Source organism: Variovorax sp. 350MFTsu5.1 (genome assembly GCF_048302515.1).
GTDB classification, from domain to species: domain Bacteria; phylum Pseudomonadota; class Gammaproteobacteria; order Burkholderiales; family Burkholderiaceae_C; genus Variovorax; species Variovorax guangxiensis.
The window spans coordinates 4,341,739-4,399,409 of record NZ_CP157620.1; the positions used below are offsets into that span (position 1 = coordinate 4,341,739).

The window sequence follows — 57,671 nt, forward strand, 5'->3', positions numbered from 1 at the left end:
TCAGCGCCGACAGCTTCGTGGCCGCGGGCGCGGTGCCCGAGGGCGACGGCATCAACCACAAGGGCCTGTTCGCGCTGGTCGAGCTGCAGAACGGCCTGGACATGCCGCCGACCTACGTGGCCGGCACGCGCAACTTCTACGTGATCACGCGCTACAACTGGAGCAGCTACTACGCCATGTCGGTGCTCGACCTGGGACAGGAAGTCAAGGCGGCGATGGAGCAGCAGCAACAGGCGGCCCGATGACGCCCGAGGCGCTGCTGGCGAACTGGAACGGCGCGTGGGGCGCACTGGGCGTCGCCTCGCCCGGCAACGCGCTATGCGACCAACTCCAGCGCCGCTACGCCGAGCCGCAGCGCCACTACCACACCATGCAGCACCTGGGCGAATGCCTCGCGTGGTTCGAGCGCGAGAAGGCGCTGGCCGAACACCCCGGCGAAGTCGCGCTGGCGCTGTGGTTCCACGACGCGATCTACGACGTGCATGCACATGACAACGAGGCGCGCAGCGCGGACTGGGCGCGGCAGGCCCTGCTCGAAGCCGGCGCCGCGGCGAATGCGGCCGAACGCGTCCATGCGCTCGTGATGGCGACGCGCCACGACGCCGTGCCCCAGGGCCGCGACGCCGAACTGCTGATAGACATCGACCTGTCGATCCTCGGCGCCGAGCGCGCGCGCTTCGACGAATACGAGCGGCAGGTGCAGGCCGAATACGCCTTCGTTCCCGATGAAGTGCGGCTGCCGCGTCGCCGTGCGATCCTTCAGCGCTTCCTGGACCGCGACGCCATCTACGCCACGCCGCGCATGCACGAACAGCTGGAAGCACGTGCACGCGCCAATCTGCAGCGCTCCATCGCAGGCTGAGGCTTCAGGCCGGCACCAGCCGCCACCACTCCGAGCGCGCCGGCTCTCCGTTGCGCTCCTCTTCCACGATTCCGAACAGCAGCCCGTCGCGCGAGGCGCCCAGCTTCGCAAGCTGCAGCACGCGCTCCGGTTCGCGGCACAGCGCAAAGCTGGCGTCGCCCTGCCAATCGAGGCAGCGGCCGACCTCCGCCAGCATCAACGCCGGCTGGCTCTGCATGAAGGTGAAAGGCATCGGCAACCCGGCATCGAGCTGCGTCAGCCCCGCGTGCGTCGCGCCCCATGCGCCGCGCTGGCTGGAGACGCGGATGCGCGCGCCGGCCGGCAACGCTGCCTCGCCTGCGGCGTCGAGACAGCAGCGCGCGCCATACATCGCCAGCTCGGTCCACAGGCCGACGCGACGCGGCCTGCGGCCGATGCGGCGTGCCAGATCCTCGCGCCAGTCGGCGGGCGGCGGATGCGCCACGAAGTGAGCAACAGTGCGCCACGCAGTCATGGCGCCGTGTCCTTCAGCACCAGCGAGGCATGTCCGCCACCGAAGCCGGCGAAATTCAGCAGGATGTTGCGCAGCCTCTGCGGCAGCTGAGTACTGAGTTCGATGTCGAGCGAGGCATCGATCGGATAGCCGACGATCGGCCACACCCCTCCTTCGATGCAGCCGACCAGCAAGGCCAGTTCCGCCGCCCCCGAGGCGCCCAGCGTATGCCCCAGCGCCGGCTTGAGCGACACCAGCGGCGGCAGCGGTCCGAACACCTGCTTCAGCGCCTCGGCCTCGATGGCGTCGTTGACAGGGCTGCCGGCGGCCTGCACCTTGATGAGATCGATGTCGCCGGGCTGCAATCCGCCCTGCTCCAGCGCGCCGCGGCACATCGCATGCACGGCGCTGGCCTCGGTGCCCGAGGGATTGCGTCCGTCGACCACGTTGACGCCTCCGGCAATCTGCCAGCGCGCCGGACGCGAGCCCAGCCGCAGCGCCGCCACCGCCTCGCCGAGCACCAGTCCGTCGCGCCCTTCGCCGAAGGGCCGGGCGCCAGCGGGCGACAGCAGCTGCATCGCGCCGAAGCCGGCCACCGTGAAGCGGTTGCCCATCTCTGCGCCGATCACCAGCGCTTCATCGGCTTCGCCGGCCCGGATCAGGTCGGCGGCAGCCAGCACCGCATTCAGCGCCGAGGTGCAGGCAGTGGACACGGTGAACACCGGCCCCTGCCAGCCGAGCGAATCGGCCACGACGTCGGCGAAGTCCTGCAGGTCGCCGCCGAGGCGCAGGTCCTGCTTCTCGTGTTCCATGAAGCCGATGTCGAGCGAGGACGACGCCACGAAGAGCGGCGCGGTGCGATCGCCCCAGTCGCCGGTCTGCGCCACCACCTCGCGCACCGTATCGCGCAGGCGCTGCGTCCAGTCGCCCTGCCTCGGAGCCAGCGCATGGACCGGCCAGCGAATGCCGTCAGCCACGGTCACTGGCCTGGTCGGCACTCCGCCGCGCTTGAGCGACGCAAGCGCCGAGCGCATGTCGTCGCCCAGCGCACAGGCCAGCCCCATGCCGGCCAGATGGACACCGCTCATGCCTTGCCCGCTTGCGCGAGATGCGCCGCGAGGTGGGCGATGGAACTCAGGGCCCGGCGCGTTTCCTTGCTGTCGGGCATGCGCACGCCGAAGCGCTGCTGGATCGTCATCGACACCTGCAGGGCGTCGAGCGAATCGAGGTCGAGCCGGGCCTCGGGGCCGAAGAGCGGCTCGTCGTCGCCCAGGCCGCCGGCCGGCTCGCCCTTCTCGACGGCTTCGAGCACCATGGCCTTGAGGCTGGCGATGAATTCGGGGGTGACGGTGATGCTCACGATGCGCGCCTGCGGAAAAGAAAAACGGCCACGACGAACATCAGCGCCGCGAACGCGACCAGCCGGCCGATCTGCGGCAGGGCATCAGCCACGCCGCCGCCGCGCAGCAGCACGGTGAGCAAGGCCTCCAGCCCCCAGTTCATCGGAGAGATCTCGACCAGCCGCTGCATGAAGCCCGGCATGACGAACTTGGGCACCATGATGCCGCCCGCCGCCGCCATCAGCACGTTGACCATCGGCCCGATGGTCGCGGCCTGCGCATGACTGCGCACCAGGCAGGCCAGCGCGAGCGAAAGGCTCACGGCCGCCAGGCTCACCGCCGCCAGCGACAGCAGCAAAGCGCCCCAATGGATGCCCGCGAGCGAGAGCGCGTCGCCGCCGATCAGCGGCATGAACCAGATGCCGGCCGCCAGCATCAGCACCGCCTGCAGCGCGTTCACGCCCAGGTACGGCAGCGCCTTCGACGCCAGCAGCATGCCGCGCGAAACGCCCAGGCTCTGCAGCCGGCCGAGCGCACCCGAACTGCGCTCCTGCACGAACAGGCTGGACAGCGATGCCACCACGAAGAACATGCCGAACACCAACCAGGCCGGCACGTTCTGCTGCACCGAGGTCGGCCGCGGCCCGGCGGTGGAGAAACGCTCGGCATGCACCATCGCCTGGATGGATGCATCCGGCGCCGGGCCGGCCGTGCCGGGCACCGCCAGCGCAAGGCGCGCCTTGAGCTCGCCCGATGCGCCGATGAGCTCGGCGCGCAATGCGTTGAACAGGTTGGCATCGATGCCCGGCTCGGTCAGCAGCCGGATGCGCGCCTCGGTCGAGAGCGCGGCCGACTCCAGCTCTTCGGAAAGGCCGGGCTCCATCACGATCACGTACTTCAGCGAGCCGTTGCGCAGCCGCGCCTGCCAGTCGGCGCCCAGCGGCTGTGGCGCGCCATGGCCGCGCTGCCAGAGCTGCCTGAGCCACTGCGCGGGCGTCGCGGTGTCGTGCATGTCGATCGCATAGCTCAGCTCGGCCAGCGGCGGGCGGTAGATGTCCTTCAGCGTGAGCGACATCAGCACGATGAAGACCATCGGCATCAGGAACAGCGCGGCCAGGCCGTGCATGTCGCGCGTGAGGGCGATCAATTCTTTCTTGATGAGCGCGAGCAGCATGGCTGGGGCCTGTTCAGTCGCGCAGCGAGCGGTGGGTGAGCGCCATGAAGAGCTGTTCCAGATCATGGCGGCCGAACTCGGCGTGGCGCACCGCGACGCCTTCGGCCTCCAGCGCGGCCAGCACCGGCGCCGGGCCGCTGCCGGGGTGCAGGTGGATGCGCCAGTGCACGCCCCCCTGCTCCACCGTGCCGAAGCGCGAGAGCATGCCGGCATCGAGCCCGTCGGCGGCCAGCGTGAGCAGCATCGCGCTCTTCGACAGCAGTTCTTCCAACGAACCTTCGCGCAGCACGTGGCCGCGGTCGAGGATCGCCACGCGGTCGGCGATCGCCTCGATCTCCTCCATGTAGTGCGAAGCGTAGATCACCGCCGCACCCTGCTGCGCAAGGCTCTTGATGGCGTCGAGGATGAAGGCGCGCGACTGCGGATCGACACCCACCGTCGGCTCGTCGAACAGCATCAGCTCGGGCTCGGGCAGCAGCGCAATGGCCAGGTTGAGCCGGCGCTTGAGGCCGCCCGAGAGCCGCTCGGCACGCACGGCGGCGAACTGCTCCAGTTGCGCGAACTGCGTGCAGGCCTCGATGCGCTGCCTCTTGCGCGCCGCCGAAAGGCCGCCGGCCGCGGCGAACACGGCAAGGTTCTCGGCCACGGTCAGCATCGGATAGAAGGCGTGCTCCTGCGGCGCGACCGCGATGCGCGTGGGCGCCTTCGCCCGCACTTCCTTCAGCGGCTGGCCGTCGATGCGGATCTCGCCCGACTGCACCGCCAGCGCGCCCGACAGGTGCGAGATCAGCGTGGTCTTGCCAGCGCCGTTCGGCCCCAAAAGGCCCAGCACGCTGCCGCGCGGCACCGCCAGCGACACCCCGGCCAACGCGGGCGCGTCGGCGTGCGGGTAGCGGTAGGCGAGCTCGCGCAGCTCCAGCATCAGGCGACGGCGGCCTTCAGGTCGCGGAAGAAGCTTTCCTCCTGCTCGGCCTGCTCGCGCAGCTTCGCGGCCAGCGCGAAAGGATCGACAGCCTCGCGCCCCTTCACCATGCGCGCGGCCTTGAGCGCGAAGGCGCGCCAGCCGTCGCCGATGGCGATGAGCCGCTCCGACATCTGCTGCAGCTGCGGCTTGTCGAGCAGCTGCGCCGCCTCCTGCAAGAAGCCCGCGTAGATGAAGCGGAAGCCCGCCCCGCCCGTGCCGATTTCTTCCTGCATGCGCACCAGGTGGCCGATGAAGTCCACGCTTCGCGGATCGGCCGGCGACAGCTTCTGCATGCGCGCGGCCAGCGTGCGCATGCCGCGCACGCCGACGATGGGAATGGGCGCGAGCATGGTGCGCACCGTCTTGCGGATGGCCTTGACCACCGAGGCAGCGTCCACCGCCTTGCGCTCGATGGCCTGCGGGTAGTACATGAGGCCCTTGGGCGCCAGCACGCCCTTGGCGAAGCGGGCGCGCGCGAGATCGCCGCTCGGGCAGCGCACGGGCTCCTCGAATACGGGGTCGCTGATGAGGTAGTCGTCGCCGTCCTTCCCGTACACCAGCAGGTTGTGCGCGTTGAAGTGAAAGCGCATGTTCGGCGGAAAGTACGGCAGCCAGTACACCGAGGTCTGCAGCCCCACCAGCTTGCCCTCGGCCAGCAGCGCGTCGAGCCGCTTCTGGCCGGCCTCGGCGCTGCCGAAGGTCTCGAAGCGGAAGCGCGCGGCCATCGGCGCCAGCAGGCCCTTGATGATGGCCTTGGGCGGCATGCGATAAGAGATGAGCGGCAGGCCCGACAGCTTGATGAAGGGCAGGTACGCGAACGAGAGCGCCGACGAAAGCCCCAGCGCCATGCTCTCGCTCATCGGCGCGCCGTGGTGGCGCATGAGGCTGGAGATGACGCCGCTTTCGCAATGCGCCGCCTGTTGGTGCTTGAAGTCCGTCACGGTAGCTCCCGCAAGATGGAAACGGGCAGGCCCAGCGCCTCGCCATAGCGTGCAAGCTGTGCCGGCGAGAGCGCGGCGAAATGGCGCGGCTGCAGGTGGCGGCGCACGCGCCACTGCCAGAAGCCGCTGGTCTGAGAGAGCAGTGCCACGTCCATGCGGCGCTCGTACATCCAGTATTCGAGCGGCGACGCCAGCCCGGCCTTCACGCGCTCCTTCGCGGCGCGGGCCTGCTCGACCAGCACGTCGACCGCGTGGCTGGTGACGATCTCCTCCGCCTCCCAGCCGCGCGAGGTGGTGGTGACCACGCGGCCCTGCGCATCGCGCGCGTACATCAGCTTCGAGTGGCCGTCGAGGGTCGCGTTGCCCTCCTGCGGTACTGCATCCAGATCCATCTCACTCTCCCGCGTCCGTCAACAGTGGTATTGGTCCAGGAACACCGCGGAACCGGCTTTGCCGGGCCGCTGGTGTTGCCCCCGGCGAGGGGGTGGGCGGCCACACGAAGTGGGCAAGCCTGGGGGAGTACCTCATGCCACCGCCTCCATGTGGATGAAGCCGCTGGAGAAACGGCCGCTCTCGGGCACGAACATCAGCAGCTTCTGGCCGGGCTTGATGCGGCCCGAGCGGAACAGCTCGTCGAGCATGATGTAAGGCGAGGCCGAGCCCGTGTTGCCCTTGGTCGCGAGGTTGCTGAACCAGCGCTCGCGCGGGATCGGGAAGCCCAGCTCTTCGAGGGCCCGGCTCACCGGCTCCACGAAGTACTGCGACGAGAGGTGCGGCAGGAACCAGTCGACGTCCGCCGGCTTCAGTCCGCGCCGCTCGATGACTTCGGCCAGCGGCTCGGCCATCGTGGCCCGCACGATGTTCTCGTTGAGCAGGCGCACGTCCTGCTTCACTGCAAAGGTGGATTCGCTGCGCCACTCGTCGGGCGACTTGCGCGCCCAGCCGTCGAGGCCGCCTTCGGCGTTCTTCTCGGCGCCTGCGTACATGCAGGCCGGCAGTTCGTGCGCGGCCGAGGAAAGGTCGATCCAGTCGATGCGCAGCGACAGCGGCCCGCGCGGCGCGTTCTCCAGCAGCACGGCGCCGGCGCCGTCGGAGAGCATCCAGCGCAGGAAGTCCTTCTCGAAGGCCAGTTCGGGCCGCGCCTCCAGCGCCTCGATCTTGTGCTCGAACTCGGCCTCGAAGCGCGAGCCGCGCATCACGGCCGAGGCCAGCTCGGAGCCGGTGGCCACCGCGCGCCGCGCGTCGCCCGCGCGCACCGAGAGCCACGCGTGCTTCAGCGCGGCGGCGCCGGCCAGGCAGATGCCCGCGCAGGCCACCACTTCGAGCCGCGGCCAGCCGAGCTCGCCGTGCACCATCACCGCGTGGTTGGGCATGAGCTGGTCGGGCAGCGATGTGCCGGTGACGAGACAGTCGACGCGCCCCACGTCGCCCAGCGCGCGGATCGCGCTGGCGGTGAGCTGGGCGTTGGTCATCGCCAGCTCGCCGGTGGCGCGGTCGATGGCGTAGTGGCGCGACTGGATGCCGTTGCTGCGAAGGATCAGCCGCCGCGCGCGGGACGCCTTGCCGCCGATGCGACCGAGGACGTCTTCGATGTCTTCATTGCTGACCGGGGCAAAGGGCAGGAAAGCGGCAGTACGGGTCAGGAAGACATCAGTCGTCATAGAGAGGGGTGCGGTCCGTGGCTGAGCCCGACGGGCACTCGAATTTGGCCGTCATTCTAGTCAGCCACCCCCTGAACAGAGGTCGCAGAAGCGCCTGCAGGCTCAGGCTCACGGGCACCACCGTGATGATCAGTACCAGCAGGAACAGCACGTACAGCAGCAGCAGCGGCTTGCGCTGCCATGCGCCGGGCCCACCGGCGGCCATGATGAGCTTGCCCCAGAGGTAGAAGCTGCGCGTGCCGGCCTTCTCGCTGATGAGCAGCCTGGCATTGGCCTGAACCGCGCCCAGGCCGGCCAGCAGCGGCTGCGAGCCGCGCTCCAGGTTCTTTTGCAGCGCGTCGCGCAGCGCCCGGCCGAAGCGGGCCGTACCCGCGATCTGCCCGCTGCTGAGGCCGGCGTCGGGCATGCCCCAGAAGCCGCGCTTGCGGCCCCAGATGAGCCAGGCCGGCGTGGTGAAGAAGGTGGCGAGCGTGGGGCCGGGGTCGGTGAGCACCACGTTGTCGATGAGCCGCGCGCCCACGTCGTCGAGCATGCCCTTGAGCTTTTCCTGCGCCAGCAGCCACATGTTGCGGCAGGCGATGACCGTGACCACCGGCTTGCCCTTGAGCAGCCGGGCCGCCACCGGATGCTTGAGGAAGGCCGCCACCGGCTGCGAGGGTGCCAGGAACCACACCTGGTACGGGAGCACGACGAGGTCGAAATCCTCGTCGCCCGTCAACGAGAGCGGCGCCAGCGGCTGTGGCTTCATGTGGGCCGACTCGGGGAAGGCGTCGAAGAAGCTCAGGAAGGGCCAGGGAAAGGGGTACGGCTGCCGGGGCCGCAGTACTTCCTCGTGCACCTGTATGGCCGGGTCCGCCTTCAGCGGCGCGACGATCCGGTCGGCGACCTCGTCGAGCTGGCCGGACTGCGAATAGCGCAGGACGAGGACGCGCTTGACGCTCGAAGACGTGTCGGAAGGGCTGGAAAGGCTGGAATTCACTGGCTCGGTCATTTCGGGGGCCGTCGAATGTAAGCGAAGCACCCTGCAAACGCATCTGCCATTGGTCATGGCGTCGCATCAATCAGACGCTCGAAGCGGTCAAATTGCGATCAAACGACGGTCGAGCGGCCGGCAATGCGGAAAAGGGCACAAAAAAAGGGCCGCGCCTCGCGGCACGGCCCTGTCTGCAGCAGAGTGCTGGGGTAGCCCGGCGCTCAGCGCACCTTGCCTTCCTTCCAGGCGGTCAGCAGCTTGTTGTAGTCGATGGTCTCGCCCTTCGGCTTCTCGTTGGCCAGCTTCTTCCACGGGGCGTGGTCGTCGCTCAGGTACTTGGCCGGGTCGCCCTTCGGGTTGAGCTTGGGCGCGCACTTGGCCATGCCTGCGCGTTCCAGACGGGCCATCACGTTGTCCATCTCGTCGGCCAGGTTGTCCATGGCCTTCTGCGGGGTCTTCTCGCCCGTCACGGCCTCGGCCACGTTCTTCCACCACAGCTGGGCCAGCTTGGGGTAGTCGGGCACGTTGGTGCCGGTCGGGGTCCAGGCCACGCGCGCGGGGCTGCGGTAGAACTCGATCAGGCCGCCGTACTTGTTGGCGTTCTGGGTGAAGTAGTCCGAGCGGATGTCGCTGTCGCGGATGAAGGTCAGGCCGGTGATCGACTTCTTCAGCGAGGTGGTCTTGGCGGTGATGAACTGCGCGTAGAGCCATGCGGCGGCCGTCTTGTTGGCGTCATGGCCCTTGAAGAAGGTCCACGAGCCCACGTCCTGGTAGCCGTTCTGCATGCCCTGCTTCCAGTACGGGCCGTTCGGGCCGGGGGCCATGCGCCACTTGGGCGAGCCGTCCTCGTTCACCACGGGCAGGCCCTTCTTGGTCATGTCGGCGGTGAAGGCCGTGTACCAGAAGATCTGCTGGGCGATCTGGCCCTGCGCGGGCACCGGGCCGGCTTCGCCGAAGGTCATGCCCATGGCTTCCTTGGGCGCGTACTTCTTCATCCAGTCGATGTACTTGGTCAGCGCGTACACGGCGGCCGGCGAGTTGGTGGCGCCGCCACGGGCCACGGAGGCGCCGGTGGGCGTGCACTTGTCGGCGGCCACGCGGATGCCCCACTCGTCGATCGGCATGCCGTTGGGGATGCCCTTGTCGGCCGCGCCGGCCATCGACAGCCAGGCGTCGGTGAAGCGCCAGCCCAGCGACGGGTCCTTCTTGCCGTAGTCCATGTGGCCGTAGATCGGCTTGCCGTCGATGGTCTTCACGTCGGTGCTGAAGAACTCGGCGATGTCCTCGTAGGCGCTCCAGTTCAGCGGCACGCCCAGGTCGTAGCCGTACTTGGCCTTGAACTTGTCCTGCAGGTCCTTGCGCGCGAACAGGTCGGCGCGGAACCAGTACAGGTTGGCGAACTGCTGGTCGGGCAGCTGGTAGAGCTGGCCGTCGGGCGCGGTGGTGAAGCTGGTGCCGATGAAGTCCTTCAGGTCGAGGCCGGGGTTGGTGAACTCCTTGCCAGCGCCGCCCATGTACTCGGTCAGCGACATGATCTTGCCGTAGCGGTAGTGCGTGCCGATCAGGTCGGAGTCGGACACCCAGCCGTCGTAGATCGACTTGCCCGACTGCATCGAGGTCTGCAGCTTCTCGACGACGTCGCCTTCCTGGATCAGGTCGTGCTTGACCTTGATGCCGGTGATTTCCTCGAAGGCCTTGGCCAGCGTCTTCGATTCGTACTCGTGTGTGGTCAGGGTCTCGGAGACGACGGAGATCTCCTTCACGCCCTTGGCCTGCAGCTTCTTGGCTGCCTCGATGAACCACTTCATTTCCTCCATCTGCTTGTCCTTGGACAAGGTCGATGGCTGGAACTCGCTGTCGATCCACTTCTTGGCTTCGGCCTCGCCGGCCGTTGCCGCACCATGCGCGGCGAACATCGCCGCCGCAAGTGCCAATGCCGTGTAGCGCATCTTCATGGAACTGTCTCCTCGGTTGTTGCTTCCCCGGTGTTGTGTCCGATCACGGCTCCGGGGAGGCGGAGAGCCGGAACGCTTTTGGAAGAAGGAAAAAATGCGGTGCCCGCTCAGCCCTTGCGCATGACCAGCGCGAGCAGGCCCATCGACAGCACGAAGCTGATCCACACCGAGGGCTCGGCCTCGAGGCTGAACCATTCCTGGAACTTGCCCGCCAGGCCGACGAAGATCAGGTTGACGTAGGCCGCCGACAGCAGCCCGATGAAGAGCCTGTCGCCGCGCGTGGTGGCCATCGGCAGCCAGCCGCGCCGCAGCGTGGTGGGCGACTTCAATTCCCAGATCGTCATGCCGACCAGCATCAACGCGATGCAGACGAAGAACACGGCCACCGGAGTGGTCCAGACCATCCAATCGAACATTTCCGTGCCTCCTCAAACACGACCCATCGCGAAACCCTTCGCGATGTAGTGACGCACGAACCAGATCACGATGGCACCCGGCACGATGGTGAGCACGCCGGCCGCGGCCAGCGTCGCCCAGTCCATGCCCGACGCGCTCACGGTGCGCGTCATGGTCGCCACGATGGGCTTGGCGTTCACGCTGGTGAGCGTGCGCGCCAGCAGCAGCTCGACCCAGCTGAACATGAAGCAGAAGAACGCCGCCACGCCCACGCCGGCCTTGATGAGCGGCAGGAAGATCGTGAGGAAGAAGCGCGGGAACGAGTAGCCGTCGATGTACGCCGTCTCGTCGATCTCGCGCGGAATGCCGCTCATGAAGCCTTCCAGGATCCACACCGCCAGCGGCACGTTGAACAGCAGGTGCGCGAGCGCCACGCCCAGGTGCGTGTCCATCAGCCCGACCGTGCTGTAGAGCTGGAAGAACGGCAGCAGGAACACCGCGGGCGGCGTCATGCGGTTGGTCAGCAGCCAGAAGAACACGTGCTTGTCGCCCAGGAACGAATAGCGCGAGAAGGCATAGGCCGCCGGCAGCGCCACGGTGAGCGAGATCACCGTGTTGATCGCCACGTAGATCAGGCTGTTGATGTAGCCCGAATACCACGACTCGTCGGTGAAGATGCGCGCGTAGTTCGACCAGGTGAGCTGCTGCGGGAAGAACGAGAAGCTCGAAAGAATCTCCTCGTTCGTCTTGAAGCTCATGTTGATCATCCAGTAGATGGGCAACAGCGCGAACAGGATGTACAGCACCAGGAAGATGCTGCGCTTGTGAAATCTCTTCTCGTTCATTTCTCCACCTCCGCTTCCTGCGTGCCGACCCGCTGCATCCAGTTGTAGAGCACGAAGCAGAACAGCAGGATGATGAGGAAATAGATCAGCGAGAACGCCGCCGCCGGCCCCAGGTCGAACTGGCCCACGGCCTTCTGCGTGAGGTACTGGCTCAGGAATGTGGTGGCGTTGCCCGGCCCGCCGCCCGTCAGCACGAAGGGCTCGGTGTAGATCATGAAGCTGTCCATGAAGCGCAGCAGCACCGCGATCATGAGCACGCCGCGCATCTTGGGCAGCTGGATGTAGCGGAACACCGCGAACTTGCTCGCGCCGTCGATGCGCGCGGCCTGGTAGTAGGCGTCGGGAATGGAGCGCAGGCCCGCATAGCAAAGCAGCGCCACCAGCGGCGTCCAGTGCCACACGTCCATCACCAGCACGGTGAGCCACGCGTCGGCGGCGCTGCCGGTGTAGTTGTAGTCGATGCCCAGCTTCTGCAGCGCGTGGCCCAGCAGGCCGATGTCGGCGCGGCCGTAGATCTGCCAGATGGTGCCCACCACGTTCCACGGGATCAGCAGCGACAGCGCTACCACCACCAGCACGGCGGAAGACTTCCAGCCCTTGGCCGGCATCGACAGCGCCAGGCCGATGCCCAGCGGAATCTCCACCAGCAGCACCGACAGCGAGAAGCCCAGCTGGCGCCACAGCGCCTGGTGCAGCTCGTCGTCGCGCATCACCGCGGCGAACCATTCGGTGCCCACGAACACGCGTCGCTCGGGCGAGATGATGTCCTGCACCGAGTAGTTGACCACCGTCATGAGCGGCACGATGGCCGAGAAGGCCACGCAGACCAGCACCGGCAGCACCAGCCACCAGGCCTTCTGGTTGATCGGCTTGTTGGTGGCGTTCACAGCAATACCTCCGTGCTTCGCACTCCGGTGCGAGCTTGTTTGGGGCGGCCCGGCACTGCGCTCATGCGACCAGCTCCTCATCCTTGTAATAGCAGGTGTGGGTATCGAGCACCCTCACCCACACCGTGTCCCCCACCGCCGGCGAGCGGTCGTCCGAATGCAGGCGCACCTTCAGCAGGCTGCCTCCGGCCTCCACCGTCAGCATCACGTGCGTGCCCACGTCCTGCACCTGCTTCACAACCGCGGGCACGGCGCCGGCAGCGCCCGCGTTCGACAGGCGCAGGTACTCGGGGCGGATGCCGATCTTCAGCGGCCCCTGCGGCAGTTCGCGCGTGGGCACCAGTGGCGTTCCGGCCACTTCGATGCTGCCGTTGCCGCTTTGCGCCGACAGGAAGTTCATGCCCGGCGAGCCGATGAAATGCCCGACGAAGGTGTGGGCCGGCCGCTCGAAGAGCGCGTCGGCGCTGCCGACCTGCACGGCCTTGCCGCGGGTCATGACCACCACCTCCTCCGCGAAGGTGAGCGCCTCGACCTGGTCGTGCGTCACGTAGATCAGCGTGAGCTTCAGCTCGCGGTGGATCTGCTTGAGCTTGCGGCGCAGCTGCCACTTCAGGTGCGGGTCGATCACGGTGAGCGGCTCGTCGAAGAGCACCGCCGACACGTCGCTGCGCACCAGGCCGCGGCCGAGCGAGATCTTCTGCTTGGCGTCAGCCGCAAGGCCCGCTGCGCGCTGGTTGAGCTGGCCGCTCATGTCGAGCATCTCGGCGATCTCGCCGACGCGCTTCCTGATCTGGTCGGCCGGCATCTTGCGGTTGCGCAGCGGGAAAGCAAGGTTCTCGGCCACGGTCATGGTGTCGTAGATCACCGGGAACTGGAACACCTGCGCGATGTTGCGCTCCTGCGGCGTGGCGCGCGTCACGTCGCGGCCGTCGAAGGTCACGGTGCCCTGCGAAGGCACCAGCAGGCCCGAGATGATGTTGAGCATGGTCGTCTTGCCGCAGCCCGAGGGGCCGAGCAAGGCGTAGGCGCCACCGTCGCGGAAGCTCATCTTCAGCGGGAGCAGCGCGTAGTCGCTGTCCTGCGTGGGGTTGGGGCGGTAGGCGTGGGCCAGGTCGAGGTCGATGCGTGCCATGGCTAGTCTCCCTTGCGCCACGCGGGCGCCAGCGCCAGCTTTTCACTGGCATCGAACACATAGGCTTGCGACGCGCTGAAGTACAGCGTGAGCGAGGCCCCCAGCTCGAAGCGGTGCACGCCGGTGAGCTGCGCCACCAGCTCGCCGACGGCCGTCTCCACGTGCACGAAGGTGTCGGAGCCCGAGATCTCGGCCAGCTCCACCTTGCCGGGCAGGGCGATGTCGCCCTCCCCCGCATCGACGTTCAGCGCGCTCGCGCGCAGGCCGACGGTGACGGAGCCCGAAACGCTTTCAGGCAAGGGCAGCGCCAGTGCAGGGCCGCCGGCCAGCTGCACGCGGCCGGCCGCGGCCGTGGCGGACAGCAGGTTCATCGGCGGGTCGCTGAAGGCGCGCGCCACGCGCAGCGACTGCGGCGCATGGAACACCTCGGCCGTGGGGCCGTACTGCAGCAGCTCGCCGGCATCCATCACGGCGGTGTAGCCACCCAGCAGCAGGGCTTCGCCGGGTTCGGTGGTCGCGTAGATCACGGTCGAGTCGCCGGTGGCGAAGAGCTGCGTGAGCTCCTCGCGCAGGCCTTCGCGCAGCTTATAGTCGAGGTTGACCAGCGGCTCGTCGAGCAGCATCAGCGGCGCGTTCTTGGCGAGCGCGCGCGCCAGCGCCACGCGCTGCTGCTGGCCGCCCGAGAGCTCCTGCGGATAGCGGTCGAGGAACATGCCGATGTGCAGCTTGTCGGCCAGCGCCTTCACCCGCGCGTCGATGTTCGATTCGCCGCGCAGCTTGAGCGGCGAGGCGATGTTGTCCGCCACCTTGAGCGACGGGTAGTTGATGAACTGCTGGTAGACCATCGCGACGTTGCGCTCGCGCACCGGCATGCCGGTCACGTCCTTGCCGTCGACCAGCACCTTGCCGGTGGTGGGCGTGTCCAGCCCCGCCATCAGCCTCATCAGGCTGGTCTTGCCGGCCTGCGTGGCGCCCAGGAGCACGGTGACCGCGCCGCTCTTGGGCGCGATGCTCTGCTCGTAGAGCCATGTCTGCGCTCCCACCTTCTTGGTGACGCGCTCGAGTGTCAATTGCATTGGCGCTCTTCCTCTTCTCTTCCCTTGTGTCCGGCCTAGTTGCTGCCGGCGCGGGCTTGTTGCGGCTGTTGCCGCAGCCAGCGCGCGACCTGTTCGCGCTGCTCGGGCGTGTAGTGCAGCCCCAGCTTGGAGCGGCGCCAGAGCACGTCTTCGGCACTCACAGCCCATTCGTTGTCCTGCAGGAAGCGCAGCTCGCGCTCGTGCAGGCCGGGTGCGACTTCGCAGCCCAGGTCGGCCATGGCCTTGGCATCGCCCAGCAGATCGGCGATGCGCGCGCCGTAGGCACGCGCGAGGCGGCGGGCCAGGTGGCTGCCGAGCCACGGATGACGGGCCTGCACGGCTTCGACGAAGCGCTCGAAGTCGTCATCGGGCCGCCTGGCGGCGCCGATCCAGGACGACAGATCGCCGCCCGCGAGGAAGGCGCCGTCGGTCCAGGCCGGGCGCTGCTGGGCGGACTGGCCCAGCATCCGGCCGACCTCGTCGGCGGCGTCCTCGGCCAGCTTGCGGAAGGTGGTGATCTTGCCGCCCCACACCGACAGCAGCGGCGCGGCCGTGGTGTTCGACTCCAGCATGTAGTCGCGCGTGACGGCCGATGGGTCGCCCGAGTCGTCGTCCAGCAGCGGGCGCACGCCCGAGTAGGTCCACACCACGTCCGAAGGCACGATGGGCTTCTCGAAGTAGCGGCTGGCCTGGGTGCAGAGGTACTCGACCTCCTCCTGCGCGATGCGCGCCGCACCGGGGTCGTCGCCGCTGAGCTCGATGTCGGTGGTGCCGATCAGCGTGAACTCGTCCTGGTAGGGAATGGCGAAGATGATCCGCTTGTCGGGGTTCTGGAAGATGTAGGCGTGGTCGTGCTCGAAGAGGCGCGGCACCACGATGTGGCTGCCCTTCACCAGGCGCAGGCTCTTGGTGGCGAGCGCCTCGCCCTTGGCCGACTGGGCCACGCCGCGCAGGAAGGATTCGGCCCACGGCCCCGCGGCGTTGACCACCGCCCGGGCACGCAGCGTGCGCTTGGCTCCGTCGGTGCCCAGCAGGGTGGCGGTCCAGCCGCCGGCGTCGCGCTGGGCATTCACGCAGCGGGTGCGGGTCAGGATCTCGGCGCCACGCGCCTTGGCGTCGAGGGCGTTGAGCACCACGAGGCGCGCATCGTCGACCCAGCCGTCGGAATAGATGAAGCCGCGCTTGTACTGCGCCTTCAGCGGCTTGCCGGCCGCGTGCGCGCGGAGGTCGACGCTGCGCGAACCCGGCAGCACCTCGCGGCGGGCGAGGTGGTCGTACATGAACAGGCCGATGCGGATCATCCACGCCGGTCGCATCGACGGGTCGTGCGGCATCACGAAGCGCAGCGGCCACATGATGTGCGGCGCGCTCTTGAGCAGCACCTCCCGCTCCTGCAGCGCCTTGCGCACGAGGGAGAACTCGTAGTACTCGAGGTAGCGCAGGCCGCCGTGGATCAGCTTGGTGGAGGAAGACGAGGTGTGCGAGGCGAGATCGTCCTTTTCGCACAGCACCACGCGCCAGCCGCGGCCCGCGAGGTCGCGCGCGATGCCGCAGCCGTTGATGCCGCCGCCGACGATCAGCACGTCGCAGTCGGTGGCCGGCGTGGGCGAAGCGGAAGGAATAGCGCTCACAGAAGATGGGTCCGTTGAAGCGTGACTTTCGTCACTGACGGCGGCCATTGTATTTTCGAGTTTTTTCATTTGGATTCCTTTTGGCGCGATTTTCCTCCGAGTTTTCCCTTAGTTGGATTCGTTTTTGTTCGCTTTAAAGTGACGCGCCGGGTACTCTTGGCCTCAGTCTTCCCGCATTCCACGACGCCTCCGTGAACTCCAATCCCCGTCAGATCAACCTCCTGGACACCGTGCGCGCGCGCGGTTCCGTCACCGTCGAGCAACTGGCCGACATGCTCGGCGTGACCCTGCAGACCGTGCGGCGCGACGTGCAGCGGCTGGCCGACGAGGGGCTTCTCACCCGGTTCCACGGCGGCGTGCGCGTGCCCAGTTCGACCACGGAGAACATCGGTTACCAGCAGCGCGAAACGCTGCACGCCGAAGGCAAGGCGCGCATCGCCCGCCGCGTGGCGCAGCTGGTGCCCAACGACTGTTCGCTGATCCTGAACATCGGCACCACCACCGAGGCCATCGCCAAGGCGCTGCTGCGCCACACGGGCCTGCGCGTGATCACCAACAACCTGAACGTGGCCACCATCCTCAGCGGCAACACCTCGTGCGAAGTGATCGTGGCGGGCGGCTCGGTGCGCCCGCGCGACCGCGCCATCGTGGGCGAAGCCACCATCGACTTCATCCGCCAGTTCAAGGTCGACATCGCGCTCATCGGCGTGTCGAGCATCGAGGCCGACGGCTCGCTGCGCGACTTCGACCTGCGAGAGGTGAAGGTGGCACAGACCATCATCGCGCAGGCGCGCGAGGTATGGCTGGCCGCCGACGCGAGCAAGTTCAACCGACCCGCGATGATCCAGCTGGGCACGCTCTCGCAGATCGACCGCCTCTTCACCGACGCCGAGCCGCCCGCGCCCTTCAGCGACCTGCTGAACGCCGCCCAGGTGCGCCTGGAGATCGCGCGCGAGAGCTGAAGATGAACAGAAGGAACAAGAACGAATGACGACCACCTACCTGCTCGCCCTGGACCAGGGCACTTCCAGCTCGCGCAGCATCGTTTTCGACCGCGAGGGCCACATCGTCGCCATCGCCCAGAAGGAGCTGACGCAGATCTACCCGCAGCCGGGCTGGGTCGAGCACGACCCGATGGAAATCTGGCGCAGCCAGCTCGCCACCGCGCGCGAAGTTCTCGTCAAGGCCAAGCTCAAGCCCACCGACATCCACGCCATCGGCATCACCAACCAGCGCGAGACCACCGTGCTGTGGAACCGCGCCACGGGCCAGCCGGTGCACCACGCCATCGTCTGGCAGGACCGCCGCGCCGAACCGCTGTGCGCGCAGCTGCGCGACGAAGGCATGACCGACACCATCCGCGAGAAGACAGGCCTGGTGATCGACGCGTATTTCTCCGGCACCAAGCTGCGCTGGCTGCTCGACAACGTGCCCGGCGCGCGCGAGCAGGCCGCGCGCGGGGAACTCGCCTTCGGCACCGTCGACAGCTGGCTCATGTGGCAGCTCACCGGCGGCAAGGTGCACGTGACCGACGTGAGCAACGCCTCGCGCACCATGCTCTTCAATGTGCACCGCAACGAATGGGACGCCGACCTGCTGAAGGCGCTCGACATTCCCGCCTCGCTGATGCCCAAGGTGCAGCCCTCCAGCTCGCACTTCGCGGACACCGACGCCGCGCTGCTGGGCCACACGCTGCCCATCGGCGGCGTGGCCGGCGACCAGCAGAGCGCCCTCTTCGGCCAGGCCTGCTTCGAGGCCGGCATGGCCAAGAACACCTATGGCACCGGCTGCTTCCTGCTGATGCACACGGGCGGCGAGTTCCAGCCCTCGCACAACGGTCTGCTGGTGACCAGCGCCGCGCAGACCGATGCGAAGCCGCAGTACGCCATGGAAGGCAGCGTGTTCGTCGGCGGCGCCGTTGTGCAGTGGCTGCGCGACGGTCTCAAGGCCATCAAGGGCAGCGCCGAGGTGCAGTCCCTCGCCGAGAGCGTGCCCGACGCGGGCGGCGTGATGATGGTGCCGGCCTTCACCGGCCTCGGCGCCCCCTACTGGGACGCCGACGCGCGCGGCACGATCACCGGCCTCACGCGCGGGACCACGGTGGCACACATTGCGCGCGCCGCGCTGGAGAGCATCGCCTACCAGAGCGCCGCGTTGCTGCAGGCCATGAGCCGCGATGCAGTGGCCGCCGGCGGCAAGCCCGTGGCCGAGCTGCGCGTGGATGGCGGCGCCAGCGTGAACGACCTGCTGATGCAGTTCCAGGCCGACCTGCTGGGCATTCCGGTGGTGCGGCCCGAAGTCATCGAGACCACCGCGCTGGGCGCCGCCTTCCTGGCGGGGCTTTCGACCGGCGTCTACACCGACGCGCGGCAGCTGTCGAAGCTGTGGAAGATCGAGCGGCGCTTCATGCCGACCATGGGCCGCGCCCAGGCCGAGGAATCGATGGCGCGCTGGGAGCGCGCCGTGCGGCAGGCCACGGCGACCTGATCCGCTGCCTGCGGCCTACCAGCCCCAGACGAGGCGCCGCTGCACCCAGCCGGTGGCGCCGCCTTCGTGCCGCACCTTGAGCCAGTCGCCGCGCCGCTCGATGGTGCGCAGCACGTCGCCATAGCCCGCCCTCTTCACCACCGGGCTGCGCACGCCGGGCGCGCGGCGCAGGTTGGCCGATTGGGCCTTCACCACATGGTGCGGCGTCTTGTTGGTCATCGGGCGGAAGACCCAGGCCTTGTCACCCTCGAAGTCGCTCACCCTGAGCCAGTCACCCTTCCTGCCGATCACGCGGAACGGATAGCCCCTGGTCACCGTCCAGTGCGACTCGTAGCGCTGGCCAGGGCCGGTGCGCATGTTCAGCGTCTTGACGGCAGCGCTGACCATCTGGGTCTGCGCGGCGGTCGCGGAAGGCAGTGCCACCCACGAAAGAGCGAAAGCAAGCAGGAGCGCGGGGAGCCGGCTGAATCTGAGCATGGAGCGGAGGTTCCTTTCTGTATGCAGAACAGTGAAAAGCCCGTCTGGGCACCAGAGGCCCGATAAGTTCCGCGGGGATATCCCTGAGTGCACCTTCCGGCCAAAGGGCCTCGCCGGCATCGGGGCACTGGAGGCTGCCGCGCAAGCCCAGGGGCAGAATGCGCCCGCCCTTCCCGACTCGCCTCGCTGCGCCGCCTGCTTGACCACCCTGCCCCAACAAGCTTCTCCGTCGCGCAACGCGCTGCTCGCCTGCGGCGTGGTCGGTGCGACATTGCTGGCTCTCATCGCACTGGGCCATGACGGCCGCCGCATCGCGCAGCTCGCCGTGCTCGCATTGCCGATGGTGCTGTGGCTCGCGTGGCCTTTGCGCAGCGCGCGCATGCGGCGCGTTCGCACGCTGCTGGTGTGGCTCTGGGCGATGGGCTTCGCGCTCGACGGCGCAGTGCGCGCCTATCTGCTCGACACCTACCAGGCCGCGCCAGACGGCGCGATGGTGCTGGGCGCCGCGGCCAACACCAATACACGCGAAGGCACCGAATACCTGTGGATGCACTGGCGCTCCGCCGCCGTGTGGGGCGCGGTGCTGGTCGTGGCGGGTGTGCTCGTGGGCATGTTCGCGCGGCGCGGCGCCGTCGCGAGCACGACTGTCTCAGCCCGGCCCTCGCGATGGATGGTGGCGCTGATCGCGCTGCTGCTTCTGGTCTCGTGCGTGGCCTACGCCAGCAAGCCCTGGCGCAGGCTGCATCCGGCGATCTTCTGGACGCAGTGGTTCGACTCCCTCCACGCGCTGCGCTCCGCCTGGGCCGACCAGCAGAAACAGCGCGACCGCCTGATGGCGCAGGCCAAGGCCATCGCGCCCGTCATCACGCAGTCCGGCCCCTCCACCGTCGTACTGGTCATCACCGACAGCATCAACCGCGACAACATGGCCCTCTACGGCTACGGCCGCCCGACCACGCCGCGCCTGCTCGCGCACAAGGCGCAGACCGGCGACCAGATGGCGGTGCTGAAGAACGCGTGGTCGGTGGACGCCAGCACCCTGCCAGCGCTGCGCAACATGTTCCACTTCGGCCTGCCCGACGCGGAGAACCCGCCCCACGTGCTGGCACTCGCGCGCGCCGCCGGCTACAAGGTCTGGTGGATCAGCAACCACGACGACCTCGCCATCGAGCAGCAGCACGCACGCCTTGCCGACGTCGTCGATATGGTCAACCGCACCCCGGGCCGCGCGAGCGCCTCGCTCGACGGCGAGATCCTCGACTGCGTGCAGGAAGCCCTGGCCGACACCAGCACCGACCGCAAGCTCATCGTCGTCCACCTGATGGGCGCGCATCCGCACTACAGCTTGCGCTTTCCCGAGAACGCCAATCCTTTTGACGACAACGTCGACGCGGTGGAGAACGGTTTGGTCAAGGATGGGCGCTCGGCCTGGGTGCGGCGCTTCCGGCAGGAGTACGACGCTGCGCTGCTGTACCACGACTTCGTGGTGTCGGAGTTGCTGCAGCAGACGCGCGCGCCGGGCAAGCCGGGCGAGTACCGCGCGTGGATGTATTTGTCGGACCACGGGCAGGAGGTGGGCCACGTGAGCGACCGCGCGGGGCACAGCCCGTCGACTGCTTCGGGCTATCGGATTCCGGCTGTGGTGTGGCGCAACGCGCAGCCGCTTTCGCAGGCAGCGGCGTTGCAGCCCTTTCGCGCGGACTGGACTGGCTGGACGCTGATGGACCTGCTCAACATTCGGTGGAGCGGGCAGCAGTCCGAGCGGGATGTGCTGGCGGATTCCTATCGCTGGCAGGTGCCGGAGATTCCGGTGAAGGTCGAGTCGTTCTCGCGGTAGTTCTCAGGATACGGATTCAAGCAGAACTGGCACGCACAATGCGCGGACCGAGCTTGTTGAGCACTTCCCGAGTCAGGAACGTCCTGTCATCGAGTGACGCCGGAAGTTCCCGAAGCATCTGCGCGCGCAGGATCGTGAGCTTGGACACCCGCTTTTCGTTGTAGTCCCGCTGCGCTTGCCCGGGTGGGGTGATGTAGATTGGGACAGGGATGTATGTCGTTCCAGCGACCTTTTGAAGGGTTGCCGCATTGGCGCTGTTTTCGCGATTTGCCACAAGCCTGCCGAGAGGTTGCCCGGGGAACGAGTCGGACCACGAAAAGACTTCGGTGCCGTCAAGAATGGAGCGGTCCACCTCTCCTTGGACGATCCTGAAAGCTGGTGCGCCGAGTTCCTTCGCAAGCTCCGCCGCGCGATAGAACGCGAACGCCTTGGCCGTCCGTGAGGCAGTTGCCGGAGACCCATAGAAATCAATCCGGTAGACGTCTCCCTCGATATGCATGGTGCTGTATCCATACGTGCCATCCCCTGGAGGGGCGGCGCGGTACGGCGTCGGGGGCAGGCTGTTGCAACCCGAAAGAAGGACGCTTCCGGCAACAGTTGCAGCGAGCAGGGGTCTGGCTGAAGAAATCATCGACGTATCAGAAACTTGCGTTGAGATTGAAGCCCAGCGTGACCTTCGCGGTGCGATAACCCTCCGGCTTGCTGATCGGCGCGCCGATGAAGAAGTCGTAGCTCAGCTTGCTCCACTGACCACGCACGCCGACGACGGCGCCGGCAAGACTGCGGCCGAGCAGATCGACCGTCGAGCGGCCACCCACATGGCCATAGTCGGCACCAACGTACAGCTCCGCTCCGCTCTGCCCCACGGCCCATCCGATATCGTTGCGGATGAGCCAGCCGCGCTCGCCCATCAGGCTCGTCTCTCCATCGAAGCCGCGCACCGTGTAGCGCCCGCCGATGGCGAAGCGGTCCTGCGGCGTCAGCGGCGTGCGATTCCACTGGGCGCGGATCAGGCCGGAGTAGCGCATCTTCTGCTCGCCGAGCTTGAACGGTGCGTTGAGGCTGATGTCGGCCGTGTAGAGCCTCAGGCGCGAAGTGCCGTCCAGCGGAGCCTCGAGGTCAATACGGTTGCGATGGGCAATCTCTTCTGGCGCCTGTCTTGCGCCGAATGCACCCGTGCCGCGCCTGTAGGCCAGCGTGCCTTCAAGCGTCGCCTCGCCGATGTACTCCTTGTGATTGAAGCTGAGCTCCCAGCCGCCGACCACGCGATGCTGTACCTTGACCTCGGTATCGTCCACGAAGTTGCGCGACTCGCGGCGCCAGCCCTTGATCGCCACCGTTGTCTTGCGGCTCTGGTCGCGGTAGACGAGACGCGAGAGCTTGAGCTCGGCGTTGTTGCTCTTGCCGGCGTAGACGACGGCGCCGTTGAAACCGGCCACACTCTGGTGATACTGGCTGTTGGAGGCTGTGAGGCCAAGCAGCCAGTAGCCGTATGGCAGCGAGTAGTGAACGGTCTGGCCTTCGGTGCCCTTGGCTGGATCGCCGAAGACGTGGTTGTTGATGTTGTGGTTGGCGCTGACGTAGAACAGGTCGTTCAGGCCGAAGGGGCTGTCCAGGGACAGCGTGGCGCCGGCCTGGTAGCGGCCGGTGGCTTCGGTGCCGCTGTCGTCCAGGCTGAGGGTGATGCGCCACTTCTTGGATTGGACGTACTTGACGACGAGGTCGCTGTCGCCGGGCTTGGCGTTGGGGGCGGTTGAGGGTTCGATCTGGATGTCGGCCTCGGCGGTGGGGGCGCGCTTCAGGTTCTCAAGGCCTTGCTCGATGTCGCGCAGGTTCAGCAGATCACCTGGGCGTGTAGGGATGGCCGTGGCCAGCAAGGCGGAACTGCCGAGCAGCGTGGATGAAGAATCGGCAGTCTTGCGAATGGCTGCGATGCGACCAGGCACCAACGAGATGGTCAGCGTGCCGGTCGACAGATCTTGCGGCGCGGCAAGAACACGGGCGGTGACGAAGCCGCGGGCAATAACAGCTTGCTGTGCACGTGCCAGAACTACGTTGACGCCAGTAGTACCAAGGCAGCGGCCGATGGGCGAGTCGTTGCCTTCGGGGCCAGACAGATCAGCAAGGGTCCACTGGAAGGATTCGGACTGCTCGCCGACCAGCAGTACGTGATCGATGCGAAAGCACGGCGACGCGGATTCAGGGATGCGCTGGACCGGTGCTGGTGGAGCGGCTTGCGGACGCTGGTCGACGGTGCGTTCGTTTTGTTCGCGCAAGGCGCGCTCACGCTCTTGCTGGCGCTGCTGTTCGATGAAAGGCAGCGGTGCACTTGGCACCTGCGCCTGAACCAGCAGGGGACTACCCATCAACACGCTGGCCAGTATGGCGCGCGGGTTTGCTCTCACAATCTCTCTCCCTCAATATCTTTCTTGTCTGCATCCATTCATTTCTCGTGCTGAGGTTCTGCAGCTTCAGCAACAAGCGTGAGCAGCGTAGTGAGCGCGGTCAGAACCGGCCAGTGTCCTTGGGGTTGTGCACGATTTGGATCAGCACGTCGGGTGTGTAGGACTTTGTGCGCGAAATCTCTGCGATCTCTCCGCCTGCCGCGCCCGCAAAGACCAGCACGCCCTGCCCTTTGTAGGCGAGGTAGTGTCGCCAGCGATCCGTTCCGTCGTACGTGGGAATCCATGCCTTGCCAGTGTTGTTGACCGCCTCAGCGTTCGGCTTGCCCATGATCTTGAGGGCCTCGGCGTAAGTCATCCCGGGACGCAGTTGCGCGATGGCAGTACCCGATACAGGTTGGCCAACGACCGTGCGCTCTTCATCCTCCTCTGCGGCTACCAATGCACGGCGGCTAGGCTCGTACAAGGGCGCAGTTTTGCAGGCTGCCAGCACCGCACCGACCAGCAGGACGACCCAGATTTTCTGATATGTCATTCTCGACCCTCTAAATCTTCGAAAAAATGCATCTCATATCGAAATCCTCAAATACCATTTCACGCCAGTTAACATCTGGCTTACGAGAAAATTATTTCGACGGGTGCGACTGCAACAAACGCCTCAACTCGGAAATATCGAGCACCCCGGGACGCTTGTAAATGCACGTACTATCCTTAATTTCGGGGCGCTGTAGGCTTGCGCACGCCCCAAATCGCCCAGGGGCCAACTGCAGTTGACTTGTCACTTTTTCCGGTTGAGTTGGGATTTTTTCCTGTATCAGTGCCACCAACTTCAAGAGATCCCCGTCGCTTCCGGCTGCGGTCGAGTAAATTGAAATGTGCGCCTGTCCAGAATCTACCAAATCCCAGGAAATTCCTTGGGAATCGTTTTTTTTCTGCCAATGCATACGCTGCGTATCTCGCGTGCTCTCATTCTTGCCAGCCTTCATTTCAAGTACGGCAGCCACCATGCTTATTTCTTGAAATAAGGCGCTTATCAGGTCAGGGGATTCCGTCACGTCATACGAGATAGAAATTGGCACGTCGCGCACGACAAAAAGAGACAGCAGATAGATTGCTATGCAGATGAATGTCGCAACCGCGGCGAGCGCGGTGATGCGATAGATTTTCAAAAGCCTCATTGTCAGTCAGTTATTAAAATCAATTGGGCCAGGGTGAAGTTGCTGCTGAACGTTTGCTCGATTTGACACACCAATCGTGCTGAACAAGAATGTTCCAGCTGTCGCGTTTATTTGTGAAACCATTTTTGATGGAACTTCACCCCAGTTTTTGTTTACACCTGCACCGACGGTAATGATTTTTACATTTCCTTTTGCGTCCACATCAAGGTATCTCATGATGTACCCATCATCAAATGCATGCCCATCATTTGTCCCGTTAATAATGACAGTACCACTGGACAACAACCATTGAGAGATTTTATTCCCTCCCGTGAGAACCAAATTCTCCTGCATATTCCCTGGGGTAGAGCAGATTTGTTGGCCGGGTGCGGAGTTGCACGCCAACTCTTTCTTTGCAGCCTCCATGCAGCCGGCTTCTGATGTATTGCACAGAATCGGGCTGGTTATTGGTCCATAGGCATGGTATCCAGGGGCAGATTTATCCCACTGAATGGACAGGCATTTAGTTGCCAGGCAATTATTGATTACTTCGTTGAAGGCCGCAGTTGAACCAGGGAGTCCTCCTCCGACTGAAGCGCCAAGGGAAGCGCTGGCAACTGTGATGGCTGCCGCTCGAACAGCGGGAGGTAAGTCGGTTTCATTGATTGCGGCCGCGATGTACGGAACGGAAAGAGAATTTATTGCTGCGCCAACGGCCCCTCCAGCACCTCCGGTCAGCCCTCCGATCACGGCGTGCAATGCGGCACGGTAAACCCCGCCTTCATCCCATTTGGCAGCCTCTTCGATCAAGGCTTGGCGCGCGGCAGGATCATCGGTCCGAGCGGCCTCGCTTAGCAGTTCTGCGTTTTGGTCATTCGCATAGGCTCCTCCGAACCTGGCTGCCTGCGAGCCAAACTGCGCGGTAATTTGGATCTGCGCATTAATGTCCCGCATCGCATCACTTGGATTCGTTTGCTGCAGGGCATTGGTGCTGTCTACACCTGTGCGCACTGCAGCATTGCCTTCAATCCCTGAGATTCCACTTTGCGTCGTGCTTGTTCGATTGACATCTTTGCTACCAACGCCTGCGCTGCCTGAACTCGAGCCCGAAGTACTCGTGCTGAAGCCGACGCTGTACCCGCTGCCTCGAAAGGTGTCGAGGTTGATCAGGTCGGTCATCGTCAGGCCCCCGGTCGAGAAACTGTTCTTCCCTCCATTTACAGCAGCATCCGTGCTGCTGATTACCCCGCCTATCAGGCTGGTATTGCCTCCTACCTTTACACCGAAGCCATCGTCCCCCGCCAGAAATCCGCTTTGCTGTGTCGCGCTGGCGAAGCTGCCATCACCGCGGATATTGTGTGCAGTCACGCTAACGCCGCTATCGCCATAGCAATACCAGGCACAGATGGTGGCGTTGAAGCCAGCGCCACTGTTCTGGCTGTGATAGGTGCTCGTGTCTTGCAGCGTTTCAATCCGCAAATTCCCTCCCACGTCGGCCTCTACATGTTTACCCGAGACCGTTGCGCCTCGCAGGGTCATATCGCCACCGCTGACGATATTGACTCGATCTCCTGCATTGACGGTGGTGTTTGTCCACGCCCCATCCGTGCCGTTGTCGCGGCCACTTTGGCTCCCAGCGGCTACCTCGATGGTGAAGCCATTGCTCGCTCCAAAGCTGTAGCCCACACCAATGCTCGCGTTGCTACTGCGACTGGACGAACTCTGCGTACTGCTGTTCGCCGCAGCCTCAAGCGCGACATTGTTGTCCGCCGCAAGGCTCGCATTCTTGCCGGCGCTAATCTCGCTGCCACGAACAAGGATGTTGGAGTCGTGCCCACCACCCGTCGCTGTGATAAACAGGTTGCCTCCCGCCAGTACACGAGAGCCAGCGGATGTGCTGCTGCTTTGGGTGCTGGTGGTTTCGCTCGAACTCCTGCCCAGGGTCAGCGTCGCGCCCGCACTCACAGCTCCGGACCCAGCACCCATCGCCGCAGCTTGAGAGATATCCCTGTATGCCGAGTAGCCGCTGAGTGCCATGCTTGCCGCACCTAGCGCCTTCATCCGATCATCTTTGGTGTCCCTCATCGCTTGGGAGGTGTCTTCCAAGTTCCGCAGGGTGTCGATCAGCGGCGACTTGAAGCCCAGCGTGATGCCGCTCTGTGAATAGCTCTGCGTGCTTTCGTTGCGTGAGGTTTCACGCGCTTCCACGATTTGCACGTCACGTGCACTGATGCTGACGTCCCCGCGTGCGGCAATCACATCGCTGCCCACCTGCCGATACTGATTTCCGGCGCCAATCACAACATTGCCGGCCAGGGCGCCAACCGTACTTCCGGCAGCGGTCGTTTCGACTGACTTTCGCGTGCTGCGTATGTCCTGTCGCCCCCAAGTCCAACCTGAGCCACCATCGAACAGACCACTCCTCGACTCTTGCCGAGAGTACTGGCTGTCCCGAGTCTGCGTCGCCGCCTCGATCGTGATGTTGTTACCGGCCCAGAGCTCCGTGCCCTTGTCGCTCACGACGTTTGAGCCGCGAATGCGGATGTCATTGCCGGCATCCAGGGTAACGGTCTTCCCGCCGAGGCTGCTGCCAATGACACCCGTCGAGTTGAAGCTGCCTTGGTCGGTCCGTTTCTCTCCACTTCTCGAAACGCGCAGCCCCTCGTTCAATGCGCTTGTCGACTGTCCCGCATCGATGTTGATGTCGCGCTTCGCCGCAATGCCAAGCTCGCCGTCGGTGCTGTTGATCGTGCCTGCTCGCACATTCACATCCCGCTTGGCCGTCAGGCTGATGTCGCCGCTCGCCTCAATGCGCGTTCCGACTTCCTGCGTGCTGGCTTCGGCGCGGTAGTTGCCCGCACTGCGGATTGTTGCGTCCTGCCGGCCGGTCGTGACCGTGCCGAGGTTGATGTCGCGGCCTGCACCGATCTCGGTAGTGCCTTCCTTGCCGCTGTTGGAAATCAGTGCGCCGATTAGGTTGACATCGCGGCCAGCCGAAGCCACCAGCGTGCCCTTCGGATCGCTCACATAGAGACCTGCCACCCGGTCGATGATGGTCGCGCCACGCAGACTCGCAGCCCCGGGCGCAATGTCCATCGCCAGCCCGCTGCTGCTGGTCGTGGTGCGCACGTTGATGTCTCGGCCTGCTTCAATCTTGAGCTTGCTTGCCGCGTCAATCGTGCCCCCGATATTGTTCAGGTCGGTCCTGGCATTGAGGTCGACGCTGCCACCCGAGATTCGGCCGTTCAGGTTCTGGATGTTCTCCGCCGTGATCTTGACCGTGCTGCGCCCGGCGACGGCGCCGCTGTTGACGAGGTCGCCATCCAGCTTGATGTTGACCTCCTTGCCGGCCAACAGGGCGCCGGAGCCGTCGATGTCGCCGTTCTTCACGCGCACGTAGACCTGCGGCACCAGCACGCGCTGGGTGCTGCCATCCGGCAGGGTCACTGTCTGCTCCACCAGCCAGACGATGTCGCTGGTGAGCTGGGCCATCTGCGCATCCGTGAGGGCGATCCCGGGGCGCAGCCCGTACTGGCGAGCAAAGGTAGCGCCAGCGTCCATGAGCGCGGCGTACTGCTTCTCGTCGCTGTCGTAGCCGTCCAGGTAGCGGTAACCCGTCAACTGCGCCACTTGCTCGCGGACCAGGCGCTGTTCGTAGTAGCCGTCACCCATGCGCTTGAGGGTGTTGTTCGGGTCCAGTCCGAGGTTGTTCAGCAGGTAATCGCTGCTGAGCCAGTTGCGGTAGTTCGCGAAGCGCGGATCAGTCTCGACGAGGTATCGGCTCGACGTGCCTGAGAGAGTCCGGAACAGGCTGGCCGTAGGCAGCGCCAGGCCCGGCATCGTGGTGCGCACGACCTGGGACGTGCCAGAGCTGGCCGCCAGCTTGACTTCGATGATGGGCGGAACGATAGGCCCAGTCGAGCCGGCTGCCGGTCCATTGCCATTGACGCCGCTGGCGCTGGCGCTGGCGACACCCTGGTTGGTGTGGCCGGGAGCCAGGGTGCCCGTAGGTGTGCCGCTGCCGACCACCGTGACATTGCCTTCCTGCCGTGCGGCGGCGAGCGTGACCGTGATGGGAACGGAGGTGTTGTAGGGAGTGGGCATCGGCATATCGCCGCTGCCGTTGTTGTAGTACTGCCAGCCTGTCCGGTTCTGTGATCCGGCGACTTCGAAATTCTTGTTTGCAATCGTCCCGCCCGTCACATTCAATGCGCCCCCGGCCAAGATCTGGCTCATGTCATTGGTGCCGCTACCGACGGTGATGTCCATCTTGCCGCCAGCAATGATGCGAGCAGGCGCCGATGTCTGCAGAACCGGGATGGTGCTCGAATCCGAGTACGTCCAGGAGTAGTACGCACGGGCGTAGTTCTGATAGACGTCATTGATGAAGGCAGCCGTCGCCGTATCGAGTCGCTTGTGGGCCTCCAGGTAGGCCTCTCGCTGGGCCTCGTCCGGGGTGTCGGTGGCCGGAGGTGTGACACCGAATGTGGCCCAGATCGGATCGGTGCGCGCATACCAGACACCGGGTTCCGTGAAGGTTTCGGTGAAATCTGTCCCCACTGGTCGGGTGCCGGTGAGGTCACTGCTGTTGCGCGGCGGATTCGTGTAATAAGCGCTGAATCTGGAAAGCGGATAGCTTGCAGAGGGGACCAGTATTCCCGAGAACTGGCTGATATTGGGCCCGCCCGCCTGACTGACGAAGCTGGGCCAGAGCACACCCATCAGGTGCTCGAAATCGACAGATGGCCCTTGCACGGTCACGAAGACCAGTTGATCGGCGGTATAGCGCGTTGCACTGCCGGGAAGGGCGTACTCGGTGTGCGAATCGCTCGCCTTGCCGCTTTGCATCGTCCAGGTCACACCGCCATTGGTGTTGTTCAGGACGGAAGTCTTGATGTCGATGTTGCGGGTTGCCTCGATGGTCGCGGCATAGTTGCTCACGGCGCCGGCCGAGCCACTGGCCTTGCCGTCCACGAGCGCGCCACCGATGGCGAGATCACCATCGCTGAAAATGAGCGCGCCATCCCGATTGTTGAGATTGGTGACACCCAAATCCAGCCGCTGGCGCGCGGCAATGGTGCCTGCGGAGGCCACACCCCCCACCATCTCGGCATCGTTGTTTAGCGTGACGACGCCTATCGAGATTTGGTCGCCGTAGATGCGACCGGTGCCGAGGTTGTCCAGTGTGGAAGCATTGATGCGGGTGGTCTTGCCATCGATCACGCCCCGGTTGGTGACCGTGCCCGAGGCGTTCAGCGTGGTCGTCGTGCCTTGGATGTCGCCGGTAGCGGTGTTGTTGATGTCCTTGGCCGTGAGGGTCAAGTCGTTGCCGGCGGCCAATCTGCCGCTGTTCGTGATGTCGCCGGTCGTCGAGAGCGTGAGGTTGTTGTTGGCAACGGTCTCGCTGCCGGCTGCGAAGGTGATGTCTTGATTGACGGCGAGATTCATGTCGCCAAGGGACAGCAGTTTGCCGTCCCAGGTGACTGCACCAGCGTCAAGGACAACTTTCTTGCCGGCGACCAGAGTGCCACCGGTGTTGACCACCGATAGGGTCCTGGGAGAGCCAGGATCCTTCATCGTGAGCGTATCGCCAGCAGAAACCAGGCCCTGAGAGTTGTCGATCTTTGTCGTGCTGGTCAGTGTGGCGTTGTCATCGGCACGGATCGCGCCGGATTTGTTGGCGACCGATGCTGCAGTGATGCTGACGTTCTTGCCCTCGATGCCCTGGTCCGTACCTTGGGTGTCCTTGTTGATGACATTTGCGGCATTGAGGGTGGTTGTCGCCGCCGAGCGGATCAAGCCGCCGGTATTGGTGATCTCACCGGCATCGATGGTCAAGTCACTCACAGCCAGCGTCTTGCCGCCGCTGTTGTCGTAGCTCGCACCGTTGGTGTTGATCGCGACAGTGGCTTGACCGAGCACCTCGCCATCGTTCGTGTTGGTAAATGCTTGGGTGTTGGCGGTCAGCGCATTTTTTGCACCGATGAAACCGGCCGCGTTGTTAACCTCGCCCGTCTTCAGGTCGAGCGTATCGGCGCTGGTGATGCCGCCCTGCTTTGTGGTGTATCCGGCTGCGTTGGTGTTGGTAAGGCTCTGACCATTCGTATTGATGGTCATCGCACCGCCCGACTGGATCAGGCCCGCATCGTTGACCAGCGCGCCTGAACTCAGCGCCACGGTGGAGGCAGCTGTCAGCGTGCCGCGCGTATTGTCGAGTTGGCCGCTGCCTACTGCGACGGAGAGGCTGTTGCCGCTAACCTTGCCATCAGTGTTGTCGAGACCACCATTGATGAGCCCCACGGCGCCAGCAGCCAGAATGCGACCCGCCTTGTTGGTCGTAGTGCCGCTGGTCGTGACGTGCAGGTCGTTGGTCACCGACGCCACGGTGCCTGCCGAGTTGTCCAGGCTCGCAGCGTTGATGGTCGTGGCACCGTCAGCAGCGAGCGTACCTTCGATGTTGGACACTGCTCCCTTTGCCGTCACGCTCAGGGTGCCCGGTGTGATGACCTTTGCCTGGTTGGCGGTCACATTGCCATTGGCTGCCGTAATCGCGATGCTGGCCGCATTGGTCTCGCTGTTGGAGAGGTCAACACTCCCTCCTTGGAGGGTGGTGTTGCCCGCCGCGAGGTTTTTCCCGTTGGCAGCCAGCACGCCGGAAGCACTGACGCGCAGATCACCGACGCCGCCGAGGCTGCCGTCGTTCTGCACACCTGCACCGAATACGCCATTGGTGCCCGATGCCACGCTACCGGCGTTGATCGTTACATTGCGTCCGGCGGTGATGCCGCCGTTGTTGGCCAACGTACCGGAAACGGTGAGCGTTGTGTCATTGGTGCCGCGGATGGAACCGCTGTTGCTCAGCGAGCCGGCCTGTACCGATACATCCGTGCCCGCACCGATGCTCCCCGCGGTATTGGCCAGTTGGTTGGCGACGGTCAATTGCGTGTTCGAGTTGGCCGACTGGATGCTGCCTTTGGAGTTATCCAGGGACGCCGCCGAGAGCGCAACGTTGTTGTTGGCAACGAAGGTGCCCGACGTGTTGTTGACCGCTCCGGCGATGCCTGCAGTCAACGCGCCCGCAACCGAGATGGTGCCGCGTGTGTTGTCAGCATTGCCACCTACCGTTAAGTTGGCATCGGATGCACTCGTGAGCGCGCCGTCGACGTTGAGCAGATCGCCGGTAGTCGTGATGCTCAAATTACCCGCATTGAGCTTGCCGCCAGTGTTGTCGAACGAACCGACGTTCGCGCCGAAGCTCTGGCTGACATTCAGCGTACCGCCCGCATTGCTGAAGCTCGGCCCTGCGACGGCCATCGTCGCCACATTGAGCGAGCCGCCTGCATTGTTGATCTGCGGCGTGTTGAGCGTGATGGGACCACCCGCGTAAATCTTGCCGCCGTCGTTGGAGATGGTGCCACCGGCGGTGATGAGGCCTGGTACGGGAGGTGTGTAGGTCGCCGGTGTGGAGCTACCGCCGGTGCTGGTGCCGCTTGCGTCCGTTGTCGATGGTGTGGCCGTGCCTCCACCGCCGCTCGGCGTCGAGGTCCCTGGAGTTGCAGTTCCCCCACTGCTTGCACCGGCATTCACTGGCTCAGCGCCGATTACCCCGCCATTGGTATTGCTCAGAACCGGCGAAGCGATCGTCAGGCCCGCCGAACTGCCCTGGCGGATCGTGCCTCCACGGTTGGAGATGTCACCAGGCGTGGTCAGTTCAACGCGCTGCCCTTCCAGCGTGCCGATGTTCTCCAGACGCCCCGCTGCGGTAACGACAAGCCCACCGGCGCCAGCGCCGATGCTGCCCGCGTTGCGCACGCCCAAGCCAGCTTCGCTCCCGATCAGGACGATCTTGTTGGCGTACATGCCGCCCAAGGCAGCGACGTCGAGCGCAAAGGTCGGCGCAGTGCCGGTACCTGTCGTGGGCGTGATCTGGCTATGGTCGGCGCTGATCTGATTCGCACCGGTCACCACCTTGAGCTCGCTGGCCCAGATGCTCGCGTTGGCCTGCACAGCACGCGCAAGAATGGCCGCGTAGTCGGTCTTGCTGGCATCGAGGCCCGCGCCGTCGATGGTGACGGTTCCGCCACGAACAAGGAAACTGTCGAGACCGCCGACGGCGTTGAACTGCGGCGTGCCGGTGGTGAGCGTGGCGCGGCTGGCATTGATGAAGCCACCGCCGTCGACGCTGATGCCCGCCGGGTTCGCGATGATCACTTCCGCGCGCTGGCCGCCCACTTCGATGTAGCCCCGAAGCTGGCTGGGCGTTCCACCGTTGACCTCGTTGAGGATTATGCGCGCCGGGCCCGTGGCCAGATTGGGATTGCCCTGAACGAAACCACCCAGTTGGGTCTGCACGTTCACCCGGCTGTTGTTAAGGATGGCGCCGTTCGAACCGACGCTGAACTGGTTGTAGACGTTGCGCGAGACACCCGCGGCGGAAGGGGTTTGGATGTTGACCAGCGGCACGCCGTTCGGCGCCATCAGCACGGTCGGGCGAAAATTGCCGGGAACGTTCGGGGCACCGACGATCTGCGCCTGTGCCGACATCGCCATCAGCGCGCCCGCAACGGCTGCGGAAACGGTCGTCGCCGTTGCCTTACTGGCGCCCTTGCCAGTGCTGGCGGCCGTTTCCTGGACCACCACGCGCATCCCTCTGGCCGCGTTGAAGACCACGCGGTGCAAGTGCCGATTCATCGCTCTTACGCTCCCTCACAGTTGTCATGTCGCAGCTTCATTTGTGACCAAATGAAAACTGAGGAGCGCGATTATGGGAGCGCGGCGCTTGCTTACAAGGTATTAATTCACGCTTTTAAACGCCTGAAAACATTCAATTCCGGCAAGTTAATTCTTATTGTTTACTTTTGATCTTGCTGATTTAGTTGCGTCAACAATTGTCAAAAGTCTGCGCTGAGCGTAGCGGGCGTCATCTCCCTCGAAAGAGAGATGACGCTTTCGCATTTCAATGCGCCGGAACCAGAAAATCCTGGCTGATCCGCACCCCCAGCTCATTCACCCGATCGAGGAATTGCGTGAGATACGCATGCAGCCCCGTAGCCAGGATTTCGTCGACGCGCGCATATTGCAGATCAGCCAGGAGCTTCCCGGCACGGCGCTGCGTTTCTGCGCTCTGCTCGTTCTGAACCTTCGCAAGGTTGTTGACCACCTCGACCAGGCTCGCATGCAGCGAGCGCGGCATGTCGGCCCGGAGAATGAGCAGTTCGGCCACGCGCTCGGGCTTGATCACGTCGCGGTACACCTTGCGGTAGACCTCGAAGGCCGAGACGCTGCGCAGGATCGCGCTCCAGTGATAGAAGTCGTATTCCTGGTCTTCCTCGGTGGCAGCGCCAAAGAACTCGCTGTTGAGCGCGTGGAACTTCACGTCGACCAGGCGCGCGGTGTTGTCGGCGCGTTCCAGGAAGGTGCCCAGGCGCGAGAAGTAGAAGGCCTCGTCCTGCAGCATGGTGCCCAGGGTGACGCCGCGCGACAGGTGCGAGCGGAACTTGACCCATTCGAAGAACTGGCCGGGGTCGCGCTCGAAGTCGCCCGAGCGCAGCATGCGGTTGACTTCGAGCCAGGTGGTGTTCTGCGTTTCCCAGGCTTCAGTGGTGAGGGCGCCGCGCACCGCGCGTGCGTTCTCGCGGGCGGCCTTGAGGCAGGAGACGATCGACGAGGCATTGCTCTCGTCCTTGACCATGAACTCCATCACCTCCTTGGGCGCGATCTGGTCGTACTTCTGGTTGTACCAGGGCAGCAGCTCGCTGATGGAGAGCACGCCCTGCCAGCCGTACTTGGCGACTTCGGCGGACTGCGGCAGGAGCGAGGTCTGGTAGTTGACGTCCAGCATGCGCGCCGTGTTCTCGGCGCGCTCGGTGTAGCGGGACATCCAATAGAGGTGGTCTGCGGTGCGGGACAGCATCGTTCGTGCTCCTACTGCGATTGGCTTTGCGACTGTGCGGGAGCCTTGGACTTGGGCACACGGTCGGCTTCGAGAATCCAGGTGTCCTTGGTGCCGCCGCCCTGCGACGAATTCACCACCAGCGAGCCTTCCTTGAGCGCCACGCGCGTGAGGCCGCCGGGCACCATCTGCACCTCGCTGCCCGAGAGCACGAAGGGGCGCAGGTCGATGTGGCGCGGCGCGATGCCGGCGTCGACGAAGGTGGGCGAGGTCGACAGGCTCAGCGTGGGCTGGGCGATGTAGCCGTCGGGCTTGGCGATCACGGCCTTCTTGAAGTCCTCGATCTCGGCCTGCGTGGCGGCTGGGCCGATCAGCATGCCGTACCCGCCGGCGCCGTGCACTTCCTTGACGACCAGGTCCTTCATGTTGTCGAGCGTGTACTGCAGCTCGTCCTTGTTGCGGCACATGTAGGTGGGCACGTTCTTCAGAATCGGCTTCTCGCCGAGATAGAACTCAACCATCTTCGGCACGTAGGGGTAGATCGACTTGTCGTCGGCCACGCCGGTGCCCACCGCATTGCAGATGACGACGTTGCCTTCGCGGTAGGCGCGCATCAGGCCCGAGCAGCCCAGCGTCGAGGTCGGACGGAACACCTCGGGGTCGAGGAAGTCGTCGTCCACGCGGCGGTAGATGACGTCGACGCGCCTCGGCCCGCGCGTGGTGCGCATGTAGACGAAGTTGTCCTTGACGAACAGGTCCTGCCCCTCGACCAACTCCACGCCCATCTGCTGCGCGAGGAAGGCGTGCTCGAAGTAGGCGCTGTTGTACATGCCCGGCGTGAGCACCACCACCGTGGGCTCGGCCGTGGCCGGAGGGGCGCTGGCGCGCAGCGTTTCGAGCAGCAGGTCGGGGTAGTGCGCGACCGGCGCGATGCGGTTCTGGTTGAAGAGCTCGGGGAAGAGCCGCATCATCATCTTGCGGTTCTCGAGCATGTAGCTCACGCCGCTGGGCACGCGCAGGTTGTCTTCGAGCACGTAGTACTCGCCGTTGCCGGCGGCATCGGGGGCCCGCACGATGTCGATGCCCGAGATGTTCGAATAGACGTTGTGCGGCACGTTCACGCCCATCATCTCGGGGCGGAACTGGGCGTTGTTCAGGATCTGCTCGGCCGGGATGATGCCGGCCTTGATGATTTCCTGGTCGTGATAGACGTCATGCAGGAAGCGGTTGAGCGCCGTCACGCGCTGCACCAGCCCTTTTTCCATGCTGTCCCACTCGTGGGCGGGAATGATGCGAGGCAGCAGGTCGAACGGTATGAGCCGCTCGGTGCCGGAGCCGTCCTCGTCCTTTGCGCCGTACACCGCGAAGGTGATGCCGACCCGGCGGAAGATCATTTCCGCCTCTTCGCGTCGCGAACGCATCACCTCACCGGGTTGCTTCGCGAGCCATTGGTCGTAGCGCTTGTAATGCTGTCGGATCGCAGCTCCAGCATAGGGAAGCTGCTCGTACATCTCGTCAAATTTGTGCATGGAACGACCAATCTCCTTGAGTTAGTAGCTTAGCAAGTTCAGGGCCAGTAGAACCCCTGATGCCAAGGCCGGAGACGGGTCGGATGATCTTTCCGCGCTCAGGTCGGGGGGCCCTCCCCGGTCGTTTCCGGCTTCTTGCGGGGCGAGAGAAATTCCTTGATGCGCTCCCCGCTCTCGTCGCTGTAGAGGCTGGCCAGAAAGGACTCGCGCTCGGCCTCCAGCTGCTCGCGGCGACTGCGTCCGCGCGCCGCATAAACCAGCTGCTTGATGCGCGCCTGCACTTCGAACGGTCCGCGCGCGAGTTGCTGCGCCCAGGCGAGCGCGGCGGCGCCGGCTTCGCCGTGCGGCACCACCTTGTTGACCACGCCAAGCTCATGCAGCCGCTTCGCGGTGCAGGGCGTGCCGTCGAGCAGCATTTCGAGTGCGGCCTGCGGCGGCAGCGAACGGGCCAGCGAATCGGTGCCGCCGCCGTCGGGCGAGAGGCCGACGTTGATGTACGACATCGCGAACTTCGCGTCTTCGGCGGCCACGATCAGGTCGCAGGCCAGGCAAAGCGAGAAGCCGCCGCCCATCGCGGCGCCCTCGACCGCGGCGATGACGGGCTGCGGTGCCTCTTCGATCGCCATGAGCCATTCGTGCAGCGCGTCGATGTGGCCTTGCTGCTCGGCGGGCGGCAGCTTGCGCTGCCGGGCGAGGCGCCGCAGGTCGCCGCCGCCGCTGAAGTGATCGCCCTCCCCGCGCAGCACGATGGCGCGCACCGTGCGAAATCCGGCGGTGGTGCGTATCGCCTTGGCGGCCGTCCGGTAGACCGAGGGATTGATCGCGTTGCGCGCCTCGGGATTGCTCAGCGTCAGGACGAGCACCGGACCCTCGCGATGCATCTTGAGACGCGCGCCGGAGCCGCCGGCGAGGCTCGCGCTGGTGATGGCCGGAACGCCGGTCGTCATGAGGCGCGCCCGGAAGACGGGCCCCAACGAGAGATCCGACGGTTGTGCTTGTCCATGTTGCCCCCTTGTTCTGAGTTGTAGCGAAACGATACAACGCATGGAACGCGATCGGGGACGCCTTTACAAGAGGTCTTTCAGGCTACTTTTGACAATTAGTTCACGATTTCAGGGCTCCGGACGGCCAACCTCCTCCGGCTCCCGGTGCTGCCAGTAACGCGCCCGGCGCTCGCGCTCGCAGCCCACCTCGGCAGGCCTCGCGCTGCTCCAATGCGCGGCGCCGCAGTGGGTGTTCTCGATCAGCCGCACATCTCGTTCACGGTACCGCGCCACCACCTCCCGCGCCGGATGGCCGAAGCGGTTGCGATACCCCGCCTGGACGAACGCGATGCGCGGCTGCACTGCATCGAGGAACGCCGCGCCCGACGAAGTCTTGCTCCCGTGATGCGGCGCCAGCAGCACGTCCGCACGCAACAGCTGCGGCGTGCGAATGAGCAGCGCCGTCTCCTGCAGCCGCTCGATGTCGCCCGCCAGCAGCGCCGACGCGCGTCCGTTGTCGATGCGCAGCACACACGACACTGCATTGGGCTTGCCGAAGCTGCGGTAGTCGCTCTCGAAGGGATGCAGCACATCGAAGCGCACGCCGTCCCAGCTCCACGACTGCCCCGCCTCGCAGCGCTTCGCCATGCGCATCGCCTGCAGCGGGTGCGTGGCCTCGATGGAACTCAGCAGCGCGGAGCCGGGCTGCATCGCGAGCACCGCGGGCGCGCCGCCGATATGGTCGGCATCGCGATGGCTCACCACCAGCGTGTCGAGCCGCTCGCCGTACGCGCGCAGCAGCGGCACCAGCACGCGGTGGCCCGCGTCGCTTTCGAGGCTGTAGCGCGGGCCGGCGTCGTAGAGCAGGCTGTGCGTGGCGGTGCGCACGAGCACCGCGTTGCCCTGGCCGATGTCGGCGGCGAGCAGTTCGAACTCGCCCACCGCGGGCCGCGGTGCCTGCCACAGCAGCACCGGCAGGAGCAGGGGTACGCCGAGGCCCCGCAGCGACCATGGCAGCCGCATTGCCAGCAGCACGCCGCCGCCCACGCCGCAGGCGGCCATCCACAGCGGAGGCGCCGCCATCGACAGCGTGGCATGCGGCAGGCCGGCCAGCCATTGCAGCAGGAGCGCCAGCGCATGCACGGCCCAGGCGGCCACGTCCCACAAGGGGGGCAGCGCCACGCCGAGCATCGCCAGCGGCGTGATCACGAGCGTGACCCACGGAATCGCCACCGCGTTGGCGAGCAGCCCGATCAGCGACACCTGCTGGAACAGGAGCAAGCTCAGCGGCGTGATCGCCAGCGTGATGGTCCACTGCTCGCGGAAGAAGCGCAGCAGGCGAGCAGCCGCGCCGGCCTGCTGCTCGCCCGGCATTCCGGCGTCCGTCGCGAAGAGCACGCCCACCGCCACGAAGCTCAGCCAGAAGCCCGCCTGCATCAGCGCCCAAGGATCGAGCGCGACCACGACGGCCGCGGCCAGCAGCCACACGTTCGGCCAGGGCCAACGCCGCCCGGTCAGGCGCAGCAGCGCGACCGTCGCCAGCATCCAGACCGTGCGCTGCGACGGCACGCCCCAGCCGCTGAAGAGCGCATAGAGCGCGGCCAGCAGCACGCCGCCGACCAGCGCCGCCTGCTGGGCGGGCAGGCGCAGCATCAGCCGGGCGCTGCGGCGCCAGAGCAGGCCGACCACGTGCGCGGCGAGCCAGGCAAACATCGTGACGTGCAGGCCCGAGATCGACATCAGGTGCGCCACGCCCGTGGCACGGAACACGTCCCAGCCCGCGCGGTCGATGGCGTTCTGGTCGCCGGTGACCAGGGCCGCGATCACGCCCGCGCGGGCGCGGTCGGGCACGCGCTCGAAGATGGCGTCGCGCACCGCTTCACGGGCACGCTCGATGGGATGCAGCCAGGTGGGGCCGAGCAGCACGGGCGCCGCGTCGCGCGCGCCGGCTCGTACATGGCCGCTGGCGTGCAGGCCCTGCTCCCACATCCGGAGTTCGCTGTCGAAGCCGTGCGGGTTGCGGTTGCCATGCGGCGCTTTCAGGCGCACCGTCAGGCTCCAGCGTTCGCCGGCATGCGGGGAAGCGGCAACGATGCTGGCTGGCGAGGTACGCCCCCAGAGGCTGGAGCCGTCCGCATACCAGCCGAGAGCGATGCGATCGGGTACGGCCGGCCGGCCCCGCGTGTCGGCGTCGGTCCATTGCGCGGATTCGACATCCAGGACGAAGCGCGTGCCGGCCTCGTTGCGCTGGGGCATCTCCGACACGACGCCCGTGACGCGCAGGTCGCGGCCTTCGAGCGACGGGTCGAGTGCGCCCTTCGCATAGGCCACCGCACGCCATCCGGCGAGCCCCGCGCCGGCCATCGCTCCACATGCCAGGGCGACCAACAGCAACGCCCTCCCCGGCACTCGGCGCCACCACATTGCGGCCGTGCCTATACATAGCAAACCGGCATAGACCCATGCCGGCCACAGCATCGGCTGCTGCAGCTGCAAGGCCGCTCCCAGCAGCGAACCACCCAGCGCCGCGAACCCGCCAACGCCGCCCACAGCCTGGCCTGACGCGCGAAACCGCGTCATCGGACAACTCCCGAATCCATGATGCAAACCCTCCCCGAATCACGCTCAGTGGCGCGTTAATTGCTTTGGCATCTCGGCTAGTATGCGTCTCACCAGAGACATCTTCTCCCGATGCAATCTGCCAGCACTGCACACAAAAACGCATGTCCATTCACGCCGCTCTCCACCACGTCACCCACTACAAGTACGACCGGCTGGTGCAGCTGGGCCCCCAGGTCGTGCGCTTGCGGCCCGCGCCGCATTGCCGCAGCAACGTCATCTCGTATTCGCTGCGGGTCGAGCCGGCCGAGCACTTCGTCAACTGGATGCAGGACCCGTTCGCCAACTACCAGGCGCGGCTCGTGTTTCCCGAGAAGACGCGCGAATTCAAGGTCACGGTCGACCTCGTGGTCGAGATGGCGGTCTACAACCCCTTCGACTTCTTCCTGGAGCCGCAGGCCGAGAACTTCCCCTTCAAGTACAAGCCCTCGCAGGCCGAGGAACTCGCCCCCTATCTCGTGGCCGAGCCGGTCACGCCGCTGCTGCAGGCCTACCTCGACAAGATCGACCGCAAGGAACAGCGCACCATCGACTTCCTGGTCGGCCTGAACCAGCAGGTCCAGAAGGACGTCAACTACCTCATCCGCATGGAGCCCGGCGTGCAGACGCCGGAAGAAACGCTCGCCAACGGCAGCGGCTCCTGCCGCGACTCGGGCTGGCTGCTGGTGCAGCTGCTGCGCCACTGCGGGCTGGCGGCGCGCTTCGTCTCGGGCTACCTGATCCAGCTCACGCCCGACGTGAAGGCGCTCGACGGCCCCAGCGGCACCACGGTCGACTTCACCGACCTGCACGCCTGGTGCGAGGTGTTCCTGCCCGGCGCGGGCTGGATCGGCCTCGACGCCACCTCGGGCCTGCTGGCGGGCGAAGGCCACATTCCGCTGGCCTGCACGCCCACGCCTTCGAGCGCCGCGCCGATCGAGGGCGGCGTGGACGAATCGGAGGTCGAGTTCGGCCACGACATGAAGGTCACGCGCATCTACGAATCGCCGCGCGTCACCAAGCCCTACACCGAAGACCAGTGGGCCGACGTGCTGGCCCTGGGCGATGCCGTCGACGCGCGCCTGAAGGCCGGTGACGTGCGCCTGACCATGGGCGGCGAGCCCACCTACGTGGCCACCACCGACCGCGACGCGCCCGAATGGAACACCGACGCGCTCGGCCCGACCAAGCGCGGCTACGCCACCGAGCTCGTGCACAAGCTGCGCGCCGAATACGGCAAGGGCGGCTTCCTGCACTTCGGCCAGGGCAAGTGGTACCCGGGCGAACAGCTGCCGCGCTGGGCGCTGTCGATCTTCTGGCGCGCCGACGGCCAGCCGCTGTGGCACGACCCCGACCTCTTCGCCGACGAGCGCTTTCCCACGCACTACACCAGCGAGGACGCGCGCCGCTTCACCAACCTGCTGGCGCAGAAGCTGGGCCTGACCGAGCGTTACATCCAGCCGGGCTACGAGGACATCTACTACTACCTCTGGCGTGAACGCCGCCTGCCGGTGAACGTCGACCCCTTCGACTCCAGGCTCGACGACGAGCTTGAGCGCATGCGCCTGCGCCGCGTGTTCACCCAGAAGCTCGATGCGGTGATCGGCTACATGCTGCCGCTGGAGCCCGGCAACGCGAACCGCGACGCCCCTTCGCTCGAAGGCCCCGCCTGGAAGACCGGCCCCTGGTTCCTGCGCGACGACCGGCTCTACCTCATTCCGGGCGACTCGCCCATGGGCTACCGCCTGCCGCTCGACTCGCAGCCCTGGGCCAGCAAGGGCGACTACCCGTACATGATCGAGCGCGACCCGAACGCGCCGCGCGGCGCGCTGCCGAGCGGGGCCGACTACCGGGCACGCTACGCCGTGGGCACCGGTGACACCGGCGGACCGGGAGCCGACCTCGGCGCCGTGCCCTACGCCTTCGGCACGCCGCCCGTCGTGCCCTCTGCGCTGCGCATGCAGACGCCGGGCGCCGCGAGCGACGGCGACGGGCATGGCGAGGACGACAACGACGCCGCCAGCTCCGCAGATCCCAGCGTGACCCGCCAGCCCCTGCGCGGCGAATCCGCCCACTGGATCACCCGCACCGCGCTGTGCGTCGAAGTGCGCGACCCGCGCCGCGCCAACGGCCCCGCCGCCGAGAAGAAGGGCAGCGCCTCGGGCGTGCTCTACGTCTTCATGCCGCCGCTGGCCCGCCTGGAGGACTACCTCGACCTCGTCGCGGCCGTGGAAGCCACCGCGCGCGACCTGGGCGTGCGCATCGTGATGGAAGGCTATCCGCCGCCGCGCGATCCGCGCCTGAAGCTGCTGCAGGTCACGCCCGACCCGGGCGTGATCGAGGTCAACATCCATCCGGCCCACAACTGGAAGGAACTGGTCGACCACACCGAGTTCCTCTACAACGCCGCCTTCGAAACCCGCCTGTCGGCCGAGAAGTTCATGACCGATGGCCGCCACACCGGCACCGGCGGCGGCAACCACTTCGTGATGGGCGGCGCCACGCCGGCCGACAGCCCCTTCCTGCGCCGGCCCGAGCTGCTCGCAAGCCTGCTGCTGTACTGGCACAACCACCCGTCGCTGAGCTACCTGTTCTCGGGCATGTTCATCGGCCCGACGAGCCAGGCGCCGCGCGTGGACGAGGCGCGCAACGACCAGGTCTACGAGCTCGAGATCGCGCTGAAGGAAATCGCCAAGAACCGCGAGATCTACGGCCAGAACATGCCGGCTTGGCTGGTCGACCGCACGCTGCGCAACATCCTGATCGACGTCACGGGCAACACGCACCGCAGCGAGTTCTGCATCGACAAGCTCTACTCGCCCGACTCCAGCACCGGCCGCCTCGGCCTCTTGGAACTGCGCGCCTTCGAGATGCCGCCGCACGCACGCATGAGCATCGCGCAGCAGCTGCTGATCCGCGCGCTGGTGGCCCGCTTCTGGGATGAACCCTACAAGGCGCCCGTCACCCGCTGGGGCACCGAACTGCACGACCGCTTCCTGCTGCCGACTTTCGTGAAGATGGACTTCGACGACGTCATCAGCGAGATGCGCCAGGCCGGCTTCGCCTTCGACCCCGACTGGTTCGCGCCGCACTTCGAGTTCCGCTTCCCGCTGGTGGGCCAGATGCAGGCGATGGGCGTGGAGCTCTCGCTGCGCAATGCGCTCGAGCCCTGGCACGTGATGGGCGAGGAAGGCGCGATCGGCGGCACGGTGCGCTATGTGGATTCGTCGCTGGAGCGCATCGAGGTGCGCGTGACCGGCCTGAACGAAAGCCGCCACGTCGTCACCGTCAACGGCAAGGTGCTGCCGCTGCAGCCCACCGGCGTGGCCGGCGAGTTCGTGGCGGGCGTGCGCTACAAGGCCTGGAACCCGCCTTCGTCGCTGCACCCGAGCATCAAGGCCCACGCGCCTCTGACCTTCGACCTCGTCGACACCTGGATGAAGCGCTCGCTGGGCGGCTGCCAGTACTTCGTGGCCCACCCGGGCGGGCGCAACTACGAGACCTTCCCGGTCAATGCCTACGAGGCCGAAAGCCGCCGCCATTCGCGCTTCACCCGCACCGGCCACACCCCCGGCCTGCTGCGCACGCCGCCGGCCACCATCGAGCTGCCGGGCAGCCGCGAATTCCCGTTCACGCTCGATCTGCGGCGTTGACCGGGATATTCCGCACACTGCCCGAACGGCTCCCCCGTGACGGCGGTGTGACAATCCACCCCCTGTGGAACCTTTGAACGAATCCCTGTTCGACGCCCAGGCACTGGAGTTTCCGGCCGCCCTGGCGTCGGCGCTCGCCCCGCCCGCCCTGCCCGGCCATTTCGACGAAATGCGCGGGCTGGCCACGCCCGCAACCTCTTCCCGGCCGGCCGCGGCGCCCGCCCCTGCGCCGCAGCTGCACGACGCGGCGACGCAGCCACCGGCCGCGCCGCAGGCCACGCCCCCTGAGTCCCCGGAGCAGCCCCCGCTCACCCCCGCCTGGAACGCCTTCTTCGAACAGCTCGGCTCGGGCGGCTTCAACGACCTGCCCCGGCGCGCGGCCAGCCTGGAGCGGCAGATCCGCGACAACGGCGTTACCTACAACGTGTACGCCGACGCCAACGGCCCGCAGCGGCCGTGGTCGCTCGACCTGTTCCCGCTGATCGTCTCGCCCGAGAGCTGGAGCCAGATCGAGGCCGGCGTGCTGCAGCGCGTGCGCGTGCTCGACCGCGTGATGGCCGACGCCTACGGCCCGCAGCAGCTGCTGGCCGAGGGCCTCATTCCCCCGGCGCTGGTGCGCGGCCACCCCGGCTACCTGCGCGCGCTGCACGGCGTGAAGCCGCCGGGCGACACCTGGCTGCACATCGCCGCCTTCGACCTGGCGCGCGGCCCCGACGGCAACTGGTGGGTGGTCTCCCAGCGCACGCAGGCGCCCTCGGGCCTGGGCTACCTGCTCGAGAACCGCCTCGCCATCACGCGGCAGTTTCCCCAGGCCTTCGAGGCCCTGCACGTGCAGCGCCTGGCCGCCACCTACAGCGCCATGATGGAAGGCCTGCAGCGCATGTGCCCGGCGGGCGTGCCGCCGCACATCGCGCTGCTCACGCCGGGGCCGTACAACGAGACCTACTTCGAGCACGCCTACCTCGCGCGCTACCTCGGCGTCACGCTGGTCGAGGGCAGCGACCTCACGGTGCGCGACCAGCGGCTCTACCTGAAGACGCTGCAGGGCCTGCGCCCGGTGCACGGCCTCATCAAGCGGCTGGACGACCAGTTCCTCGACCCGCTGGAGCTGCGCCCCGACTCCACGCTCGGCGTGCCCGGCCTGCTGCAGGCGATCCGCGCCGGCAACGTGCTGGTGGCGAACATGCCGGGCTCGGCATTTCTCGAATCGCCCGCGCTGCTGGGCTTTCTGCCGGGGCTGGCACGCCGGCTGATCGACGAGAAGCTCATGCTGCCCGCCCTGCCCACCTGGTGGTGCGGCGAGCGCGCCGCGCTCGAATCGGTGCTGCCGCAGCTGGGCGACAGCGCCATCAAGCCCACGTACCCCGGCTTCGACGGCCGCGCGAGCTTCGACGCGGTGCTCGGCAGCCAGCTCGGCCGGCGCGAGCTCGACGAGTGGGCCGGCCGCATCGTGCGCGAGGGCGACGTCCACACCGTGCAGGGCTACATGGCGCTGTCGCAGATGCCCACCTGGGCGAACGACATGGGCCCGGGCCATATCGCGCCGCGCGCCGTGATGCTGCGCGTGTTCGCGGTGAGCGACGGCGCGCAATCGTGGCGCGTGCTGCCCGGCGGGCTGGCACGGCTCACCGAGCCCGATGCGCAGTTCGCGTCGATGCAGCGCGGCGGCAGCAGTGCCGACGTGTGGGTTCAGACGCACGGCGAGGTCGACCGCACCACGCTGCTGCAGCCGCACAGCACGCCGGCATCGCTCGCGCGGCATCGCGCGCCGGTCACCAGCCGCGCGGCCGAGAACATGTTCTGGCTGGGCCGCTACACCGAGCGCGCCGAGAACGCCGTGCGCCTCGCCCGTCTCACGCTGAGCCTGCTGGGCAGCGAAGACCAGTCCTCGCGTCCGCTGCTCGACTGGCTGCACCGCATGGCGCTGCGCAATGCGCTGGTGCCGGCCGAAGTGCCGAGCGCGCCGCAGTCGCGCCGCGTGTTCGAGCGTGCGCTCATCGCCGAGCTGGGCGACGTGGCCCGCGGCGGCAGCGTGGGCTTCAGCCTGCGCTGCATCCGGCAGGCGGCGGCCGCGGTGCGCGAGCGCCTCTCGCAGGACACCTGGAACCAGATCGTGCGCACCGAGGCCGACTTCCTGCGCCGCGCCGCCGAGCAGGCTGACGAAGGCAGCTTCGCCGCCAGCGCCGCGCTGCGCGCCCTCGAATCCGCCAGCAACGCGCTCGCGGCGATGACCGGCGCGCAGACCGACCGCATGACGCGCGACGACGCGTGGCGCCTCTTGTCCATCGGCCGCCACATCGAGCGGCTGGGCTTCCTGGCGAATGCGCTGGAGGCCGGCTTCGACAACGGCGCGGTGCACGAGGTGAGCGGCTTCGAAGCCATGGTGGCGCTCTTCGACAGCACCATCACCTTCCACGCGCGCTACCAGCAGCGCCGCGACGTCGCCACCATGGTCGACCTGCTGGTGCTCGACGCCGAGAACCCACGTTCACTGGCCTGGGTCACGCAGACCCTGCGCGGGCGCATCGCGCGGCTCGCGGGCAGCGCGCCGGGCAAGCTGACGGCGCTGTCGTACGAACTGCCCGATCCAGCCAGCTGGACGCTGGAGCACCTTTGCGCTACAGGGCCTGACGCCGACCATCCCGAGCTCGTAAAGCTGCTCGCCAGCTGCGAGACGGCGGCCTACCATGTGTCCGACGCCATCGGCACGCGCTACTTCACGCTGACTTCGGAGTCGCTGCGCTCGGTAGGCGCCTGATTTCCCATACAACAAGACAAGCAGTTCAAGACAGTTCCAAGGAGGCACCCCATGTCAGGCATCACCATCAATCGCCGCTTCGCACTCACCGCCGCAGGCCTCCTCACGGCCCTCGCCATCACCGGCTGCGGCAAGCCGGAGCCGGCATCGGCCCCGGCCGCCGGCGCCCCGGCGGCATCTGCCCCCGCGCGCGTGCTCGTGGTCGGCACCGATGCCGCCTACACGCCCTTCGAATCGCAGAACGACAGGGGCGAGATCGTTGGCTTCGACATCGACGTGGTGAAGGCGGTCGCGCAGAAGGCCGGCTTCGAGGTGAAGTTCGTCAACACGCCATGGGAAGGCATCTTCAATTCGCTCGCGCAGGGCGACCGCGACCTGCTGGTGTCGGCCATCACCATCACCGACGAGCGCCGCCAGACGATGGACTTCTCGCAGTCGTACTTCGACGCGCGCCAGCTCATCGCCGTGCGCAACGACGCGCCCATCGCCAGGTTCGAGGACATCAAGACGCTGAAGGTCGGCGTGCAGAACGGCACCACCGGCGACGAGGTCGTGGGCAAGCTGCTGGGCAAGTCGAACACCGCCATCAAGCGCTTCGAATCGACGCCGCTGGCGCTCAAGGAACTCGAAGCCGGCGGAGTGCAGGCCGTGGTGGCCGACAACGGCGTGGTGGTGCACTACCTCGCCAACAACACCGCCGGCGGCTTCAAGACGGTGAGCGACACCAGCTTCCCGGTCGAGAAGTACGGCATTGCCGTGAAGAAGGGCAACGCCGAGCTGCTCGCCAGGATCAACCAGGGCCTCGAAGGCATCCGCGCCGACGGCACCTACGCGAAGATCTACGCCTCGTACTTCGGCTCCGAGTCGAAGTAAGCGGGCGGTCCACGCAATCGGCGCCGGCCACCATGCTGCTCCACGTCACCCACGAAACGCGCTACGAGTACTCGCCGCCGGTCGAGACCGCGCAGCATCTCGCGCACCTGAAGCCGCTGGCCACCGGCTCGCAGAAGCTCGTGAGCCACAAGCTCTCCATCGAGCCAGCGCCGGCCCAGCGCAGCGAGCAGGCCGACCTGTACGGCAACACGCGCGCCTTCTTCGCTCTGGAGGCCACTCACGACCGGCTGGTGGTCACGGCCGAGAGCGTGGTCGAGACTTCGCAGCCCGTGCTCTCGCCCGCCGTGGCGCGCGAGTTGCCGTGGGAATCGGTGCGCGAGCGCTTCCGCTTCCGCAAGGACGCCACCTTCGACGCGGCTTCGGAGTTCGTCTTTCCCTCGCCCTACGTGCCGCGCCACGACGACTTCGTGGCCTATGCGCGCGCCAGCTTCGTGCCTGGCCGACCCGCCTTCGACGTGGCGATGGACCTCACCGAGCGCATGTACGCCGACTTCGCCTACGACGCCGACAGCACAGAGATCAACACCCCTGCCGTCGAGGCCCTCGCGCAGCGCAAGGGCGTGTGCCAGGACTTCGCCCACATCATGATCGCGTGCTTCCGCACCATGGGCCTGCCAGCGCGCTACGTCAGCGGCTACCTGCTCACGCAGCCGCCCCCTGGCCAGCCCCGGCTGGTAGGCGCCGACGCCTCGCACGCATGGGTGTCGGTGTACCTGCCCGGCGAGGACGACGGCACCGGCGGCAGCCCCGGCGACTGGGTCGACTTCGACCCCACCAACGGCCGCCAGCCCGGCGAGGACTACGTCACGCTGGCCATCGGCCGCGACTACTCCGACGTCTCGCCGATGCGCGGCGTACTGCATGGCGGCGCAAGGCACACGCTGAGGGTCGGCGTGACCGTGCAGCCGGTGGGGGAAGTGGTCGATGGCCTGCCGCAAACACGGACACAATCGCCTTCCCAAGACAAGGAGTCTCCATGAGCGTTTACGACAAACTTTCCAGCCTCGGCATCACCCTTCCGCCCGTCGCCGCACCCGCTGCCGCGTACGTGCCCTTCGTGCAGACCGGCAATCTCGTGTTCCTGTCGGGCCACATCGCCAAGAAGGACGGCAAGGTCTGGACCGGCCAGCTCGGCGCCAGCATCGGCACCGAAGAAGGCAAGCAGGCCGCCCGCGCCATCGCCATCGACCTGCTGGGCACGCTGCACGCGGCCGTGGGCGACCTGAACAAGGTCAAGCGCATCGTCAAGGTGATGAGCCTGGTCAACTCGGTCGGCACCTTCACCGAGCAGCACCTGGTGACCAACGGCGCGAGCGAATTCTTCGCCGAAGTCTTCGGCCCCGAGAAGGGCGCGCATGCGCGCAGCGCCTTCGGCGTGGCGCAGATTCCGCTGGGCGCGTGCGTGGAGATCGAGCTGATCGCAGAAGTGGGCTGACCGGCCTTCGGCCTTACCCTTTCGATGAAGCCCGGCGGTTCAGTCTGCCGGGCTTTTATGTTTCGAGGCCACCGAGGAGGTTCAGGTGTCCTGCCGGGCGGCGACCAGGCGCGCTCCCGGCCGCCGGCGCTTCGAGGCGACCGCCGGCCGCGTTCGCCGCATGCCCGACGGTCCAGGGCGATTGCCACGCCGCGCTGCCCTCACGGCTCCCCCAGGCTGCGCGAGCCGCCGATGCGCCTCGAACCGCGCCTCCTTCTGCTTCAGGTAATGCATGAGCACATGCGACACCATGTTCAGCCCGAAGGTGCCGAAGGCGGCCGGAAAGATGTAGAGCGCGACCGAAAGCTCCGACGAGAAGACGAGGTCGTCGGCCAGCGACGGCGTGAGCCGGGCTTGATGCGACAGCGCGCGCAGCACGAAGATGTCCACGCCCGCCAGCACGATCAGCAGCAGCCCGAAGCCGAGCACGGTCTTCTTCGAGAACTCCCGCCGCACGAAGAGCGTGACGAAGATCGCCGCCGGGAAGACCAGCGAGCACAGCACCAGCAACCAGAAGCGCACCTGCGTGAAGACGGTGACGTCCGACGGGATATGCATGGGAGCGATTGAGCCATGAAGCCTGCCCCGCAATTTGTCCGGCAGGTGAAGCGCCGGTAAAAGCGGCTGTCAAAAGGTGGTGGCGGCAATGCCTGGGGGTGACGGCGAAAGGGTCGGCTTGGCCGTATGCGAGCCACTGCATGGCCCCCGGGGTGCGCGCGCCCAACCGTGATCGGCCTTTCGAGAATGGAAGGAGAAATCCGCGCACGGCCCGATGGAGGGTTATAAAGCCGCACGTCCGGCAAAGACCGGTACCCGAGACAACACAGAGGACGGCACATCATGGAGTTCGACTACGTGATCGTGGGTGGCGGCTCCGGCGGCGCCACGCTGGCCGGACGGCTCAGCGAAGACCCCGCCGTACAGGTCTGCCTGGTCGAGGCAGGCGGCGACGGCCGCAGCATCCTGGTGCGGGCGCCGGCCGGCGCGGCGGCCATGATCTCGGGCCGGCCGCGCATCAACAACTACGCCTACCAGACCGTGCCGCAACCCGGCTTGAACGGCCGGCGCGGCTACCAGCCGCGCGGACGCTGCCTGGGCGGCTCCAGCGCCATCAACGCCATGCTCTACGTGCGCGGCCATCCCGACGACTACGACGACTGGGAGCGCGCGGGCTGCATCGGCTGGTCCTTCGACGACGTGCTGCCCTTCTTCAAGCGTTCGGAGGGCAACCAGCGCGGCGAGAGCGCCATGCACGGCGCGAGCGGTCCGCTGCAGGTTGCCGACCAGCAGTCGCCGCGCGAGATCAGCAACGCCTTCGTGCGCGCCGCCATGGAGTGCGGCATTCCGCGCAACGACGACTTCAACGACGGCGTGCGGCAGGAAGGTGCCGGCCTCTACCAGGTCACGCAGTTCCACGGCGGTGCGAAGAACGGCGAACGCTGCTCGGCGGCGGCCGCCTACCTGCATCCGGTGATGAGCGCGCGCTCCAACCTCACGGTGATGACCGGCGTGCAGGCACAGCGCGTGCTGCTCGACGAGCGCCGCGCCACCGGCGTCGAGATACGCCGCGACGGCGAGACCGACACCCTCTTCGCGCGCCGCGAGGTGGTGCTGTGCGGCGGGGCCTTCAACTCGCCGCAGCTGCTGATGCTCTCGGGCATCGGCGATCCGGAAGAGCTGGTGCGGCACGGCATCGCGGTGCGCCATGCGCTGCCGGGCGTGGGGCGCAACCTGCAGGACCACGTCGACTTCATCCTTTCCTGTCGCACGCAGGAGAAGGGCCTGCCCGGCCTCGGCCCGATGGGACTGCTGAACTTCGCGAAGGCAATTCCGGAATGGAGGCGCAGCGGCAAGGGGCTGATCGCCACGCCCTACGCCGAGGCCGGTGCCTTCGTCAGGACATCGCCCGAACTCGACAAGCCCGACCTGCAGCTGCACTTCGTGATCGCGCTGGTCGACGACCACGCGCGCAAGCTGCACGGCGGCTTCGGCTTCTCATGCCATGCCTGCGTGCTGCGGCCCAAGGGCCGCGGCGACGTGCGGCTGAACGATGCCGATCCGGCGACGGCGCCGCGCATCGATCCGAAATTCCTCTCGCACGAGGACGACGTCGCACGGCTGCTCGCGGGCGTGAAAAAGATGCGCGAGATCCTGCATGCACCCGCTTTGCAGAAGTACCGGCAGGCCGAGCTCTACACGGCCGGCGCGAACACCGACGAAGAGCTGCTCTCGCACATCCGCTCGCGCGCCGACACCATCTACCACCCCGTTGGCACCTGCAAGATGGGCACCGACGCGATGGCGGTGGTCGATGCGAAGCTGCGCGTGCATGGCATCGCGAACCTGCGCGTGGTCGATGCATCGGTGATGCCGACGCTGATCGGCGGCAACACCAATGCCCCGACGATCATGATCGCGGAGCGTGCCGCCGAGTGGATGCGCGGCCCTCTCACCTTCGACCGCGCCGAACTCGATGCTAGACGGCCCGCGACGAGCCTCGAACGACCAGTTCTCCAGGCAGCAGCAGCTGGCGCGCAGGCGCATCCAGCCCACGCAACCGTTCGATCAGGCATGTAGCGGCCGCACGGCCGATGGCATCGGTGGGCTGCGCCACGGTGCTCAGGCCCGGGCCGATGAGCGAGGCCCATTCGGGATCGTCGAAGCCCACGAAGCCGAGGTCGGCACCGAACTGCCAGCCCAGCCGCGCCATCGCCTGTGCGACGCGCAGCGTGACCACCGCATTGCCCGCGACCACCGCCGCGCGGCGGCCGCGCTTCGCACGCTGGCGCAGGGCGCGCAGTGCCTCGTCGAGCGCATCGGTCTCGCCTTCCACGCTCTCGAACACCTCGCCCGCCACGCGCGGCTCGTGCGCGGCCACGCAGGCGCCGAAGGCGGCCGTGCGTTCGCGCCGCGAGCTCACGCCCTTCTGCGGCTCGGTGACGTAGAGCAGCTCGCGATAGCCGCCTTCGACCAGGTGTCCGCAGGTGGCGGCCATCGCGGAATCGTTGTCGAGCGAGACGAAGTCGGTGTGCATGCCCGTGTGGCGACGGTCCACCAGCACCGCCGGCTTGCCATGCAGCGTGACCGCATCGACCACGTTGCTGCCGCGCCCCAGCGTGTTGAGGATGAAGCCGTCGACCTGGTAGCCCGCCAGCGCGTCGATGGCCTCGCGCTCGCGTTCGCTCTCGTTGCCGAGGTTGAACAGCATCACGAGGTAGCCGGCGTCCTGGCAAGCCTTCTCGGCGCCGCGCAGCACCGCGACGGAATATGGGTTGGTGATGTCGGCCACGATCAGGCCGACCAGCCGTGAGCGGCCATGGCTCAGCGCCTGCGCCATCGGGCTGGGCGAGTAGCCGAGCTTGGCGATGGCGACTTCGACGCGAGCGGCGATGTCGGGGCTCAGCAGGCGCTCGCGATGGTTGAGGAAGCGCGAGACGGTGGCCTTGGAGACGCCGGCGGCCTCGGCGACGTCGGCGATGGTGGCGCGGCCGGTGGGTTTCATCGGCGCCTCTCGATCCCTCTCCCCTTGGGGAGAGGGTCGGGGTGAGGGTCGACGGCGGTGGCGGAGGCAGCGCTCGCGCGAGGGCCCCTGCCCTCACCCCAGCCCTCTCCCCAAGGGGAGAGGGAGCAAGACAGGGAGGTCATGCGCTGGCCGTGTCGTACGGCGCCGTCGGCTTCTCGCCGGCCAGCACCTGCAGCAGGTTCGTCGTCGCCAGCTCGGCCATGGCATGCCGCGTCTCGTGCGTGGCCGAGCCGATGTGCGGCAGCGGCGTCACGCGCGGGTGGGTGCGCAGGGGCGAATCGGCGGGCAACGGCTCCTTCGCGAACACGTCGAGGCCGGCGGCGCGCAGCGTGCCGTGGTCCAGCGCATTCAGCAGCGCCTCTTCGTTCACCGTGGCGCCACGGCCGCCGTTGATGAAGGCGGCGCCGGGCTTCATGCGCGCGAAGAAGGCCGCGTCGATCATGCCGCGCGTGGCCTCGGTCAGCGGCAGCATCGCGAGCACGATGTCGGAACGCGCGAGCAGGCCGTCCAGCGGCGTGTGCGTGGCGCGGCCCTGCAGCTCTGGCGCCTGCGTTGCCAGGTCGACCGGACGGCGCGAGTGGTACAGCACCGGCATGCCGAAGCCCAGCGCCGCACGGCGTGCCACGGCCTGGCCGATGCGGCCGAAGCCGAGGATGCCCAGTGTCTTGCCGTGCACGTCGGTGCCGAAGAGTTCCTCGCCGATGTTCTTGGTCCAGCGGCCTTCGCGCACCATGGTCGAGAGCTCGACCACGCGGCGCTGCGTGGCCATGAGGATCGCGAATACCGTGTCGGCCACCGTCTCGGTGAGCACGTCGGGCGTGTGGCACAGCACGATGCCGCGCTTGTGCAGCTCGGCCAGCGGGTAGTTGTCGACGCCGACGGACACGCTGGAGATCACTTCGAGCTGCGGCGCCGCGTCGAGCAGCGCGGCATCGACCGGATGGCTGGAGCCGATCAGCCCATGCGCGTTGCGCAGCGCGGCGGAGAAAGCCTCGGGCTCCTTGCGCGGATCGGCCACGGTGAGGTTGTGCGCGGCCTGCAGGCGCGCGAGCTGGTCTTCGGGCAAGGGCCGGAAGACAAGCACGTTCTTCTTCGTCATGGTCATCAAAGCCCCGCTTCCTCGAGTTGCGCCCGCGTCGGCAGGCCTTCGGTGTCGCCCAGTACCTGCACGGCGCGCGCGCCGATCCATGCACCGCGGCGCACGGCGTCGGGCACGCTGCGGCCTTCGAGCAGTGCGCTCACCACGCCTGCCGCGAAGCCGTCGCCGGCGCCCACGGTGTCGATCACTTCCTTCACCGGAAAGCCGTCGACGCGGCCCGTGCCGGCCACGTCGCTGTCGTAGTAGGCGCCCTCGGCGCCGAGCTTCACCACCACCAGCCTGGCGCCGCGCTCGCGGTAGAACTTCGCCACGTCTTCCGGCTTGCTGTGGCCGGTGAGCAGCAGCCCCTCTTCGATGCCGGGCAGTACCCAGTCGGCGCGCGAGGCGAGTTCGTTCACCCAATGGCGCATGGTCTCGGTGGACGACCACAGCGTGGGGCGCAGGTTGGTGTCGAAGGAGATGGTGCGGCCGGCGGCGCGCATCACGTCCATGCTCTTGAGGGCGGCCTGCAGGCTGGTGTCGGAGATGGCGGCAAACACGCCGGTGGCGTGGAGGTGGCGCGCCGAGCGCAGCCATGCCTCGTCGACGTCGGCCGGGCCCATGTGGCTTGCGGCCGAGCCCTTGCGGTGGTACTCGATCGGCGGATCGCTGCCGTCGGTGACGCGGCCCTTGAACTGGAAGCCGGTGCGCTGCGTCGCGTCGGTGATCACGTGCGAGCAGTCGATGCCCTCGGCGCGCATCGCGGCCAGCAGCGCGCGGCCCATGGAGTCGGTGCCGAGCCGGCTGGCCCAGCCCACCTTCAGGCCCAGGCGCGAGAGGCCGATGGCCACGTTGGTCTCGGCGCCGGCAGTGCGCTTGTGGAAGGACTGGGCGTCTTCCAGCGGGCCGGGCCGGTCGGCCACCAGCAGCAGCATGGCCTCGCCGAAGAGCGCGACGTCGAATGCGGCGGGTTCTTTCATGTGTGTTTCGTCTCTATGCGCGCGCGGCGCGGATGAAGTCGACCTGGGAGCGGGTGACGGCCAGCAGGTCGTCGCCCACCAGAGGGTATTCGATGGCGTGCGGCACGTCGGCCGGCAGCGCGCGCAGCACCGAGCGCCACGGCGCGACCGAATCGCCCAGCGGCACCGCCACCCATTTGTGCGGCAGGCGCTGCGCACCCTTGCAATGCACGTAGCGCACGCGATGGCCCAGCGCCTGCGCGGCCTGCAGCGGGCATTCGCCGAGCCAGTGCCAGTTGCCCATGTCGAAGGTCATGCCCAGCGACACGCCGGCGCGGTCGGCCACATCGAAGAAGGTCTGCAGCGCGGGCAGCGTGCCGGCGCGCACGGTCTGGTCGTTCTCGATCAGCAGCTCGATGCGGGTCTCGGCAAGCTCCACCTTCAGGCCCCACAGCGAGCCGTGCGACGAGGGCTGGAAGTCGCCGATGGACATCTTCAGCCGCTTCGCGCCCACGCGCGTGGCGGCGGCGATGCCGCGCTTGAGCGCGGCGCTGTCGAGCCAGCCGCCTTCGGCCCAGAGCCCCTCGGGGCTGGAATAGACGGAAGCCAGTCCGTTGAGCGCGGGCAGTTCGGTGTCTGCGTCGCGCAGCATCTCGCCGCGCACTTCCACCGAGTCGGCGCCGGCCGCGCGCGAGAGCTGCGAGCACCAGAGCTGGCCGTGCCGCCCCACCTCGGCCGCGCCGAAGGACGACAGGGAAACGAGAACCTCGAAGGACATCAGTAGGCAGGTCAGTGGTTTTGGTGCGAGCTGAGGATCTGGCCGAGGAACTGGCGCGTGCGCTCGTCCCTGGGGTTGCCGAAGAACTCCTGCGGCGGCGCCTGCTCGACGATCTTTCCTTCGGCCATGAAGATCACGCGGTCGGCCACGCTGCGGGCGAAGCCCATCTCGTGCGTCACGCACAGCATGGTCAGGCCGTCTTCGGCCAGCGCGATCATGGTGTCGAGCACTTCCTTGACCATCTCGGGGTCGAGCGCGGAGGTGGGCTCGTCGAACAGCATGATCTTGGGCGCCATGCACAGCGCCCGCGCAATCGCCACGCGCTGCTGCTGGCCGCCCGAGAGCTGGCTGGGGTACTTGTTGGCCTGCTCCGGAATGCGCACGCGCTTGAGGTACTTCATGGCCACCTCTTCAGCTTGTGCCTTCGTCATGCCGCGCGAACGCATCGGCGCGAGCGTGCAGTTCTCGAGGATGGTGAGGTGCGGGAACAGGTTGAACTGCTGGAACACCATGCCGACTTCGGCACGCACGGCATCGACGTTCTTGCCGCCTGCCGTGAGGTCGATGCCGTCGACCACGATACGGCCCTTCTGCACCGTCTCGAGCCGGTTGATGCAGCGGATCAGCGTGGACTTGCCCGAGCCCGAGGGCCCGCAGATCACGATGCGCTCGCCCTGGCGCACGCTCAGGTCGATGCCGGTCAGCACCTGGAATTCGCCGTACCACTTGTTGACGGCTTCCATGCGGATGATGGGATCGCTCATGGGGTGTTCACTCTGTTGGATTCAAGAAATCGGACTTGGCCGAACGCAGAAATCGCGAAGGTTTCGCCGAGGTCGCAAAAGAGAAAACAAGAAATTTGTCTTGGTCTTTTCTGCGACCTTTGCGTAGCTTTTGTATTTCTTCTGCGTTCTGCCCCCGCTTCCGTGTTACTGCATCTTCGGCAGATCAGCCTGCAGCCACTTCTGGTACAGCTTGTTCAGTTCGCCGTTGGCGGTGTTCTTCTGCACGAACTCGTTCACCGCCTTGTGCAGCTCTTCCTGGCCGGGGCGCATCGCGATGCCCATCGATTGCTGCACCAGCGTGAACTTGTTCTCGAAGGTGTTGGCCGGCACGCGCTTGGCGATCTGGGCTGCGACGGTCACCGAGCAGCCGATGGCGTCGACCTGGCCGGAGATCAGCGCCTGCATGGCCGAAGCGTCGTCGTCGAAGCGGCGGATCTCGGTGCCTTCGGGGGCGGCCTTGGTCACGGCCACGTCCTGCGTGGAGGCGCGGGCCACGCCCACGCGCAGGCCCTTCAGGTCGCCTGCGGCCTTGATGGGAGTCTTGGTCGCGCCGTACAGCACGATGGTGGCGGCCGCGTAGGGCTGCGAGAACTGCACCTGCTTGGCGCGCTCGGGCGTGATGGCCAGCGAGGCCACCAGCAGGTCGACCTTGTTGGTCAGCAGGAAGGGAATGCGGTTGGGGCCGGTCACGGGAACGATGTTGGCCTTCACGCCCCAGTCCTTGGCCAGCAGCTTGGCCACGTCGGCGTCGTAGCCGTCGGGCTGGTTCTTCGCGTCGGTGGTGCCGTAGGGCGGAAAGTCGACCAGCATGCCGATGGTGATCTCGCCCTTCTTCTTGATGTCGGCCACGCTCTGCGCCGAGGCGAAGGGAGCGAACACGGTGAGGGCGGCGCCGAGGCCGAGGGCTGCGAGCGCGACGCGGCGCGAAGTGATACGGGTCATGGGATGTCTCCTGAGGAAGAAAGAGAAACGAAGAACGAAAAACGGAAAAAGCGAAAGAGGTTCAGCGGGCCAGGGCCCGGGCGCGCTTGCGCTCCATGCTCGCGGCCAGCAGCGACAGCGGCCAGCAGATCACGAAGTAGATGGCCGCCACCACCGAGAACACGATGAGCGGCTGGAAGGTGGCGTTGTTGACGATCTGCCCCGCGCGCGTGACCTCCACGAAACCGATGATGGCCGCCAGCGAGGTGCCCTTGATGATCTGCACCAGGTAGCCCACCGTGGGCGCGAGCGCGATCTTCAAGGCCTGCGGCAGCACCACGTCGCGCATGCGGTCGAAGTACCTGAGGTTCAGGGCCTGCGCCGCCTCCCACTGGCCGCGCGGAATGGCCTGGATGCAGCCGCGCCAGATCTCGCCGAGGAAGGCGCCGCTGTTGAGGATGAGCGCCACGCCTGCGGCGATCCACGGGTTGATGTCCAGCCCCAGCACCGGCGCGCCGAAGAACACCAGGAACAGCTGCAGCAGCAGCGGCGTGCCCTGGAAGATCTGGATGAAAGTGGTCGAGATGCCGCGCGCCCACGCCGATTCCGACGTGCGCATCAGGGCCAGCGCCAGCCCCAGGATCGCGCCGCCCACGAAGGCGATGGCCGAGAGCGCGAGCGTCCACTTGGCCGCTTCGAGGATGAACAGGAATTCGGGAAAGCCGAAGGTGCGCATGGTGTTGTGCTCCGTCCGTCGTCTAGGGGTTTACCGGCGGTCCGGGTAGTTGAGCGTGCGCTTGTAGATCAGCTTGAACATGGCCGAGAAGGCCAGCGCCAGCGCGAGGTAGATGGCGGCCACGACGATGTAGATCTCGAAGCTGCGGAAGGTCTGCGACTGCAGGTTGGCGGCCACCGAGGTCAGGTCGTCGGCCGAGATGACCGACACCACCGCCGAGCTCAGCATCAGCAGGATGAACTGGCTCGTGAGCGCCGGGTAGATGGCCTTGAGCGCCGGCTTGATGATGACGAAGCGGAAGATCTCCCAGGGCTTGAGGTTCAGCGCCCTGCCTGCCTCGATCTGCCCCTTGGGAATCGACTCGATGCCCGCGCGGATGATTTCCGTCGCGTAGGCGCCCAGGTTCACCACCATGGCCACCAGTGCGGCCGTCTGCGGCGA

The 57,671-nt window shown here is 66.6% G+C and carries 46 protein-coding genes (2 of these 46 only partly in view); 11 read left to right on the forward strand and 35 right to left on the reverse strand.

What is annotated here, in order from left to right; all coding sequences use genetic code 11:
- Both mltB and ABL843_RS19770 read left to right on the forward strand, forming a co-directional pair.
- On the forward strand, positions 1-245 hold the 3' portion of the coding sequence (mltB, locus tag ABL843_RS19765; protein WP_418116994.1) for a lytic murein transglycosylase B. Its footprint begins 880 nt before the window's first position; the window shows 245 of its 1,125 coding nt (coding positions 881-1,125); its start codon lies beyond the left edge, outside the window; it ends in the stop codon at positions 243-245.
- Entirely contained in the window at positions 242-862 is a 621-nt protein-coding gene (locus ABL843_RS19770) for an N-methyl-D-aspartate receptor NMDAR2C subunit (RefSeq protein WP_418116995.1), read from the forward strand. The genes mltB and ABL843_RS19770 overlap by 4 nt, the downstream gene beginning before the upstream one ends.
- Before the next feature lie 4 nt (positions 863-866).
- On the opposite strand, the gene ABL843_RS19775 is transcribed toward ABL843_RS19770, so the two are convergent.
- The 16 genes from ABL843_RS19775 to glpD form a co-directional block, all read right to left on the reverse strand.
- Positions 867-1,355: a hypothetical protein gene (locus ABL843_RS19775; protein ID WP_418116996.1), complete on the reverse strand. Its 489-nt coding sequence runs from the start codon at positions 1,353-1,355 to the stop codon at positions 867-869.
- Positions 1,352-2,422: a beta-ketoacyl synthase N-terminal-like domain-containing protein gene (locus ABL843_RS19780; RefSeq protein WP_418116997.1), complete on the reverse strand. Its 1,071-nt coding sequence runs from the start codon at positions 2,420-2,422 to the stop codon at positions 1,352-1,354. Before ABL843_RS19780 ends, ABL843_RS19775 begins: the two co-directional genes overlap by 4 nt.
- On the reverse strand, positions 2,419-2,694 hold the full coding sequence (locus ABL843_RS19785; protein ID WP_240650604.1) for an acyl carrier protein: 276 nt from the start codon (positions 2,692-2,694) through the stop codon (positions 2,419-2,421). Before ABL843_RS19785 ends, ABL843_RS19780 begins: the two co-directional genes overlap by 4 nt.
- Complete coding sequence (locus ABL843_RS19790) at positions 2,691-3,848, reverse strand: ABC transporter permease (RefSeq protein ID WP_418116998.1); 1,158 nt, start codon at positions 3,846-3,848, stop codon at positions 2,691-2,693. Before ABL843_RS19790 ends, ABL843_RS19785 begins: the two co-directional genes overlap by 4 nt.
- A 13-nt stretch (positions 3,849-3,861) precedes the next feature.
- A complete protein-coding gene (locus tag ABL843_RS19795) occupies positions 3,862-4,770 on the reverse strand; it encodes an ABC transporter ATP-binding protein (RefSeq protein WP_418116999.1) in 909 nt (302 codons plus the stop codon).
- Positions 4,770-5,693 (reverse strand): BtrH N-terminal domain-containing protein, encoded by a 924-nt coding sequence (locus ABL843_RS19800; protein ID WP_418120493.1) that lies wholly within the window; start codon positions 5,691-5,693, stop codon positions 4,770-4,772. The genes ABL843_RS19795 and ABL843_RS19800 overlap by 1 nt, the downstream gene beginning before the upstream one ends.
- 56 nt (positions 5,694-5,749) lie before the next feature.
- Complete coding sequence (locus tag ABL843_RS19805) at positions 5,750-6,145, reverse strand: hypothetical protein (protein WP_184641254.1); 396 nt, start codon at positions 6,143-6,145, stop codon at positions 5,750-5,752.
- A gap of 132 nt (positions 6,146-6,277) precedes the next feature.
- Entirely contained in the window at positions 6,278-7,414 is a 1,137-nt protein-coding gene (locus ABL843_RS19810; RefSeq protein ID WP_418117000.1) for a beta-ketoacyl-ACP synthase III, read from the reverse strand.
- Positions 7,404-8,405, reverse strand: coding sequence for a dialkylrecorsinol condensing enzyme (locus ABL843_RS19815; RefSeq protein ID WP_418117001.1), 1,002 nt, complete (start codon positions 8,403-8,405; stop codon positions 7,404-7,406). Before ABL843_RS19815 ends, ABL843_RS19810 begins: the two co-directional genes overlap by 11 nt.
- A gap of 203 nt (positions 8,406-8,608) precedes the next feature.
- The gene (locus ABL843_RS19820; protein ID WP_126021795.1) at positions 8,609-10,342 is read right to left on the reverse strand and encodes an ABC transporter substrate-binding protein; all 1,734 of its coding nucleotides are present in this window, start codon (positions 10,340-10,342) and stop codon (positions 8,609-8,611) included.
- A gap of 107 nt (positions 10,343-10,449) precedes the next feature.
- Positions 10,450-10,758: a DUF2160 domain-containing protein gene (locus ABL843_RS19825; protein ID WP_418117003.1), complete on the reverse strand. Its 309-nt coding sequence runs from the start codon at positions 10,756-10,758 to the stop codon at positions 10,450-10,452.
- Between the two features lie 12 nt (positions 10,759-10,770).
- Positions 10,771-11,583, reverse strand: a complete 813-nt coding sequence (locus tag ABL843_RS19830; protein WP_093203041.1) for a carbohydrate ABC transporter permease — start codon at positions 11,581-11,583, stop codon at positions 10,771-10,773.
- Positions 11,580-12,470, reverse strand: coding sequence for a carbohydrate ABC transporter permease (locus ABL843_RS19835; RefSeq protein ID WP_184641258.1), 891 nt, complete (start codon positions 12,468-12,470; stop codon positions 11,580-11,582). The genes ABL843_RS19830 and ABL843_RS19835 overlap by 4 nt, the downstream gene beginning before the upstream one ends.
- 61 nt (positions 12,471-12,531) lie before the next feature.
- Complete coding sequence (locus ABL843_RS19840; RefSeq protein ID WP_418117004.1) at positions 12,532-13,602, reverse strand: ABC transporter ATP-binding protein; 1,071 nt, start codon at positions 13,600-13,602, stop codon at positions 12,532-12,534.
- 2 nt (positions 13,603-13,604) lie between these two features.
- The gene (locus ABL843_RS19845; RefSeq protein ID WP_418117005.1) at positions 13,605-14,678 is read right to left on the reverse strand and encodes an ABC transporter ATP-binding protein; all 1,074 of its coding nucleotides are present in this window, start codon (positions 14,676-14,678) and stop codon (positions 13,605-13,607) included.
- Positions 14,679-14,713: 35 nt separating this feature from the next.
- A complete protein-coding gene (gene glpD, locus ABL843_RS19850) occupies positions 14,714-16,378 on the reverse strand; it encodes a glycerol-3-phosphate dehydrogenase (protein WP_418117006.1) in 1,665 nt (554 codons plus the stop codon).
- 122 nt (positions 16,379-16,500) lie between these two features.
- On the opposite strand from glpD, the gene ABL843_RS19855 reads away from it, so the two are divergent.
- Complete coding sequence (locus tag ABL843_RS19855) at positions 16,501-17,271, forward strand: DeoR/GlpR family DNA-binding transcription regulator (RefSeq protein ID WP_418117007.1); 771 nt, start codon at positions 16,501-16,503, stop codon at positions 17,269-17,271.
- Positions 17,272-17,296: 25 nt separating this feature from the next.
- Positions 17,297-18,796 (forward strand): glycerol kinase GlpK, encoded by a 1,500-nt coding sequence (gene glpK / locus ABL843_RS19860; RefSeq protein ID WP_418117008.1) that lies wholly within the window; start codon positions 17,297-17,299, stop codon positions 18,794-18,796.
- Positions 18,797-18,811: 15 nt separating this feature from the next.
- Here glpK and ABL843_RS19865 read toward each other — a convergent pair whose 3' ends face one another.
- Positions 18,812-19,273 carry an SH3 domain-containing protein gene (locus ABL843_RS19865; protein ID WP_184641263.1) on the reverse strand — a complete coding sequence of 154 codons (462 nt, stop codon included), beginning with the start codon at positions 19,271-19,273 and terminating at the stop codon, positions 18,812-18,814.
- Between the two features lie 199 nt (positions 19,274-19,472).
- Here ABL843_RS19865 and ABL843_RS19870 point away from each other — a divergent pair, with 199 nt between their 5' ends.
- Positions 19,473-21,110, forward strand: coding sequence for a phosphoethanolamine transferase (locus tag ABL843_RS19870; protein WP_418117009.1), 1,638 nt, complete (start codon positions 19,473-19,475; stop codon positions 21,108-21,110).
- A gap of 16 nt (positions 21,111-21,126) precedes the next feature.
- Here ABL843_RS19870 and ABL843_RS19875 read toward each other — a convergent pair whose 3' ends face one another.
- From ABL843_RS19875 to ABL843_RS19915, 9 genes are all read right to left on the reverse strand, one after another.
- The gene (locus tag ABL843_RS19875; RefSeq protein WP_418117010.1) at positions 21,127-21,741 is read right to left on the reverse strand and encodes a CC0125/CC1285 family lipoprotein; all 615 of its coding nucleotides are present in this window, start codon (positions 21,739-21,741) and stop codon (positions 21,127-21,129) included.
- 7 nt (positions 21,742-21,748) lie between these two features.
- Positions 21,749-23,476, reverse strand: a complete 1,728-nt coding sequence (locus ABL843_RS19880) for a ShlB/FhaC/HecB family hemolysin secretion/activation protein (RefSeq protein WP_418120494.1) — start codon at positions 23,474-23,476, stop codon at positions 21,749-21,751.
- 139 nt (positions 23,477-23,615) lie between these two features.
- Positions 23,616-24,047, reverse strand: coding sequence for a hypothetical protein (locus ABL843_RS19885; protein ID WP_418117011.1), 432 nt, complete (start codon positions 24,045-24,047; stop codon positions 23,616-23,618).
- Positions 24,048-24,138: 91 nt separating this feature from the next.
- Complete coding sequence (locus tag ABL843_RS19890) at positions 24,139-24,681, reverse strand: hypothetical protein (RefSeq protein ID WP_418117012.1); 543 nt, start codon at positions 24,679-24,681, stop codon at positions 24,139-24,141.
- Positions 24,682-24,696: 15 nt separating this feature from the next.
- On the reverse strand, positions 24,697-33,360 hold the full coding sequence (locus tag ABL843_RS19895; protein WP_418117013.1) for a hemagglutinin repeat-containing protein: 8,664 nt from the start codon (positions 33,358-33,360) through the stop codon (positions 24,697-24,699).
- Between the two features lie 265 nt (positions 33,361-33,625).
- Entirely contained in the window at positions 33,626-34,582 is a 957-nt protein-coding gene (locus tag ABL843_RS19900; RefSeq protein ID WP_019656032.1) for an alpha-E domain-containing protein, read from the reverse strand.
- A gap of 11 nt (positions 34,583-34,593) precedes the next feature.
- Complete coding sequence (locus ABL843_RS19905; protein WP_418117014.1) at positions 34,594-36,090, reverse strand: circularly permuted type 2 ATP-grasp protein; 1,497 nt, start codon at positions 36,088-36,090, stop codon at positions 34,594-34,596.
- Positions 36,091-36,188: 98 nt separating this feature from the next.
- The gene (locus ABL843_RS19910; protein WP_184641269.1) at positions 36,189-37,037 is read right to left on the reverse strand and encodes an oxepin-CoA hydrolase, alternative type; all 849 of its coding nucleotides are present in this window, start codon (positions 37,035-37,037) and stop codon (positions 36,189-36,191) included.
- Between the two features lie 165 nt (positions 37,038-37,202).
- Positions 37,203-39,653, reverse strand: a complete 2,451-nt coding sequence (locus ABL843_RS19915) for a DNA internalization-related competence protein ComEC/Rec2 (RefSeq protein WP_418117015.1) — start codon at positions 39,651-39,653, stop codon at positions 37,203-37,205.
- 143 nt (positions 39,654-39,796) lie between these two features.
- Between ABL843_RS19915 and ABL843_RS19920 the strand changes: the two genes are divergently transcribed.
- From ABL843_RS19920 to ABL843_RS19940, 5 genes are all read left to right on the forward strand, one after another.
- Complete coding sequence (locus ABL843_RS19920; protein ID WP_369661655.1) at positions 39,797-43,324, forward strand: DUF2126 domain-containing protein; 3,528 nt, start codon at positions 39,797-39,799, stop codon at positions 43,322-43,324.
- 64 nt (positions 43,325-43,388) lie between these two features.
- The gene (locus ABL843_RS19925) at positions 43,389-46,082 is read left to right on the forward strand and encodes a circularly permuted type 2 ATP-grasp protein (protein ID WP_418117016.1); all 2,694 of its coding nucleotides are present in this window, start codon (positions 43,389-43,391) and stop codon (positions 46,080-46,082) included.
- Positions 46,083-46,133: 51 nt separating this feature from the next.
- Positions 46,134-46,955 (forward strand): basic amino acid ABC transporter substrate-binding protein, encoded by an 822-nt coding sequence (locus tag ABL843_RS19930; RefSeq protein ID WP_418117017.1) that lies wholly within the window; start codon positions 46,134-46,136, stop codon positions 46,953-46,955.
- Positions 46,956-46,987: 32 nt separating this feature from the next.
- On the forward strand, positions 46,988-47,956 hold the full coding sequence (locus ABL843_RS19935; protein WP_184641274.1) for a transglutaminase family protein: 969 nt from the start codon (positions 46,988-46,990) through the stop codon (positions 47,954-47,956).
- Entirely contained in the window at positions 47,953-48,411 is a 459-nt protein-coding gene (locus ABL843_RS19940) for a RidA family protein (protein WP_418117018.1), read from the forward strand. The genes ABL843_RS19935 and ABL843_RS19940 overlap by 4 nt, the downstream gene beginning before the upstream one ends.
- 81 nt (positions 48,412-48,492) lie before the next feature.
- Here ABL843_RS19940 and ABL843_RS19945 read toward each other — a convergent pair whose 3' ends face one another.
- Entirely contained in the window at positions 48,493-49,008 is a 516-nt protein-coding gene (locus ABL843_RS19945) for a hypothetical protein (protein ID WP_418117020.1), read from the reverse strand.
- Positions 49,009-49,290: 282 nt separating this feature from the next.
- On the opposite strand from ABL843_RS19945, the gene ABL843_RS19950 reads away from it, so the two are divergent.
- Positions 49,291-51,027 carry a GMC family oxidoreductase gene (locus ABL843_RS19950; RefSeq protein WP_418117021.1) on the forward strand — a complete coding sequence of 579 codons (1,737 nt, stop codon included), beginning with the start codon at positions 49,291-49,293 and terminating at the stop codon, positions 51,025-51,027.
- On the opposite strand, the gene ABL843_RS19955 is transcribed toward ABL843_RS19950, so the two are convergent.
- The 8 genes from ABL843_RS19955 to ABL843_RS19990 all read right to left on the reverse strand — a co-directional run.
- A complete protein-coding gene (locus ABL843_RS19955; protein WP_418117022.1) occupies positions 50,927-51,952 on the reverse strand; it encodes a LacI family DNA-binding transcriptional regulator in 1,026 nt (341 codons plus the stop codon). The two genes, ABL843_RS19950 and ABL843_RS19955, sit on opposite strands and share 101 nt — an antisense overlap.
- A 139-nt stretch (positions 51,953-52,091) precedes the next feature.
- Positions 52,092-53,078: a 2-hydroxyacid dehydrogenase gene (locus ABL843_RS19960; RefSeq protein ID WP_418117023.1), complete on the reverse strand. Its 987-nt coding sequence runs from the start codon at positions 53,076-53,078 to the stop codon at positions 52,092-52,094.
- Positions 53,078-54,031 (reverse strand): sugar kinase, encoded by a 954-nt coding sequence (locus ABL843_RS19965; protein ID WP_418117024.1) that lies wholly within the window; start codon positions 54,029-54,031, stop codon positions 53,078-53,080. The genes ABL843_RS19960 and ABL843_RS19965 overlap by 1 nt, the downstream gene beginning before the upstream one ends.
- Positions 54,032-54,044: 13 nt before the next feature.
- Positions 54,045-54,788 carry a sugar phosphate isomerase/epimerase family protein gene (locus tag ABL843_RS19970; protein WP_418117025.1) on the reverse strand — a complete coding sequence of 248 codons (744 nt, stop codon included), beginning with the start codon at positions 54,786-54,788 and terminating at the stop codon, positions 54,045-54,047.
- An 11-nt stretch (positions 54,789-54,799) separates the two neighbouring features.
- Positions 54,800-55,552 (reverse strand): amino acid ABC transporter ATP-binding protein, encoded by a 753-nt coding sequence (locus tag ABL843_RS19975; RefSeq protein WP_418117026.1) that lies wholly within the window; start codon positions 55,550-55,552, stop codon positions 54,800-54,802.
- A 165-nt stretch (positions 55,553-55,717) separates the two neighbouring features.
- On the reverse strand, positions 55,718-56,515 hold the full coding sequence (locus tag ABL843_RS19980; RefSeq protein ID WP_369661645.1) for a transporter substrate-binding domain-containing protein: 798 nt from the start codon (positions 56,513-56,515) through the stop codon (positions 55,718-55,720).
- A 61-nt stretch (positions 56,516-56,576) separates the two neighbouring features.
- Positions 56,577-57,230, reverse strand: coding sequence for an amino acid ABC transporter permease (locus ABL843_RS19985; RefSeq protein WP_418117027.1), 654 nt, complete (start codon positions 57,228-57,230; stop codon positions 56,577-56,579).
- A gap of 30 nt (positions 57,231-57,260) precedes the next feature.
- On the reverse strand, positions 57,261-57,671 hold the 3' portion of the coding sequence (locus ABL843_RS19990; RefSeq protein ID WP_126021763.1) for an amino acid ABC transporter permease. It continues 261 nt past the right edge of the window; only the last 411 of its 672 coding nucleotides appear in the window; the start codon falls outside the window, past its right edge; the stop codon is at positions 57,261-57,263.

Excerpts from the sequence above, each read along its gene's own strand:
- ABL843_RS19930 (WP_418117017.1), top strand. The coding sequence starts at position 46,134 with ATGTCAGGCATCACCATCAATCGCCGCTTCGCACTCACCGCCGCAGGC.
- ABL843_RS19895 (WP_418117013.1), bottom strand. The coding sequence starts at position 33,360 with ATGAATCGGCACTTGCACCGCGTGGTCTTCAACGCGGCCAGAGGGATG.
- ABL843_RS19935 (WP_184641274.1), top strand. The coding sequence starts at position 46,988 with ATGCTGCTCCACGTCACCCACGAAACGCGCTACGAGTACTCGCCGCCG.
- ABL843_RS19820 (WP_126021795.1), bottom strand. The coding sequence starts at position 10,342 with ATGAAGATGCGCTACACGGCATTGGCACTTGCGGCGGCGATGTTCGCC.
- ABL843_RS19810 (WP_418117000.1), bottom strand. The coding sequence starts at position 7,414 with ATGACGACTGATGTCTTCCTGACCCGTACTGCCGCTTTCCTGCCCTTT.
- ABL843_RS19780 (WP_418116997.1), bottom strand. The coding sequence starts at position 2,422 with ATGAGCGGTGTCCATCTGGCCGGCATGGGGCTGGCCTGTGCGCTGGGC.
- ABL843_RS19795 (WP_418116999.1), bottom strand. The coding sequence starts at position 4,770 with ATGCTGGAGCTGCGCGAGCTCGCCTACCGCTACCCGCACGCCGACGCG.
- ABL843_RS19800 (WP_418120493.1), bottom strand. The coding sequence starts at position 5,693 with ATGCGCCACCACGGCGCGCCGATGAGCGAGAGCATGGCGCTGGGGCTT.
- glpK (WP_418117008.1), top strand. The coding sequence starts at position 17,297 with ATGACGACCACCTACCTGCTCGCCCTGGACCAGGGCACTTCCAGCTCG.
- ABL843_RS19955 (WP_418117022.1), bottom strand. The coding sequence starts at position 51,952 with ATGAAACCCACCGGCCGCGCCACCATCGCCGACGTCGCCGAGGCCGCC.
- ABL843_RS19865 (WP_184641263.1), bottom strand. The coding sequence starts at position 19,273 with ATGCTCAGATTCAGCCGGCTCCCCGCGCTCCTGCTTGCTTTCGCTCTT.
- ABL843_RS19885 (WP_418117011.1), bottom strand. The coding sequence starts at position 24,047 with ATGACATATCAGAAAATCTGGGTCGTCCTGCTGGTCGGTGCGGTGCTG.
- ABL843_RS19825 (WP_418117003.1), bottom strand. The coding sequence starts at position 10,758 with ATGTTCGATTGGATGGTCTGGACCACTCCGGTGGCCGTGTTCTTCGTC.
- ABL843_RS19940 (WP_418117018.1), top strand. The coding sequence starts at position 47,953 with ATGAGCGTTTACGACAAACTTTCCAGCCTCGGCATCACCCTTCCGCCC.
- ABL843_RS19775 (WP_418116996.1), bottom strand. The coding sequence starts at position 1,355 with ATGACTGCGTGGCGCACTGTTGCTCACTTCGTGGCGCATCCGCCGCCC.
- ABL843_RS19945 (WP_418117020.1), bottom strand. The coding sequence starts at position 49,008 with ATGCATATCCCGTCGGACGTCACCGTCTTCACGCAGGTGCGCTTCTGG.
- ABL843_RS19985 (WP_418117027.1), bottom strand. The coding sequence starts at position 57,230 with ATGCGCACCTTCGGCTTTCCCGAATTCCTGTTCATCCTCGAAGCGGCC.
- ABL843_RS19905 (WP_418117014.1), bottom strand. The coding sequence starts at position 36,090 with ATGCACAAATTTGACGAGATGTACGAGCAGCTTCCCTATGCTGGAGCT.
- ABL843_RS19900 (WP_019656032.1), bottom strand. The coding sequence starts at position 34,582 with ATGCTGTCCCGCACCGCAGACCACCTCTATTGGATGTCCCGCTACACC.
- ABL843_RS19875 (WP_418117010.1), bottom strand. The coding sequence starts at position 21,741 with ATGATTTCTTCAGCCAGACCCCTGCTCGCTGCAACTGTTGCCGGAAGC.
- ABL843_RS19980 (WP_369661645.1), bottom strand. The coding sequence starts at position 56,515 with ATGACCCGTATCACTTCGCGCCGCGTCGCGCTCGCAGCCCTCGGCCTC.
- ABL843_RS19805 (WP_184641254.1), bottom strand. The coding sequence starts at position 6,145 with ATGGATCTGGATGCAGTACCGCAGGAGGGCAACGCGACCCTCGACGGC.
- ABL843_RS19915 (WP_418117015.1), bottom strand. The coding sequence starts at position 39,653 with ATGACGCGGTTTCGCGCGTCAGGCCAGGCTGTGGGCGGCGTTGGCGGG.
- glpD (WP_418117006.1), bottom strand. The coding sequence starts at position 16,378 with ATGAAAAAACTCGAAAATACAATGGCCGCCGTCAGTGACGAAAGTCAC.
- ABL843_RS19880 (WP_418120494.1), bottom strand. The coding sequence starts at position 23,476 with ATGGGTAGTCCCCTGCTGGTTCAGGCGCAGGTGCCAAGTGCACCGCTG.
- ABL843_RS19845 (WP_418117005.1), bottom strand. The coding sequence starts at position 14,678 with ATGCAATTGACACTCGAGCGCGTCACCAAGAAGGTGGGAGCGCAGACA.
- ABL843_RS19920 (WP_369661655.1), top strand. The coding sequence starts at position 39,797 with ATGTCCATTCACGCCGCTCTCCACCACGTCACCCACTACAAGTACGAC.
- ABL843_RS19975 (WP_418117026.1), bottom strand. The coding sequence starts at position 55,552 with ATGAGCGATCCCATCATCCGCATGGAAGCCGTCAACAAGTGGTACGGC.
- ABL843_RS19910 (WP_184641269.1), bottom strand. The coding sequence starts at position 37,037 with ATGACGACCGGCGTTCCGGCCATCACCAGCGCGAGCCTCGCCGGCGGC.
- ABL843_RS19970 (WP_418117025.1), bottom strand. The coding sequence starts at position 54,788 with ATGTCCTTCGAGGTTCTCGTTTCCCTGTCGTCCTTCGGCGCGGCCGAG.
- ABL843_RS19790 (WP_418116998.1), bottom strand. The coding sequence starts at position 3,848 with ATGCTGCTCGCGCTCATCAAGAAAGAATTGATCGCCCTCACGCGCGAC.
- ABL843_RS19840 (WP_418117004.1), bottom strand. The coding sequence starts at position 13,602 with ATGGCACGCATCGACCTCGACCTGGCCCACGCCTACCGCCCCAACCCC.
- ABL843_RS19960 (WP_418117023.1), bottom strand. The coding sequence starts at position 53,078 with ATGACCATGACGAAGAAGAACGTGCTTGTCTTCCGGCCCTTGCCCGAA.
- ABL843_RS19770 (WP_418116995.1), top strand. The coding sequence starts at position 242 with ATGACGCCCGAGGCGCTGCTGGCGAACTGGAACGGCGCGTGGGGCGCA.
- ABL843_RS19830 (WP_093203041.1), bottom strand. The coding sequence starts at position 11,583 with ATGAACGAGAAGAGATTTCACAAGCGCAGCATCTTCCTGGTGCTGTAC.
- ABL843_RS19950 (WP_418117021.1), top strand. The coding sequence starts at position 49,291 with ATGGAGTTCGACTACGTGATCGTGGGTGGCGGCTCCGGCGGCGCCACG.
- ABL843_RS19815 (WP_418117001.1), bottom strand. The coding sequence starts at position 8,405 with ATGACCGAGCCAGTGAATTCCAGCCTTTCCAGCCCTTCCGACACGTCT.
- ABL843_RS19965 (WP_418117024.1), bottom strand. The coding sequence starts at position 54,031 with ATGAAAGAACCCGCCGCATTCGACGTCGCGCTCTTCGGCGAGGCCATG.